This is a genomic window from Pararhizobium qamdonense, assembly GCF_029277445.1.
Lineage (GTDB): Bacteria > Pseudomonadota > Alphaproteobacteria > Rhizobiales > Rhizobiaceae > Pararhizobium > Pararhizobium qamdonense.
This window is the reverse complement of record NZ_CP119567.1, coordinates 459,001-516,671: the sequence shown is the minus strand read 5'-3', so window position 1 is coordinate 516,671 and position 57,671 is coordinate 459,001. Positions and strand designations below refer to the sequence as shown.

Here is a 57,671-nt window from a genome sequence, read left to right as displayed (position 1 = left end):
AATGCACGGATTTATACGCTCGACCCCAACAAGCCCTGGGTTGACGCTGTGGCGATCCGAAATGGTCAGTTCGTGGCAACGGGGTCTTTTGCCGAACTTGCGCCCCTGATTGACGACGCCACCCGGGTTCTCGATTTCGCCGGACGCATCGTGCTGCCTGGAATGATTGACGGTCATTGCCATGCGTTTGAAGGCGCACGCGCAGCCCTGTTCGAACTCGCCCTTTCCCCGCGCGACGATTTCGACCAGCTGATGGAACGCGTACGCGCCGCAGCGGCCGTTCTTCCAGAAGGGCAATGGCTGAAGGGTGGTGGCTGGGAAGGACGCAGGCTGCTGCCGGTCCTCTCGCACCCCGATGCCCTGAAGCGCTTCGATGAGGCAACGGGTGACTGCCCGGCTGTGCTTCGGGATATCAGCTGCCATACGCTTTTCGTCAATACCGCCGCGATGCGCGCCGCCGCGATCGATCGCAACACGAAAGTTCCAGATCATGGCGGCATCGTGCTCGACGATCGCGGCGAACCCGTTGGTCTCCTTCTGGAAACAGCGAGCGCATTGGTTTTCGAAGCCATGCCCGATTTGTCACAGGGTGAAATTGACATGGTCATCCGGCATGCCGGGGGCCTTTTCAATTCCTGCGGGATCACGGGGTTCGCCCATGCGGTAACATCGGCGCAGACCATGAAGGCGTTCAGCGATGCCGACAGGCGCGGCGAGCTGACGGTTCGGGTCGCGACATTCATCTCGACCGATAACCTCATCACCCCTGAACGGGATGGTATCGGACCTGCCGTGATCGAGCACCGGCACGACTATGCCTCGAACTATGTGAATGTCGATTTCGTGAAATATTTCATGGATGGTGTTCCGGGGTCGATCACCGCCGCATTCAAGGCTCCCTATGGGCCGGCGAATGGCGGAGCGCAGTCTATCGCACCGTTTTACAGCGTTGAGGAATTGCGCGATCTGATTTTGCCGCTGGATGCCCAGGGTATCCGTGTCAAGATTCACGCGATCGGCGATCTGGCCATTACATCCACGCTGGACGCGATAGAGCAGGTGCGTGCCGCCAATGGTTTTGACGGGCCGCAACATTCCATCGCGCACCTCGCCTATATCGATGACGAGGACATAAAGCGGCTATCGTCCTTGAACGTCTTGGCCGATATCTGCCCGCCCATGTGGTTTCCAAGTTCAATCTTGAGCGGAAATATTCAGCTTTTGGGCGAGGAGCGTGGCCATCGCTGCTGGCCCGTCGGAGATATCCTCCGATCGGGTGCAACTGTAACCATCGGTTCCGATTGGCCGGCGATCGTCCCATCTCCAAATCCGTGGCCCGGACTATCGGCGCTCATCACGCGGGAAGACCCCTGGCGTGGACATCCCGGTGTTTTCCGGCCCGAGCAGGCGATCAGCCTTGAAGAGGCTTTGCCGCTTTACACCATCAACGCGGCGCGCAGCATCGGCTTTGGAGACAGTGCCGGGTCTATCGAGACCGGCAAAGCTGCGGATTTCATCGTTCTTGATCGCGATATATTTTCGATCGATGCCAGGGATATCGCCGGGACCAAGGTGCTCACCACCTATTTTGCCGGTCAGCCGGTTTATCAGGCCGACTGAGTGGAGCGCCAGCTTTTACAGCGTGGCTGAGACGATGTCCGCACGCGATAACGATGCACCGGGAAATGCCGCATGACAAACAGGACGAGGACGGGAATGGAAAGCACTGATATCGTTGCTTTTGATAGGGTCAGCAAAACCTATGACGGCAAGAGCTGGGTTGTCGATAATCTGTCGCTGACCATCAAGACCGGTGAATTCCTGACGCTGCTGGGCCCCTCCGGTTCAGGAAAGACGACCACGCTGATGATGCTGGCGGGGTTTGAGACGCCGGAAGCGGGGCGCATTCTGGTCGATGGCAAGGACATCGTGCCGCTTGCGCCCTATAAGCGCGACATGGGCGTCATGTTTCAGAGCTATGCCCTTTTCCCGCATATGACGATTGCTGAGAATATCGCCTTTCCGCTGGTGGCGCGAAAAATGCCGGCTGGCGAGATCCAGATCCGTGTTGCCGAAGCGCTGGATCTGATCCAGCTTTCCCAGGTCGCGGATCGCAAACCAGCGCAGCTTTCGGGCGGGCAGCAGCAGCGCGTCGCACTCGCCCGCGCCCTGGTCTATCGGCCGCGCCTGGTCCTGATGGACGAGCCGCTGGGTGCGCTGGACAAATCCCTGCGGCTGAGCATGCAGCAGGAAATCAAGGCGCTGCACAGCCGCGTCGGCATCACCTTCGTTTACGTCACGCATGATCAGGACGAAGCGCTGACCATGGCAGACCGGATCGCCATTTTCGACAGGGGCAAGATCGCTCAGCTCGGCGCGCCGCTCGATCTCTACAACGAGCCCGCCGACAGTTTCGTCGCCGGTTTTCTGGGGCAGACGAACTTCATTCCGGCCAAGGTGAAAGCTGCAGCAGGCAACCGCGTCCTCCTGGATTTCTCCACCTGTCCCGGACAGGTCTGGGCCACGGTTCCCAAAGGCTGCCCGGCCGGCATCGGCACGGCGGTCACCGCCGCGATCCGGCCTGAAAATATCCGGTTGGCGAAAACAGCGAGCAACGGCCCGGACAATGCGGTGATCCAGGCGGTCGTCGCAGGCACGATCTTCCACGGCGATCATATCTCGGTGCGTCTCCTGACGGGAATGCAGGCCATCGATGTGAAAGCCAATCCCGCAGACTTTCCGCAACCACCGGCCAAGGGAGATATCCTCCACGTCCACATCGCTGCAGGGGCAGTCAGGGCGCTGGAGGCGATCTAGACGCCAGAAAAACAGATTACCGCACCTCAAAAGGTACCTTTCAAATAACGATAAAAGGGGATTTAAGCATGCGTAAGGTCAATCAATTCTTCCATTATTCCGCCGCCGTCGCCGGAGCAATCCTGTTGCTGTCCGGCACGGCCTCTGCCCGCGACCTGACGGTCGTCGGATGGGGCGGCGCCTTGCAGGAGCAACTGCGCCTCAATTTTTTCGATCCCTACAGCAAGGCGATCGGCAAGCCGGTTCTCGAAGACAGCTGGGATGGCGGCATCGGCATCCTTCGCACGAAAACCGCCAATGGCGATGGCGGCTGGGATGTGGTGCAGGTCGAATCCGAGGAGTTGGAACTTGGATGTCAGGAAGGCCTGTTCCTGAAGCTGGACGTGGCCGCGATCGCCAATCCCGATGATTTCCTTCCCGGCAATGTCCACGAATGCGGTATCGGGGCAGGATCCTACAATTTCGTTTTGGGCTTCGACAAGAAAGACGGCAATGCAGCACCCGGCGGCTGGGCCGATTTTTTCGACCTGCAAAAATTCCCCGGCAAACGTGCTTTGCGCCAGGGCCCGAAGGGCAATCTGGAAATCGCGCTGATGGCGGATGGCGTAGCGCCAGCCGATGTCTATTCTCTGCTCGCGACCCCGGAAGGCGTGGACCGGGCCTTCAAGACGCTCGACAGCATCAAAGCCAATTTGGTGTTCTGGAAAACCGGCTCGCAGCCTGCGCAGATGATGGCGGCAGGCGACGTCGCCATGTCGTCGTCCTACCATAGCGGCCTGGTAAACGCGATCCGAAAGGACAAGCTGCCCTTTGGAATCGTCTGGAACCAATCGCTGACGACAACGGACAGCTGGGTGATCCTGACAACGACGCCGAACACGCAAGAGGCTTATGGCCTGTTGAAATTCATGACCAATCCGGATGCGCAGGCAAGGCTCAGTTCCTTCCAGCCGATCGGCGTCAGCATGAAATCCGCAATCGATAAGGTCGATCCCGAAACCGCGCCGTATCTGCCCACCTTCCCGGACAATGCGAAAAACGTCATGACGCTCAATGCGTCCTTCTGGATCGATCATATCGACACGCTGACGGAGCGCTGGACGGCCTGGGCCGGACAGTAATCGGATAGTCACGCAGAGATCGGGGAGATTTGACAATGGGCAGTGTGATCACGGATAGCAACGCCAATATCCGCCGGCGGGCGCAGCTCAAGGCTTACGCCCTGATCGCACCGCTCGCGCTGCTCTTGCTCCTCACCTTTGCCATACCGCTCGGCTTCATTCTCACCCGGTCTGTGTCCGATCCGGAACTGGTGGAAACCCTGCCGAATTTGAGCGGAGCGCTTGCTGCCTGGGATGGTAAAAGCGCTCCGCCGTCCTCGCTGCTGGATGCGGCGCGCGCAGACCTCGATCAAGTGGAGCCGCAGAAACTTGCGGCTGTGGCCCGCAGGCTCTCCTATGAGGGCTCAGGTTTTCGAAGCCTGCTGACCAGTACCAAGCGAAAGCTGAAGACAGATCCGGCCACCGCCTTCAACGATCCACTCTGGCAGAACCGCGAAACCTGGCAGGCCATGAAGCGCGCCGTCGGGCCGGTGACGGATTACTTTCTGCTGGCTGCCATCGACAAGAAACGCGATTATCAGACAGGAGTTCAGGACAGTTTCAACCGCAGCCTTTACACCGGCATCATGGCCCGGACCTTCGTCATGGCCATCGTCGTCACCGTGGTTTGCCTTTTCCTGGCCTTTCCGCTCTGCTCTTACCTTGCGCGGCAATATGACCGGTTGCGCAATATCCTCTTGCTGTTCGTGCTCCTGCCTTTCTGGACGGCGGCACTGGTGCGCAACACCGCATGGATGATCATTCTTCAGGACAGGGGCGCGATCAATCAGGTTCTGCTGTCGCTCGGCATCATCGAAACCCCGCTCTCGCTGATGTACAATCGCGGCGCGGTGATCGTCGCCATGGCGCATGTCATGCTGCCTTTCATGATCTTTCCGCTGCTGGCATCGATGCGCTCCGTCGATCAACGGCTGCTGATGGCGGCGTCGTCGCTGGGGGCCGGACCTGCCATGACATTTTTGAAAGTCTATCTGCCGCAGATCATGCCCGGCGTGATGGCCGGAAGCCTGATGGTGTTTATCGTCACGCTCGGGTTCTACATCACCCCCGCTTTGCTCGGCGGACCGGCCGACCAGATGATCAGTTACTATATCGCACAGTTCACCACCGCTACGCAGAACTGGGGCATGGCGGCGGCGCTCAGCGTCATTTTGCTCATTGCCACCGGACTGCTCTATCTGCTCCAGACAAGCCTCAGCCGCCGCTTTCAGGGAGGTGCCCGATGATCAAGTCCAGGAAAAAAACGCCGCTGATTGATCGTCTTAACGCCATGTTCGGCTGGCTGGTGCTGGTTTTTCTGGCAGCGCCCATTGTCCTCGTGCTGGTGCTGTCGTTCAGTCAGGATAAATACATCACCGTTCTGGTAAGCGGCTGGACGCTGGATTGGTACGCGGAGTTCATCAACTCTCCCCGCTGGATGGCGGCCCTGACAAACAGCCTCATCGTCGGCGTCGCATCGACAGTCCTGTCCGTCATTCTCGGCAGTGCCGCCGCCATCGGGCTTTCCCAGCCCGGACTTGCCTGCCGCAGGCTGATCGAATTCCTGCTGGTCGCGCCAATGATCCTGCCTGCCGTGGTGATCGGCGTCGGCATCTATTTCGTCTTTGCAAGGATGGGGCTGACGGGAACAATGACCGGGCTGATCCTCGCCCACACGACACTTGCAGTGCCGTTCGTCGTCGTGTCCACTGGTGCCGCACTCGCCTCCTTCGACCGGCGGCTGCTTCAGGCTGCCGCAAGTCTTGGTGCAACCCCGGCAATGACGTTCCGCAGGATCACGCTTCCGGTCATCGCGCCCGGCATGATGTCCGGCGGCCTCTTTGCCTTTGCCACGTCGCTGGATGAGGTGGTGGTCACACTGTTCGTTGCGGGGCCCGGTCAGCGCACCCTGCCGCGTGAAATGTTCACGATGATCCGCGAACAGATGACCCCGGCCATTCTGGCGGCCGCCGGCGTTCTCATGCTGCTGGCAACGCTGTTCATGATCCTGTCACTGGCAGTGTCGCCAAAGTCCAAGGGGTGACAGATGAGCTGTCCTGACACCCCGTCATTCTGCCGATGTTTTCACCGGCGGCATTGGTCCATCAACGCTGCAGGAGCACGCGCTGCTTGACATGCGCTTCCCATGTTGCCGCAGCCTGTGTTGCGGCCTGCTTGTTGTGAAATGCAAAAGTGTGGTGGCCGGTTGCGCGGCTTGCGGGGCTGAAGGGCACCGCATCATACTCCGTCCCTTCGTTGATCCCCACGGATTGAAGGACCGCTTTGATCTCGTGCACAAAGCGTCCGGTAATGGCAAAATCAACGTTCATGAAATTTCCTTTTCGGTGCATGCCAAGCCGCTGGGCCTGTCATAGATGTGGAGTGTCTGCGGTGCTTCCCGGCCCAGCATTGCAGCCCTTTGACGGGAGACCAGGTCTTCAGTCGCTCGCGCGCTTCTTCGGATCTGCAGGCTTGACGGTGACTGGCTTGTCTGGCGCTGGAACGTCTTCCTGCTTCAGCTCGGCTTCAGTCTTAGGGCGAAATTTGATCATGTTTCTGGTCTTTCGGGGCTTGGCTCCGGAAGGTCGGGAGCTGGTGTTTTCGTCATGAAAACCAAGTTGAAACGCGCTGTCCGGCTAGAAATACGCACTGGAAAACGCGATATAGGCGCAGAGAACCAAAGACAAAGTCAGCGTCCAGCGAATGAAGAAAAGCACATATTGAAACTGGTAAATGGAATCGAAGAGTGATTTCATCGCCGGACTCCCGTGATAAATCGGATATTCGATCCTTTAGCACAGAAAACCGGATTTATGTTTTAATTATTCGAGCACACAGGAATTGTAATTCTTGGCAGCGGGAGCATTGAATGCTGGCACTCCCAAATGGAGAGTGCTATTCATCCCGCAGGGGAAACGCCATCCGGCTGCGCCCAAAAGGAATATAGACATGGCTGATACCAATTTTCGTCCGCTGTACGACCGCGTCGTCGTGCGCCGTATCGAAGCCGAAGCAAAGACCAAGGGCGGCATTATCATTCCGGATACCGCCAAGGAAAAGCCGCAGGAAGGCGAGATCGTCGCCGTTGGCACCGGCACCCGTGACGAGGCCGGCAAGATCATCGCGCTCGACGTCAAGGCCGGCGACCGCATCCTGTTCGGCAAGTGGTCGGGCACCGAAGTCAAGCTCAACGGCGAAGACCTTCTGATCATGAAGGAAGCCGACATCATGGGTGTTATCGGCTGATCTCAGCCTCGCCCATCCATTTCCCTTTCATGAAGACCATTGGGCGATGCGCCCGGGAGTTCTTTCTATGGCTGCCAAACAAATCAAATTCGGCCGTGACGCGCGCGAAAAGCTGCTGCGCGGCGTCGATATTCTTGCGGACGCCGTCAAGGTCACGCTCGGCCCCAAGGGCCGCAACGTCATCATCGATAAATCCTATGGCGCGCCGCGCATCACCAAGGATGGTGTAACGGTCGCCAAGGAAATCGAGATCGAAGACAAGTTCGAAAACATGGGCGCGCAGATGGTGCGCGAAGTGGCCTCGAAAACCAATGACATCGCCGGCGACGGCACGACGACGGCGACCGTGCTCGCCCAGGCCATCGTTCGCGAAGGCACCAAGGCGGTTGCTGCCGGCATGAACCCGATGGACCTGAAGCGCGGCATCGATCTGGCCGTAACGGAAGTGGTCAAGGGGCTGGTGGCCAAGGCCAAGAAGATCAGCACGTCCGAGGAAGTGGCCCAGGTCGGCACGATCTCCGCCAATGGCGAAACCGAAATCGGCCAATATATTGCCGATGCCATGCAGAAGGTCGGCAATGAAGGCGTCATCACGGTTGAAGAGGCCAAGACTGCCGAAACCGAGCTGGAAGTCGTCGAAGGCATGCAGTTCGACCGCGGCTATCTCAGCCCGTATTTCGTGACCAATCCTGAAAAGATGGTGGCTGAACTCGAAGATGCCTATGTCTTGCTGCATGAAAAGAAGCTTTCCAATTTGCAGGCACTTTTGCCTGTGCTGGAAGCCGTCGTGCAGACCGGCAAGCCGTTGCTGATCATCTCGGAAGATGTCGAAGGCGAAGCGCTTGCGACGCTCGTCGTCAACAAGCTGCGTGGCGGCCTGAAGATTGCTGCCGTCAAGGCTCCGGGCTTCGGCGATCGCCGCAAGGCCATGCTGGAGGACATCGCGGTTTTGACCGCAGGTCAGGTCGTGTCCGAGGATATCGGCATCAAGCTGGAAAATGTCACGCTCGACATGCTCGGCCGCGTCAAGAAGGTCACCATTACCAAGGAAAATACAATCCTGGTCGATGGGGCAGGCCAGAAGGCCGAGATCGATGGCCGCGTGGCGCAGATCAGGGCACAGATCGAGGAAACCACATCCGACTATGACAAGGAAAAGCTGCAGGAACGGCTTGCCAAGCTTTCCGGCGGTGTTGCCGTCATCCGTGTCGGCGGTGCGACCGAGATCGAAGTGAAGGAAAAGAAGGACCGTATCGACGACGCGCTGAACGCTACGCGCGCTGCGGTCGAAGAGGGCATCGTGCCCGGCGGCGGTACAGCACTCCTGCGCGCCTCGATCGTTCTCGATCTCAAGGGCGAAAATGACGATCAGACCGCCGGCATCAATATCGTGCGCAAGGCACTTCAGTCGCTGGTTCGCCAGATCGCTGAAAACGCGGGTGACGAAGGTTCGATCATCGTCGGCAAGATCCTTGAAAGCGACACCGACAACTACGGCTATAATGCCCAGACCGGCGAATTCGGCGATATGATCACCATGGGTATCGTCGATCCGGTCAAGGTTGTCCGCACAGCCCTGCAGAACGCGGCTTCGGTTGCTTCTCTCCTGATCACCACGGAAGCCATGATTGCCGAACTGCCGAAGAAAGAATCGGCTGGCGGCGGCATGCCTGACATGGGCGGCATGATGTAACGCATTTTCGTTTCGAAAATGCCTGCAGCAGAAATCAGGAGGGGTCCGGCAACCGGGCCCCTCTTTGTGACTCCTTGGTTATGTCCGTGGCGACACGGCGAGGATCCCAATCCTCTATAGACGCATCAGATTTCTGGCCTTGAGTTGCGTGGCGGTCGCTTCAATTTCCGCATCGGTGCGCTCACTGCTCCAACCCCGCGCCTTCGCGATAACGGGGGCGATGGCATGGAGATCCCGTCGTGTCAGGGAGCCGGTGACGGCAAGGGTGGTGCGGCGCATCACGACATCAGCCAGATGTTCGACACACTCATGGCGCACGATATAGTCGATTTCCGCCAGGCCATAGTCATGCGAATCCGGCAGCCGGTCGGCATCGCTCCAGTCGCTTTGGTGCTGTGCAACCTGAAGCGCCCGCGTGCCGTAACGGGTCAAAAGCGTGTCGATCCGCGGCAGATCGATTGCGCAAGAGGCCGATGCCTGCGCCAGCCATTGCGACCTCGCTTTTGCATCCGCTGGAAAATCCCTGCCGCCACCGATCGGCATCGAGCGGGTGCTGACGGCGCGGGTGCGGCCGAGCCGCTTCAGCACTGTATCGGCAACTTCCTCCGCAAAGCCCCGGAAGGTGGTCCATTTGCCGCCGATCAGCGATATGATCGCGAACGGCCGTGTTTGATCCGGCTCGGTCACCGGCGCCGAGTGGTCGCGGCTGATGAGGCCGGCGATCGACGCGTCAGAGGCGGGCAGGGGGCGTATGCCGCTATAGGCATAGACGATCTGGTCGCGATCGACTTTGACGCCCGGCATCAGCGCACGCACACTCGCCAGGAAATACTCGACTTCATCCTGCTCGCAGCGAACCGTATCGGGATTGTCAGCCTTGGTATCGGTCGATCCGACAAGCGCGCGGCCGAGATAGTCGAACACCAGGCAGATGCGGCCATCATCGGCCTCGAAATAGACCATGCGGCCGGCGAGATGACGCACCAGTTCGTCGTTCTTCAGAAGAATATGCGATCCCTTGGTGCCGCCGATCATTTTGGAGGGCGCACCGAGTGCAGCATTCACATCGTCGATCCATGGGCCCGCGCCGTTGACGACCAGTTTCGGCCGCACCGAAAGTGTACCGTGCTTTTCGGTCCGGAACGTCAGGATACCATTGGAGGCCGAGATCAGCGTGGCGTAATTGGCCGCCGCAGATGGTGTGCTGGCCGTCAGCCCATCGCCAATCAACTCAAGAACGAGCCGCTCGGGATGGCTGATTTTGGCGTCGTAATAGGTTCCTGCGGCCACGATCGATTTGGTCAGGACCGGCATTTCCCGCAGCGCGCGGTTGCGCCCAACCAGCCGGTGGCGCGGCATGACACGGTCGCGCGAGCCGTAGAAATCGTAGAGGGCCAAACCGATCTTGACGAGAACAGCGCCACGGCTGCGCGGTGCGCTGGTCGAGCCGAACAATGTGCGCAAGGCGGCACTTATGCCGTTGAACCAGGAAAAGATCGGGATCAGCGTCGGCAGCGGGCTGACATAGTGGGGGGCGTTCTTCAAAAGCAGGTTACGCTCGAGCGTCGATTGCGCAACAAGGCCGAATTCACCAGTCTCCAGATATTTCAGACCGCCATGGATCAGCCGCGACGGTGCGGCACTGGTGCCGGAGCCGAAATCCCCCTTGTCCACGATCAGGCATTTCAGCCCCTGCGCGCAAAGATCGCGAAACAGGCCGGCGCCATTGATCCCGGCGCCAAAAATAACGACATCAAAATCCGCGTCTTCGCCGAGCGCGGTGAGGCGATCGGCCGGGTATGGTGATGTTTCGCTTTGCAACTGGGTCATGCTGAGGCTGTCCTGACGACGCGCAGGCGGACGCCCGCCTGTTCAAGTTTTTGCGCTTGCGCGTCGCTGATCCCGTCGGTCACCAGCACGGTGTCGAACGCGGTGAGTTCATCCAGCGCATGCAGAGCGACATTGTTGAACTTGGAGTGATCGACGAGCAGGATGCGCTGGTTGGACGCCGCCATCATCGCCTGCTTGACGCGCACCACCTGCGGGTCTTGAATATAGGTGGTCGTGCCGGTGATGGCGGAAACCGAGCAGAAGAGGACATTGGCGCGCAGCCGCGACACGGCATTTTCGCAGACGATGCCGATATAGGCATTGTATGTCCGGTGATACTGGCCGCCAAGACAGATGAAATCGATATCATCGGCTGTTGTCAGCAAGGCCGCAGCCGACAGGCTGTTGCTGATCACGGTCAGCGGCTTGATGTCCTGCAAAAGCGGAGCGATGGCGCAGGTCGTGGTGGAATCATCGAGCATGATGACCTGGCCGGCTTCGATATAGTCGAGAGCCGCGCGCGCCAGCGCTGCCTTTTCGGCAGTCCCAACTGTCATGCGGTAACGGAAGGCGCTTTCATAGACGCCGGATGGCTGCGCGGTGACCGCGCCATGCAGCTTGCGCAGGACGCCCTGTTGCGCCAGATGGTCGATATGGCGATGAATGGTCATGCGCGACACGCCGAAATGCTCGGCCAGATCGTCGAGCCGCACCTGGCCGAGCTTGATGACATAGTTGGCAATTTCTTCGCGCCGTTCGTCTGCCTTGATCACGCGCCGTCTCCCCCGGTTGTTTGGGCCAGTTGCTCGATATCCGGCCAGACCGGCTTCAGTGTTTCAGCAATCCGGCAATAGAGCGAGAAGCGGCGATCAAATTCTGCGCTGCGGGAAGGGTCGGGCAGGTATTTTCTTCCGGTCGCAGCGAGGTCGCGCGGGTCGTCTTGAACCGAGGCGTAAAGGCCGACGGCTGCACCGGCGCACAGGGCCGCACCGAATGCCGCTGCCTCGTCGGTCGCTGTCACCATCACCGGCATTCCCAGAATATCGGCAAACATCTGCGCAAAGGCCGGGTTGCGCGATGCGCCGCCGGTCAGGCGGGCCTCGTTGATGGCAAAGCCGTCGCGCAGCGCATCGATATGGGTGCGATGATTGAAGGCGATACCTTCCAAAACAGCTTTCAGCATATCGCCGCGATCGTGCCAGCCATGCAGCCCCAGGAAACTGCCGCTGGCACTATTTCCGTGCGGTGAGCCGAAGAGGTAGGGATGGAAGAGGATGGTCGATGGTCTTTGCAGGGCGGCGTCGATCTCATGCGCCAAAGTCTGATGGATCGACGCGCCGCTTTCAATCGCAGCGTCCTGGTCTTTCCGGCACAGCGTATCGAGGAACCAGTCGTAATTGGCAGCGGAGGCCGGTGAAATCGCCATGTTGTTCCAGCGCCCGGCGTCAATCGCATTGCGGCAGAACCAGCGGGGATCGACACGCACATCGGTGGAGACCACCTGGTTGATCGAATAGGTGCCCGCCACGATGCTGATCACCCCATCCGCATGGCCGCCGATCCCGAGTGCAGAAGCGGTGACGTCATGCAGGCCGAAGGCAACGGGCGTGCCGGCGGAAAGTCCAGTCAAAGCTGCGGCATCAGCAGTCACAGTTCCTGCGACTTCGGCGGAATGGGCCATGGGCGGCAGAGCGTCGAACACATCCTCAAGGCCAAACAGGCGCATGGCGTCCGCAGAAAAAGTTTGGGTGTGAACGTCAGTAAAAGACGTGCTGGCTTCCGTCCGATCCGTTCCGATCGCGCCGGTGAGGCAAAAGCGCAACCAGTCCTTACAGCCGAGCAGATGCCGGATGCGCCGGTACCGCTCCGGCTCGTGCTGCTTAATCCAGGCGAGCAGGGCCGAGGGCGCGGAAACGTGCGGGATCTGGCCGGTCAGCGCCAGCGCTTCGGTGAACAGAGTGCCGCCGGACCACGCATCGATGATGCCACCGGCGCGGCTATCGAGCGACAAGATCCCCGGCCCCAGGGGCTGTTCTTCATCATCGAGAAGATAGAGCCCGTCGCCATGCGCCGTCGCGGCAACGGCCTTGATGTCGGATGGCGGCCTGCCGCTCAGCGCGATCGCTTCCCGGATCGCTTCGGCCGTTGCCTGCCAAAGTCCCGCCATATCGCGTTCGACAAAGCGCGCCTGTGGCATGGATTGCGGAACGCGGCGCCGGGCGACCGAAAGCTGCGTGCCGTCCCTATCAAAGATGACAGCCTTCGTCACAGTCAGGCCGTTGTCGATCCCCAGCAGGCTCGCCATAATGTTCCTCGTCGTTGGGCGCCGATAGGCCGATTCATCACACAGTACGACGCCATTCTTGATTTGGTATCGTATTTGAGTGTGAAATTAACGTCAAGGACTGTTATATTTTCGCGGAAATTTTTAAATAGGGCTATAGGCCCAGTGCCGGATATGGAAGTAAGCCTACCGGAACGCTGCCGACAAACTCCGAACAAGATTGTCTTTCGAGTGCGATACGCCACTTTCCGTCATCCTCGCCCTCGTGGCAGGGATGCGGCGACCCGGCGTCTGCCGGGTCAAAAGACTTTTACAGCTCAAAGACTTGAGCGTCCTTGAAGCCTGTGACAAGCACAGGAATGACGCCAACCTGGCAATCGCGTAATTGTCCAAAAGACCGGCGAAATGCCGGGAAAATCACTTCGTCAGAAAATTGAGGGCGCCCGGAGGCGCCCTCAGCTGTTGTTACTCGGAGAGTGTGAACGGCGCTGTGTACTTGTCGACATTGTCCTTGGTGATCAGCAGGCAATCGAACAGCTGCTTTTCGGTTGCAGCACCGGTCTTGCCCGTCTTGATGAAGGAATCGGCCTGCTTGACGGCTTCGGCCGAAAAGACAGCAACCGGCTGAAGCACGGTATATTCCAGTTCGCCCGCCTTGATGGCAGCCACGGCATCCGGGGAGCCATCGAAGCCGCCGACCTTGACGTTGGCCAGCTTGCCGGCTTCCTTCAGTGCGGCAATCGCGCCCAGCGCCATTTCGTCATTGCCGCTGATCAGGCCGATAACGTCAGGGTTGGCCTGGAGCAGGCTCTGCATCTTGTCATGGCCCTGTGTACGATCCCAGTTGGCAACCTGCGAGCCGACCTTTTCGAGATCAGGATACTGGCTGAGCACCGTCTCGTAACCGTTCGAGCGGGTTGCCGCATTGTTGTCGGAGGGCGCGCCGAAGAGCTCGACATATTTACCCTTTTCGCCGATGCTCTGGACCCACTGCTGGGCACCGAGGGCTGCACCCTGCGCGTTGTTGGAAACGAGCTGTGCCTTGGCAAGGCCTTCCTGGTTGATCTCGGCATTGACGAGGAAAACCGGGATGTTGGCGGCAATCGCCTTCTTCACCGCGCCGATCGAGCCGTCGGCATTGGCCGGATCGAGAATGATCGCCACCGATTTGTTGGTGATCGCTGTGTCGATCAGGTTGCTCTCGGTGTTGGTGTCGCCCTTGGACGCGCCAACCGTTGCGGTGTAGCCGAGTTCCTTGGCCTTTGCAGCGGCGACTTCGCCCTCCGTGAACCAGTAGGGGTTCGACGGGTCGTTGACGATGATCGAAATCAGGCCTTCGGCCGATGCCGCCGTCGTCGACAGCGCCATGACCGGTGCAGCCAGGATGAAGCTGGCCAGCAGCATTCTCTTTGTCAGTTTCAACATGTTACTCTCTCCCTTTATGGTTGGTCTGTGCCAGTTAGCTGGCGGTCTTCCCGTGAGTGGCATTGGCGGTCTGGCCGTTGCCGGTCGATTGCAGAGAAGCGGAAGGGCCGTCGGTCTCGGTGGTCTTCTTGACGCGGCGGCGATACTGAACGGCATTGAGCAGCACGGCGAGCACGATGACCGCGCCGGTGAAGACTGTCTGCCAGTAGGAGGAAATACCGATGATCACCAGGCCATCGGACAGGAAGCCGATGACGAAGGCACCGAGCAGCGTTCCGCGAATATTGCCGCGGCCGCCGGTCAATGCAGCGCCCCCGATCACCACGGCGGCGATGGCCGTCAGCTCGTAGGAGGTGCCGGCCGTCGGGCCGGCGGAGGTCAGCTGCGAGGACAGGATGAGGCCGGCGATGGCGGCGCAGATACCCGACAGCATATAGACTGCCACCTGAACCTTCTTGACCGGCACGCCGCTGAGTTCAGCGGCCCGTTCATTGCCACCGGTCGAATAAAGCCAGCGGCCGAAGGCTGAGCGATTGAGCACCACGCTGCCGATCAGCGCGAGCACGACGAGAACGACGACGCCGATCGGAATACCGGCAAGACGATTAAAGCCAAGCCAGTCAAATCCGGTATTGCCCAACTCGGCCTTGCCGCCAAGATTATTGTAGGTCAGGCCATTGGTCATCAACAGCGCAAAACCGCGCGCCACATACATGACACCAAGCGTCGCGACGAAAGCCGGCACCTTGAAGCGCGCGATCAGGATGCCGTTGATCAACCCGACAAAAGCACCGAGCGCGCAGACAAGCACCACGACGACCCAGACAGGCGGGTAGAGCACCACACCCAGCGCATTGAGCGTCACCCCTTGCATCAGAAATCCCGCAACGACGCCCGCGAGGCCAAGCGTGGAGCCAACCGACAGGTCGATGCCGCCGTTGAGGATAACAAGCAGCATGCCGATCGCCAGGATCCCGTAGATCGCCACATGCGACGACATGATCAGGAAGTTGCTGACCGAGAAATAATAGGGCGACAGGAACGAGAAGACGGCGATGATGGCGATCAGCGCGAAAAACGCCCGCCCTTCAAGCAGCATCCTGCCCAGGTCGAAGCCATCGCGGAAAAGACCTGAGCGCGGTGGGGTAGTGACTGAACTGGCCATAGTCAGGGCTCCATTAAACTCGGTAATCAGACATGCACGGCTTCGCCCGAGGCGGCCATGATCTCTTCTTTTGAAACATCTGCGCCGAACTGCGCTGAAATCTTGCCGCGCCGCATCACCACGATCCGGTGCGCAATGCTGAGGCATTCGGCAACTTCGGAGGTGGAAAAGACGACGGCGAGGCCCTTGGCTGCCCGTTCGCTCAGCAAGCGGAACACCTCGGCCTTCGCGCCGATATCAATACCGCGGCTTGGCTCGTCGAGAAGGATGACGCGCGGATTGGTCGCCAGCATCTTGCCGATGACGACTTTCTGCTGGTTTCCGCCCGATAACGAGCCGATCGCGGCCCGTCCGCCGTCGGTCTTGATGTGAACCTTGCCGATTGCGTCCTCGACAACAGCCTGTTCGCCGGAGCGCGACATCAGCATGCGCTTGGTGAAGCTTGCGATGCTGGCGAGCGACAGGTTCTGGCCGACCGACATGGTCTGCACCAGGCCATCCCGCTGGCGATCTTCCGGGACGAGGACAAGGCCCCTGTCAATGCGCTGTGCAATGCTCAGGCGCGAAACGTCGTCGCCTTCGACGATCACCCGGCCGCCACTCAGCGGCATCCGTCCGGCAACGGCTTCTAGCAGTTCTGTGCGTCCGGCCCCCATCAGACCGTAGATGCAGACGATCTCGCCGGCCTTGACGTCGAGCGACAGGCGATCGACCACCGAATAGCCGGAGCCCGAAGCATCGGTGACGCTGACATTCTCGATCGACAGGGCGGTCTCGCCGAATGTGTAGCCCGTGGGCGGTGAGCCCAGATCGAAATTCTCGCCGACCATGTTGCGGACGATCCATTCGAGATCGATGTCCTTGGCTTCGGCATTGGCGGTCATGGCGCCGTCGCGCAGCACGACGGCGTAGTCGGTGATCTGCAGCGCCTCTTCCAGGTGATGGGATATATAGACGATCGAGACGCCGCGGCTCGTCAGGTCCCGAATCACCTTGAACAGCACTTCGACTTCGGTTGCGCTCAGCGCCGATGTCGGCTCGTCCATGATCAGAATGCGGGAATCGACCGAGAGCGCACGCGCGATCTCGACGATCTGCTGCTGACCCAGCCGCAGATCCTCGACAAGCGTCATCGGGTCGATGTCTTCCTCAAGATCGGCCATCAGCGCCCGCGCCTGCCGCGCCTCTTCGGCAAAATCGACACCGGTTGGCGTGCGGATTTCGCGGCCCATGAAGATATTGTCGCGAACGCTGAGATTGGGCGCGAGGCTCAGTTCCTGGTGGATGATCGAGATGCCGCAGTCACGGGCATCGGAGGCGGAGGAAAAATGAACGACTTCGCCATCCAGCACGATGTCGCCCGACGTCGGCGTTACCACGCCGGAGAGGATCTTCATCAGCGTCGATTTGCCGGCGCCGTTTTCTCCGAACAGGGTCGTAACCTTGCCGCGATGGATGTCGAAGTTGACGCCCTTCAGCGCATGGACATTACCATAGGACTTGGCAATGTTGCGTGCGGACAGGACGGCGTCGTCGGACGCTGGAGCTGGTGCGGGTACAGGCTTCATTGCACGTCCAGCCTTACCGGGGTGATCAGCCAGTTCTTCGGATTGATCAGTTTGAACGCACCGATCAGCGACACCGTCTTGCCGGTCAGCTGACTGGTGTCGATTTGCGCCAGAACATCCTTCTTCAGCTGATTGTTGAGGGCGGAGCCCGCATCCTGATATTGGATCTGGTTGATGAACTGGCCAAACGCGATGGTGCCGGTGGCGTCGCGCAGTTCCGTGCCATTGATGGCTGGCCCGGTCTGGACACGCACGCGTACCGTATCGGGAATGCCGTCGACCTTCACATCGTAGATGCCCGATTTCGCTTCGCCGAAAACGCCCGTCAGCTTGACCGACATGACAGCGCCGGTTCCTGCGGAAACGCCATAGGTCTTTTCGGCGGCCGGCCGGTCTTGCGCGATCGCGTTGGCCAGCGTCACGGCATCGACCGCGCGCTCTTCAACGCCCGCTTTCACTTTCGGAAATTCAGTCGCGCCATAGTCGGCTGCGGAAAACACCCCGGCCTTCACGTCATCGCTGGAGCCAATTTTGATGATTTTGGTATCGAACGCCATGGCGGCAAGGACGATCAGCACGGCAGCCGAGGCCACGATCCGGCCGGTGTTGGACTGCTTGCGTCCGCGCTTTGCGGTATATGACTGTGAACTCATATCGTGGCGACCTGTACTTGGTGTTGAATCGATAGCGGGCGGTCCGCCTGGTGCAGCGTGTGGCGGCTGCAAAACCGGATGGGGAAGGCGCGAGCGCAAGCCGCGCCAAATGCCGGACGAGCGGCATGATGATGCGGTTTGCGTGGCCTGATAGCCATGATCTGCATGATGTACTCCTCCTTTCCTCCTGCGTGCGGCGATATCCCCCCACCCACGCAATTCATTCCGGTGTCATCTCATCCGCAAAGTGCGGGTGTCATCTCTGTTGGCTCAATCATGTGATACGTTTCCATCCATGTCAACGCTAACAGCGTTAAGATAAAGATGGAACATGATACATTTGCGTGTTCTTCACCGGAAAACACGGTGCTGTCCCAAACTTGAAACATAGCAATCGGTCATCAAACCATTGATAATGCCGAGCTGCATCGCAGTTTTCCGCTGAATTTCCGTAAGCGTTGGACAGCGCCGACGCCAGTTTGGCCATTACATCCTTCGAAATTACGGGTGTGATAATCAAGCGATCCCGTGTGATCTTGTTGACTTGAGACTACGCTTTGTGTAAAAAAATGCAATAGGTGAAATTAATTACATTTTGCTGCGGACCACAAGGGAGGAGAGATGGTGCGAACGGTGACAAATCGCGACCGCGACGACAGTCTCGCCGTCCGCGCCGCATGGCTCCATCATGTGGGAGGCCTGACCCAGGCCGAGGTTGCCGCGCGGCTTGGCATCCCCAATGTCAAGGCGCACCGGCTGATCATGTGGGCCAACCAGAATGGCGTGGTGAAGTTTTCCATTCATGGCGACGTGACCGAATGTGTCGCGATCGAAACCAGGATCGCTGAGCTGTTCAGCCTCGATTATTGCGAAGTCCTGCCTGATCTCTACGACAAGAGCCTGCTGATGCGCGCGCTGGGCGTTGCCGGCGCCGAATTCCTGCAGCGCGAAATCAAGAACCTGCAGGGCCAGGTCATCGGCATCGGCAACGGCCGTACATTGGCCGCCGCTATCGCCGCCATGCCCACTGTGGATGCGGGCGACGTCCGGTTCGTTTCGCTGCTGGGCGGATTGACGCGAAACTATGCGGCTAATCCCCATGACGTGATGCACCGTCTCGCCGAAAAAACCGGCGCGGTGTCCTATGTCATGCCCGTGCCGTTCTTTGCCAATTCGGTTGAGGACCGGGAAGTGCTTCTGTCTCAGCGGGGCGTGCGTCACGTCTTTGATCTCGCCGCCCGCGCTGATCTGATGCTGATCGGCATCGGAACGGCAGAACTGGATTCGCAGCTTGTCGTGTCGCAGATGATCGAAGTGCCGGAAATGCAGGACGTGCGCGATCATGGCGGGGTTGGCGAAATGCTCGGTCACTTCTTCGATGCGGACGGAAAGCCGGTCGAGACGACGTTGGGCGAACGGACCCTATCGCCGAGCCTTGAAAGCATGAAGGCGCGCCGGATTGTCGCCATCGCCGGCGGGCCGGGCAAGATAGCCGCAATCCGCTCGGCGCTGCTGAGCGGCTGTCTGAGCGGCCTGATTATCGACGAACAGACGGCGTCTGCGCTGGTCAACGACGCGTCCTGACGCGGTTTAAGGAATGGGAGGCCAGCTATGGCTGCTGTCAATCACTCGATCGAGCTGAACGCTCCCGGATTTACGGCTGGCTCTGGCCAGCGCCGGATGCCGGTCTGATGTCTGATGCCGGGAAAGATATCCTGATCGGCATCGATGCCGGAACCTCGGTGATCAAGGCCGTCGCGTTTGACCTTGCGGGCCGCCAGATTGCCGCAGCCTCCGTGCCCAATACCTATTCGACAGGCGCTGATGGTGCCGCGTTCCAGTCGTTGGAAAAGACATGGGCCGATTGCGCCCAGACCATCCGCGATCTTGCCACCAAGATCGACGGCCTTGCGCAGCGCGTGGCAGCACTCGGCGTGACCGGGCAGGGGGACGGCACCTGGCTCGTGCGCAAGGACGGCACACCGGCAGCGGACGCCTGGCTCTGGCTCGATGCGCGCGCCGCCCCGACCGTGCGGAAACTCTGCGCTTCTCCTGAGAACCGGGCCCGCTTCGAGGCGACGGGAACCGGGCTTAACACCTGTCAGCAGGGCGCGCAGCTCGCGCATATGCTCTCTGACAGTCCTGACGTGCTGGATGAGGCGGATATCGCGCTCCATTGCAAGGATTGGCTTTACCTGAACCTGACCGGCGTGCGAGCCACCGACCCGTCAGAGGCAAGTTTTACATTCGGAAATTTTCGCACGCGCCAATATGACGACGATGTCATCGCCATGCTGGGGCTCAGTGCAAAACGCCCGTTGTTGCCGGAGATCATCGACGGAACGCAGATCGTGCATCCGCTCTCTGCGGCCGCAGCGGCACAGACCGGGCTTCTCGAATGCACGCCCGTGAGCCTTGGTTATGTCGATTTCGCCTGCACGGCTTTGGGCGCCGGTATCGTCACAGAGGGCAGGGCATCGGCCTGCTCGACGATCGGCTCGACCGGCATGCATATGCGCGCGATGGCTGTCGATGACACCATCCTGAATGCCGAAGGCACCGGGTACATGGTCGTCCTGCCGATACCGGGGATCGTGGCACCGGCGCAATCCAACATGGCGGCCACGCTCAATATTGACTGGGCGCTGAAAATGGCCGGCGACCTGATGGGCGAGATGGGGCATCCGGTTTCCCATGCTGACCTGGTGGGGAAGATCGAAGGCTGGCTTGCGGCAAGCCGTCCGGGTGCCATTCTCTATCATCCCTATATTTCCGAGGCCGGAGAGCGCGGACCGTTCGTCAATCCGGATGCCCGCGCCGGCTTTATCGGCTTGAGCAGCGGCCACCGGTTTCCCGATCTCCTGCGGGCTGTTGTCGAGGGACTGGGAATGGGCACGCGCGACTGTTACGCGGCGATGGGCGAGATGCCGGCAGAACTGCGCCTGACGGGCGGAGCCGCGCGCTCGCGTGCCCTGCGGTCGGTGATCGCAGCGGCCGTCGGGTCACCGGCCCGTGTCTCTTCGCGTGAAGAAGCGGGTGCTGCAGGCGCTGCCATGATCGCCGCCGTTGCCATCGGCGTCTACGGCGACATGCATGCCTGTATCGCGCAATGGGTAACACCCTTGCTCGGTCCGGCCGAAGCGCCCGATCCGGCATTGGCCGAAATCTATTCAAGGCTATTTCCGCCCTATCAGCATGCCCGCCGTGCGCTTGAGCCTGTTTGGGACATGCTCGGCCGGGCAATGCAATGACGACATTAAAGTGCTGCCGGACGCAAGATCCGGTGCAGCGCATCCACCACAATTGGCTTTGCCAAAGGAGAGTGCCATGAATGATTCCCGGATGATCGACCTGTTCATTATCGGGGGCGGCATCAACGGCGCGGGCATCGCGCGCGATGCGGCGGGCCGGGGTCTGTCGGTAATCCTGTGCGAGAAGGACGACCTGGCGCAAGGGACGTCGTCGCGATCGGGCAAGCTCGTCCATGGCGGCCTGCGCTATCTGGAATATTACGAATTCCGTCTGGTGCGCGAGGCCCTGATCGAACGCGAAGTGCTTTTGAACTCTGCAAGCCACATCATCTGGCCGATGCGCTTCGTGCTGCCGCACAGTCCTGACGATCGCCCCGCCTGGCTGGTCCGGCTCGGCCTGTTTCTCTATGATCATCTCGGCGGCCGCAAGAAGCTGCCGGGCACCCGCTCGCTCGATCTGCGCCGCGATCCCGAGGGCGCGCCGATCCTGAACAAATACGTCAAGGGCTTTGAATATTCGGATTGCTGGGTGGACGATGCCCGCCTCGTCGTTCTGAACGCCGTCGGTGCTGCCGAAAAGGGTGCCGAAATCCTGACACGCACGGCCTGCACCAGTGCACGGCGCGAAAACGGCGCGTGGACGATCCAGATGCGGAACGAACAAACAGGGGAAACCCGCACGGTTCGCGCCCGTGTCGTCGTCAATGCCGGCGGGCCGTGGGTCAACGATATCGTCGGCCGGGTCGCGGGCTCCAACAGCCGCCGCAACGTGCGCCTCGTCAAAGGCAGCCACATCATTGTGCCGAAATTCTGGGAGGGCCAGCATGCCTATCTCGTGCAGAACCATGACAAGCGGGTCATCTTCATCAACCCCTATGAGGGTGACAAGGCTCTGATTGGCACCACCGACATTCCCTATGAGGGCGCGCCTGAAGAGGTGAAGGCGGAGGAAAGCGAAGTCGAATATCTGCTCGCCGCCGTCAACCGCTACTTCAAGGAAACGTTGCGGCGTACGGACGTGCTGGAGACATTCTCCGGTGTGCGGCCGCTGTTTGACGATGGCCAGGGCAACCCATCCGCCGTCACGCGCGACTATACGTTCGATCTCGATGAAACCGGCGGTGCACCGCTGCTCAGCGTGTTCGGCGGCAAGATCACCACATTCCGCAAGCTGTCCGAGCATGCGATCGAGAAAATTGCGAAATTCTTTCCCACCATGGGCGGAAACTGGACGCGGCAGGCAACCTTGCCCGGTGGCGAAATCGAGAATGCCGATTTCATCCAGTTCACGGAAAACCTGCGCCGCACCCACCCCTGGATGCCGCGCGCGCTGGTCCATCATTACGGCCGCCTCTATGGATCGCGCATCGGCAAAATCATCGGCAACGCCACGTCACTGGAGGGCCTCGGCCAGCATTTCGGCGCGCAGCTCTACGAGGCCGAAGTGCGTTATCTGATGGCGCATGAATGGGCGATGACGGCTGAAGACGTCCTTCAACGCCGCACGAAGCAAGGCCTGCATCTCAGCGCAAACGAAAAAGCAGCTTTTGCCGCCTGGTTCGAGGCGGATGGCGCTGTGCGCCTGCGGGCCTCAAGCTGATCGCCTGCTGCCTGTGACTTTGTTATCGTCCGCAATCAACCTTGAGAAGCCATCATGTCCCTGACCCTCTCGCTGAACACCAATCCGCTGGTCAACCGTTTTGCCGGCGCCGATGACCTCATCGACACCGTCGCGCGCGATCTGAAAATCCGCGACCTGCAACTGACCCATGAGTTCATCAACCCGTCATGGCCAGCGCCGGTGATCCGCAGGGTGACTCGCAGTTTCCGGGCTGCCCTTGATCGAACCGGCGTGCGCGTCACCTCCGGCATGACCGGCCCCTATGGACGGCTGAACCATTTCGGCCATCCCGATCGCGACGTGCGGCGCTATTATGTCGATTGGTTCAAGACTTTCGCCGATATTTCCGCAGATCTCGGCGCGAAATCCGTCGGGACCCAGTTCGCCATCTTCACATTCGCCGATTTCGATGATGCGCAACGCCGGGAAGACCTCATCCAGATTGCCATCGACTGCTGGGCTGAGGTCGCAGAACACGGCAAGTCAGCCGGGCTGGATTACGTGTTCTGGGAACCGATGTCGGTTGGCCGCGAATTCGGCCATACCATTCCCGAATGCATGGCGCTACAGGGCAGGCTGACGGCCGCCAACATGGCCATCCCGATGTGGATGATGGCCGATATCGATCATGGCGACGTCACGTCCCCGGACCCGGCCGATACCGATCCCTATGCGTGGGCGCGGGCCGTGCCGAAGGTTTCGCCGATCATCCATATCAAGCAGAGCAAGATGGACAAGGGCGGTCACCGCCCGTTTACCGCCGAACACAATGCCACGGGGCGGGTTCAGCCGGAACCGCTGCTGGAAGCTTTTCATCAAGGCGGTGCGGTGGACAATGAAATCTGCCTTGAGCTTTCCTTCAAGGAGCGCGAACCCGACGACCGCAACGTCATCCCCGCCATTGCAGAAAGCATCGCGTTCTGGGCACCGCATATCGATACGGGTGCGGCTGATCTGAAGATCTGAGGCGAGACCTGCGGCGCCGGTGAAAATTGGCCCCCGGCGCCACCGCAGCAAGTGCTTTTCGCGCTACCCAGGCACCTATGCCGATTTCCGCAGCATCAATTCCGCCTTGAGCAGGATACGGTCCTGGCTGAGCAGCACGTCGTCGCCCTGCGCATCCTCGCCGAGTTGCTTGAAAAGCAGCCCGATGGCCAGGCGGCCGATTTCCTTGTAGTTCTGGGCAACCGTCGTAATCGGCGGGCAGGTATATTGCGACAGTGGATGATCGTCATGACCGGCGACGCGGATGTCGCAACCCGGACCGTGGCCGACCTTGAGGCCTTTTTGCCAGGCGGCCGCCAGCACGCCGAAGGCCAGACGGTCATTGGCGCAAACAATCGTCCTGGTTGGCAGGCGCGAAAGCGTATCGAACAGGACCGAGGCCTCCTCCAGCGCGAAACGTTCGAAGTCCCAGGTCGCAGTCGTGGAGAGCTTGATCAGTTCCGGCGTCAGACCAAAACCCTTCATGGCCTCGACATAGGCGTTCCGCCGCTCGATCGCGTTGATGTTGACCTCCGGCATGCCGAAATAGCAGGGAGGCTCGCCCGACCGGCAGAGATAATCGACGATCAGGCCAAAACTCTGGCGGTTGTCCGTGCCGACGAATGCCGCCTTGTCGTCCAGCGGCGTGTCCACGTAGACGAGCGGAATGTCCCGTCCCAGCTGTTCCAGCGTCGCGCTGCCGGTTTGCCGGCCAATCGGCGCGATGATGGCTCCGGCAACGTTCATCGATCGAAAGGTCTTGATGGCCTCTTCCTCGATATCTGGCTTTCCGTCCGACGACAGCACGAATGCCAGGAAGCCGGCTTCATTGGCCATGATCTCGATGCGCCTGGTCAGCGCCATGAAGAAGGGATCGAGCGTGTTCGGGATGACGATGCCGATGATGTTGCTGCGCCGGCGGTTGAGATTGACGGCGAACATATTGGGCCGGAAACCGGATTTTTTCAGCGCCTCTTCGATCGTATCGCGGGTTTTACGGCGCACCGAAGTTGGATCGTTGAAATATTTCGACACGGTCGGACGCGACAGGCCGACGAACTCCGAAAAGTCCTCCATTGTCTTGATCGCTTTGGCCAATCGTCATACTCCGTCGAGTTATAGGCAAACGTCTTTCTACCAGGGCCGATGACGGGAAGCTAAGGGACCGCTCCAATCATCGATCCCTGCTCTTAAACGCTCGGTCTCCTTTAGAAAAGCCGGAATGAGCGGTGTCGCCTCAGCCGTCGACATACTGCACTTTCATGGTGGCGGGATCGCTCGGTTTGGTCAGGAAGTAGGGAACCATTTCCGCCAGCGGCAACCGGTGGGTCACGAGCTGCGACATCCTCGCCCGGTCGCCTGCAAGCACCGACAATGCCTGCGGGATATTGCGATTGAGGGAATGCGAACCAACCAGCTTCAGCTGCCGCCTGAAAATCTGAAACGGTGAGACGGATACCCGGGTCTCCGGGGCGCAGACGCCGAACACCAAGCCGGTACCACCGTCGGCGACCAGATCCAGCATTCCTTCCACCACACTTGGAATACCCGTCGCATCCGCCACCAGGTCAAAGCTTTGCCGCCGCGACAACAATTCCTCGGAACCGGATCTCACCGGCGTGAAACCCAGACCTGAGGCGAACGCCAGGCGATCCTCGTTGATATCGGCGAAGGTGACGGTATCTGACCCCGCAGATTTCAGGGCAAGGCCGAGCAGCAGCCCGATCGGGCCTGCGCCAAAAATCAGGGCCTGCGAAGGCGCGCTCGCCTTGCCGGTGATCCCCGCAGCGCCAAGGCCGTTCAGCACGCAGGCCAACGGTTCGGCCAGTGCCGCAAGATCATACGGCATGTCGCCGATATCGTGCAGGTGACCGGCGTTGACGATGCTGAATTCGGAGAAGCCGCCATTATGGGAAACGCCATAGGCCTTCAGATCGCGGCAGAGATTGGTCAAGCCTTTCTCGCAAGCCGGGCAGGTGCCGCAGGGCAGGTTGGGGTCCACCGCGACGCGGCTTCCCGCGCGAACGCAGGTGACGCCGTCTCCGACCTCAAGAACCTCTCCGGCAAATTCATGACCGGGAACCAGCGGAAACGCGCCGGCACCATAACGCGCGTGGAGGACATCGATATCGGTGTGGCAAAGCCCGGCCGCCTTGACGCGAATGAGCGCGTGGCCCGGCGGGATTGCGCCGACGGGGATATCCGCCAACACAGCCTTTCCCTTTTCGACAAACTGGATCGCCTTCATGGTGATGCTCCTCAGCTCATCCAGTTTCCGCCATCGACATTATAGGTCTGCGCCAGAATGTAATCGCTGTCGGCCGACGCGAGGAAAACCGCCAACCCCTTGATGTCAGCCGGCGTTGCAAACCGGCCGATCGGCACGGACTGGGCGACCTGGGCCTTTTTCTCGCCGGGTGCCAAGCCCTCCCATTCGGCAAACTTGGCATCGACGACATCCCAGTGCTCGCCATCAACAACGCCGGGCGCGATCGCGTTGACATTGATGCCATGCTTGACGAGCGCCAGGGCTGCCGATTGTGTGGCGGAGATGATGGCGGCCTTGGAGGCGCAGTATAGCGTGACCAGCGCTTCGCCCCGGCGGCCGGCCTGGCTTGCCATATTGATGATCTTGCCACCGCGGCCCCTGGCGATCATGACGTTCGAAACCGCTTTCATCATGAACAGCGGCCCTTTGAGATTGACGTCGAAGACGCGGTCGTAACTGCTCTCGGTGATGCCCTGGATCGGCGCCATGTCGAAGATCGCGGCATTGTTGACGAGAATATCGATGCCGCCAAAGCGCTGATCGACGTCGGCGACCGCCGCATCGATGCTGGCAAGATCGGTAACATCCAGCCTGATCGCCGTGGCATCGGGGCCGATCGCCGCTGCAGCTTCGAGCGCGCGGTCGATATTGATATCGGCAATGATGACTTTTGCGCCCTCGGCGACAAAGGCCTCGGCAAAGCCCAGGCCGATACCGCGCGCACCACCCGTGATCAGCGCAATCTTGTTCAGCAGTCTCATGAAGGTTTCCTCCGCGGTTCAGACGTTCGCCGCCGCATAAGTTGTCTTTAAAGGTCGTGAGGGCGAAAGGAGCCCGGAATCATTGTCCGGGCTCCCTCCGGGAGGGGCTGCGCGTAAAGCGCGGCCTATGGACTTACTTGATGTAGCCGGCGCGTGTCATCTCACGCTCCGCCTGGGTTTGCGATGCATTTAGCGCATCCTCGACCGACTGCTGTCCCGACAGCGCCGAGCTGATCTGCTGGCCGACGAATGTCCCAAGGGCCTGGAACTCCGGAATGGCCACGAACTGAACGCCGGTATAGGGAACCGGGTCCTTCGTGGGCTTTGCCGGATCGGCGGACATGATGGCCTTCAGAACAGTGTCTGCAAACGGGGCGGCCTTTTGATATTCAGCCAGCGCATAGGTCGATTTGCGGGTGCCGGGCGGAACCGCGACCCAGCCCTCGGATTCGCCAACCATCTTCACATATTCCTTCGAGGTCGCCCATTTGAGGAACGACTTGGCGACGTCAACCTTCTGCGATGTCGCCGGTATTGCGAGGTCCCATGACCACGACCAGCTGGAACCGTTTGGCGTTACGGCAACCGGCGAACGGGTGAAGGCGATCTTGTCGGCGACCTGGCTCTGCTTGGGGTCGAAAACGCGGCCGGCAGCCGAGGTGGCATCGATCCACATCGCGCATTTGCCGCTGGCAAAGAGCGTCTGGTTTTCGTTGAACCCGTTTGCCGTTGCGCCGGGCGGGCCGTATTCGTTCAAAAGCTGAACATAGTCTGTCACGGCATTCTTCCATGGCTCGGAATTCAGCTGCGGCTTCCAGTCCATATCGAACCAGCGGCCGCCATAGCTGTTCACCATCGTGCCGAGAAACGCCATGTTTTCGCCCCAGCCGGGCTTGCCGCGAAGGCAAATGCCATATTGCTGCTTGGCCTTGTCTGTGAGCTTGGCGGCGAAGTCCTTGATCTGGTCGTAGGATGGCTCTTCCGGCATGGTGAGGCCGGCGGCCTCGAACAGGTCCTTGCGATAGAGCGTGAACGAGCTTTCGGTGTAGAACGGCACGGCATAGAGCTTGCCATCGACGGTCAGGCCCGCCTTGATAGGCTCCAGGAGATCGGCATAGTCGTAGTCATCGCCGAGGTCGTCGACCGGCGTCAGCCAGCCCTGCTTGCCCCAGATCGGGGCCTCGTAGCCGCCGATCGTCATGACGTCGAACTGGCCGCCTTTCGTGGCGATGTCCGTGGTCACGCGTTCGCGCAATACATTTTCTTCCAGGACGATCCAGTTGATCTTGTTGCCGGTTTCCTTCTCCCAGGCACCCGACAGTTTCTGCATGATGATCATGTCGCCATTGTTGACGGTGGCGACATTGATTTCCTCCGCGCTGGCCATGCCGGCCAGCAAGCCGGCGCCGACGACGGAAGCCGAGAGTATGCGTGCGTATTTACCCATGACATTCTCCTCCTTTACGAACGTTTTCGCATATAATTACATGCGTAAAGTTTTTATCCGGTAATTGATTTCTCTTGTCAAGCTGGAGAGCGTGTAAATGCGCAGGAATGATGCAAGTGGCTATTTTGAAATCGCTATTTGCAGGGGTTTTGCGCGTACGGTAGTCAAAATCCGAATTCCTGCTTTGTTTACGCGTGTAAAATATAATGTTGACAGCGTCGTTTGACGTGAGTACATCATTCGCCAGTGCGGTTGCGCAGGTTTCGGATCGTAAGGTGGGGAGAAACAGGAATGGATCAGCGTTATACGCTGGCGCCGGAGGCGCTTGGGCCGACGATCACGATCGGTGAGATCCTCGTCGAAATCATGGCGACAACCGTCGGCAACGGTTTTCGGGAAGCCCAGTCCCTGATTGGACCTTTTCCCAGCGGAGCACCCGCGATCTTCATCGATCAGGTCGCAAAACTTGGTGGCGCCTGTGGCATTGTCTCGGCGGTTGGCGACGATGATTTCGGGCACCTGAATATCGACCGGCTTGAGCGCGATGGCGTCGATGTCTCGGCCATCGCTGTTTTGCCCGATCTGCCCACAGGAAGCGCCTTCGTCCGCTACCGGCCGGATGGCGCGCGCGATTTCGTTTTCAACATCGGCAAGTCGGCTTCTGGCGCGACCGCCATGACCGGGCAGGCCCGTGATTTGATTGCGCGGGCCGGACATGTGCATGTCATGGGCTCCGCCTTCGCCATCCCCGGCATTGCGCCCATCATCCTTGAGGCCGTGTCGGTTGTGAAGGCGAGGGGCGGTACCGTCTCGTTCGATCCGAATGTCCGGAAGGAATTGATGAGCGGGGGCGGCGAGGCAAAGAGACAGTTTGACAGCGTGCTTGACGTCACCGACCTGCTGCTGCCATCCGGAGAAGAGCTTTCCATAGCCGCCGGTGTCGACGGCGAGGCGCCGGCCATCGAGAGCCTGCTTGCACGCGGAATTTCCGAGGTCGTCCTGAAACGGGGGCGGCAGGGGTCTTCTCATTATAGCCGCAGCCACGGGGCGGTCGATTGTCCGGCATTCGCGGTCGAGGAAATCGACCCGACGGGGGCCGGAGACTGCTTTGGAGCAACCTATCTCACCTGCCGCCGCAAGGGACACGCGCCGCAACAGGCACTGCGCTACGCCAATGCCGCCGGAGCCCGCAACGTCACCAGGCAAGGCCCGATGGAGGGCACGTCCTCTCTTGCGGAACTCGATGCTTTCATAGCGGCCAATCTGGTGCTGTCCGATCAGGGAAGGGTTTCAGCATGAGCAATCCTCTTTTGGACCTGGCCAAGGCGCGACGCAATGGGCGGCCGCGCGGCATAACTTCGGTCTGCTCGGCGCATCCCGTTGTGCTGCGCGCGGCGCTTCGCCTGGCGGCAAAGACGCAGCAACCCGTGTTGATTGAAGCCACCTGCAACCAGGTCAACCATCTCGGCGGCTATACCGGCATGACGCCCTCCGATTTCGTCGGCCTGGTCGAGGGTATTGCCGCTGAAGAGCGGCTGGACCGCACCCTTTTGATTTTCGGCGGCGATCATCTCGGGCCGAACCCCTGGCGGAGTGAAGACCCGGCAGCCGCGATGGAAAAGGCCAAGGCGATGGTTGCGGCCTATGTGGCGGCCGGCTTCAGCAAGATCCACCTGGATGCGTCGATGGGCTGTGCTGGAGAGCCCGCAGCGCTCGACGACGCCACGATCGCAACGCGGGCGGCGGCATTGTGCGCGGTGGCCGAGGACACGGCCCGTGATCATAATCGTCCCATGCCGGTCTATATTCTGGGAACGGAAGTTCCCGTTCCCGGCGGCGCCGATCATGTTCTCGATACGGTGGAACCCACATCGCCGGATGCCGCTGTTTCAACGATCGCGATCCATCGCGACATCTTCGAGAAGGCCGGCCTCACAGAGGCATTCGCCCGCACGATCGCCTTCGTCGTCCAGCCGGGGGTCGAATTCGGCAGCGATAACGTCATCGCATACGATCCTTTTAAAGCGGCGCGCCTGGCGAAGGTTCTTGACAATGACGAGATGCTCGTCTTCGAGGCCCATTCCACGGACTATCAGCCGGAGGCGGCACTCGCAGCGCTCGTGCGCGACGGGTTCCCGATCCTGAAGGTTGGCCCCGGCGTCACCTTCGCCTACCGCGAAGCCCTGTACGCACTCGACCTGATCGCCACCGAACTGGTGCCCGGTTATGGCGAGCGTCCGCTGTTCCACGCGATGGAAGACGTGATGACGGCGCATCCCAAGGACTGGCAGGGCCATTATCACGGCGATGAACGCGCATTGCGGCTGCAGCGCCATTACAGTTACAGCGACCGGATCCGCTATTACTGGAACAGGCCGCAGGCGGTTCGCGCGGTCGATACGCTTCTGAAAGTATTGACCGATGTGGTGATCCCGGAAACCCTGCAGCATCAGTATCTTCCGCAATTTGATACCGGGGACATCCGCAGCCTTTCCGCTGAAGATATCATGATCGCGGCAGTCGATCGTGTGCTTGCCATTTACGACCGCGCCGTGAACCAGACGGCCGTCTGATAGAGGATTGCCGCTGCACGGCAGATGAAGTGGGGGCTGACTGTTTCCGGTCAGCATCAGGAAAGGCGCGCCCTCGGTGCGCCGGCAGGCTGAGTGAGGGAGGGCCGGGGGATGGCAACACAACAGACCAAAACGCTTGCGCGCTGGATGATGGCCCCGTCGGTTGGGCTTTTGCTGATCTGGATGATCGTGCCTTTGGCGATGACGCTGTGGTTTTCGTTCCAGAACTACAATCTGCTCAATCCGGGCAATGTCAGTTTCGCCGGCCTGTTCAACTACCAGTATTTCTATTCGGATCCCGCGTTTTTCCAGTCGATCTGGAACACGCTGGTCATCGTGGTCGGCGTGCTTTTGATCACCGTCATCGGCGGTATCTCGATTGCGCTGTTGCTTGATCAGCCGATGTGGGGCCAGGGGCTGGTGCGCATCCTGGTGATCTCGCCGTTCTTCGTCATGCCGCCGGTGGCAGCCTTGGTGTGGAAGAACATGATCATGCATCCGCAATATGGCGTGTTTGCCGATATCAGCCGCTTCTTCGGGCTGCAGCCGGTCGATTGGTTCGGGCAATATCCGCTATTTTCGATCATCATCATCGTCGCCTGGCAATGGCTGCCATTTGCCACGCTGATCCTTTTGACTGCGCTGCAATCGCTGGATGGCGAGCAGAAGGAGGCAGCCGAAATGGATGGCGCCGGCTTTGCCAACCGTTTCATCTATCTGACCGTGCCGCATCTCGCCCGCTCGATCACCGTCGTCATCCTGATCCAGACGATCTTTCTGCTGGGCGTCTACGCCGAAATCCTCGTCACCACCAATGGCGGCCCGGGTTATGCCTCGACCAACCTGCCGTTCCTGATCTACCGCACGGCCCTGCTCGGCTACGATGTCGGCGGTGCGTCGGCAGGCGGTATCATCGCTGTCATCCTTGCCAATATCGTCGCCTTCTTCCTGATGCGCGCCGTCGGCAAGAACCTCGACAAATAAGGGAGAAGACCATGGCCAGAGCCGTTTCGACCAGAAGAACCGTCTTCTTCACCATTGTCGCCTGGGTCATCGCGCTGGTGATCTTCTTTCCGATCCTCTACACGATCATCACCTCGTTCAAGTCCGAGACCGAGGCGATCCAGGGGTTCAACCTCATTCCGTCGGGCACGGTGGAAAGCTATGCCGCCGTGCAGGCGCAGAGCAATTACTTCAAGTTCTTTTTGAACTCCGTGATCATCTCGGTCGGCTCGACGCTGATTGCGCTGTTGATCTCGGTGCCGGCCGCCTGGTCGATGGCGTTTTCGCCGACCAACAAGACCAAGGACATCCTCATGTGGATGCTGTCCACCAAGATGATGCCGGCGGCTGCCGTCATGGTGCCGATCTATCTTCTGTTCCGCGACTTCGGCCTGCTCGACAGCCGCTTTGGCCTGACCATCATGCTGACGATGATCAACCTGCCGATCGTCGTGTGGATGCTCTATACCTACTTCCGCGAAATTCCCGGCGAGATCCTCGAAGCCTCGCGCATGGACGGTGCATCGCTCTGGGGCGAGATCTGGTATGTGCTGACGCCGATGGCGGTGCCGGGCATTGCCTCCACCATGCTGCTCAACATCATTCTGGCCTGGAATGAAGCCTTCTGGACGATCCGGCTGACCACCACCAATGCCGCACCGCTGACGGCCTTCATCGCGTCCTTCTCCTCGCCGCAGGGCCTGTTCTGGGCCAAGCTTTCGGCCGCCTCGACGCTGGCCATCGCCCCGATCCTGATCATGGGCTGGTTCTCACAGAAACAACTTGTCCGCGGCCTGACCTTCGGCGCCGTGAAATAACGCAAAAGAAAAGACTTGAACGCAAAAACAAAGTCTTGGGAGGCACGCATGGGCAATATCCAACTGAAAAAAGTCAACAAGAGCTTTGGCGCGACGCAGGTCATTCCCGGCATCGACCTGACCATCAACGAGGGCGAGTTCGTCGTCTTCGTCGGTCCCTCGGGCTGCGGGAAATCGACGCTTCTGCGGCTGATCGCCGGCCTTGAGGACACGACCTCCGGCACGATCGAGATCGACGGGCGCGACGTTACCGGCGCGGCTCCGGCCAAGCGGGGGCTCGCCATGGTGTTCCAGTCCTATGCGCTCTATCCGCATATGACGGTGCGCAACAATATCGCCTTCCCGTTGAAGATGGCGAAGATGGACCAGGCGGGGATCGACAAGAAGGTGGCGGAGGCAGCCCGCGTGCTCAACCTCACCAATTATCTCGACCGGCGCCCGGGCCAGCTGTCGGGCGGCCAGCGCCAGCGTGTCGCCATCGGCCGCGCCATCGTGCGCGAACCCTCGGCCTTCCTGTTCGACGAGCCGCTGTCCAACCTGGATGCGGCGCTGCGCGGCACGATGCGGCTGGAGATCAGCGAGCTGCATCACCAGCTGAAGACGACGATGATCTACGTCACCCATGACCAGGTCGAAGCCATGACCATGGCCGACAAGATCGTCGTCCTGAACGCCGGCAATATCGAGCAGGTCGGCTCGCCGCTCGATCTCTATCACCGGCCCGACAATATCTTCGTCGCCGGCTTCATCGGCTCGCCGCGCATGAACTTTGCCACCGGCGCGTTTGCCAAGCCGCACGATGCCCATACGATCGGCGTGCGCCCCGAACATCTGCAGCTCTCCACCGAAACCGGCACCTGGCGCGGCACGGTCGGCGTTGCCGAACATCTCGGCTCCGACACGTTCCTGCACATCCATGTCGACGGCATCGGCCTCGTCACCGCCCGCGTCGGCGGCGACTTCGCCGTCAAACACGGCGACCAGGTCTTCCTCACACCCGAGCAAGGCCGCGTGCACACGTTCAACGACAAGGGACTGGCAATCCGATGACACGGCTCACGGGGAAAAGCGCTCCGGTAGCGTGTGCCCGGCCGCAGTAAAAAAAGGACCGGCCGGACACAAAATGGTTGGCCGGGGTGAGCCTTGCAAGCGTGAACAACCTGCAGCTGTCCGGCCTTGGCTGAGCGGCGATATAAATGGAATTGGATTTCCTTATTTAGATTATAAAAAACATAGATTATCTGTATTTGCGCGGATTTGCGGCTATTTTGTTCCGGCTTTGGCGGTGTTTTCAACCGCCGCCTGTCTGGAAACTGGAGATATCCATGGCCCGTCAAATTCGCTTCAACGCTTTCGACATGAACTGCGTTGGCCATCAGTCGCCGGGATTGTGGTCGCATCCGCGCGACCGGTCATGGAAATACAAGGACCTCGACTACTGGCAGGATCTCGCCCGCACGCTCGAGCGCGGCGTCTTCGATGGCATCTTCATTGCCGATGTCATCGGCTACTACGATGTCTACAAGGGCACCAACTATCACGCGATCCATCAGGCGGCGCAGATCCCGGTCAACGACCCGCTGCAGCTCGCCGCACCGATTGCGCTTGCCACCGAACATCTCGGCATCGGCATCACCGCATCGACCTCGTTCGAGCACCCCTACACTTTCGCCCGCCGGCTGGCGACGGCCGATCATCACACCAAGGGCCGTGTCGGCTGGAACATCGTCACGTCCTATCTGGAAAGCGGCGCCAAGAATATCGGTCAGGGCGGGCTGCGCGGCCATGACAACCGCTACGAGGTCGCCACCGAATATGTCGAGGTGCTCTACAAGCTGTTCGAGGGCAGCTGGGAGGAGGGGGCGGTTTTGCGCGATCGCGAGAACCGCATCTTCACCGACCCCAGCAAGGTCCACGAAATCGGCCACAAGGGCAAATATTTCGATGTGCCCGGCTATCACCTCAGCGAGCCGTCGCCGCAGCGCACCCCGGTTCTCTACCAGGCGGGCGCTTCAGGTCCGGGCAAGACATTCGCCGCCGGTCATGCCGAGTGCATCTTCGTCGCCGCACCGACGAAATCGGTGCTCAAGGGCTATGTCGCTGACATCCGCGAACGCATTGCCCAGGCCGGGCGCGATCCGAAGAAGGTGTTCATCTACACGCTGATCACCATCATCACCGACGAAACCGAAGAGAAAGCGCAAAAGAAGTTCGAGGAATACAAGAGCTACGTCTCCTATGACGGCTCGCTCACCTTCATGTCCGGCTGGAGCGGCATTGATTTCGGCCAGTACGCGCCGACCGACGTGGTCAAGAAGATCGAGACCAACGCCATCCATTCCTTTGTGGAACATATTGCCGGTGGCGATACGTCATGGACGATCGACGAGCTCGCGCAGTTCGGCGGCATCGGCGGCATGGGGCCTGTCTTCGTCGGCTCGCCTGAGCGGATTGCCGATATCCTGCAGGAATGGGTCGAGGATACCGGTGTCGATGGGTTCAACATCGCCTATGCGGTGACACCGGACAGTTTCGAGGATGTCGTCGGCCATATCGTGCCGGAACTGCAAAAGCGCGGCGCCTATCCCACTGCTTACAAGCCGGGCACGCTGAGAGAAAAGCTCTTTGGCGATGGCCCCTATCTGCCCAAAACCCATCCGGCCGACGGCTACCGTGACATCGAAGCGGTCAAGGCGCGCCAGCTGCAAGGCGAGCCCAAGCTGAAGACGGTGGGTGCGTGATGGGGGACACACTTCTCGAACGCCACGCAAAACCGGCCGCAGGCCTTTACCATCAGCCGGAAACAAATGCAGGAACGTCAGTGAGCCAGGTCGATTTGGTATGGGGCGCCGGGCCAAGCCCGCACTATGAAACACTGGCCGCAGGTTTCCGGCCGCTCTTTGCCCGCATCGCTGAAGGTGCGGTGCAACGCGAACTTGACCGCGACCTGCCGCATGAGCAGATCGGCTGGTTGAAGCAAGCCGGTTTCGGAGCCTTGCGGCTTCCCGTCGCGGAAGGCGGGCAGGGGGCGACGCTGCCGGAATTTTTCAATCTTCTCATTGAGTTGTCGGAGGCGGATTCCAACATCACGCAGGCGCTTCGCGGCCATTTCGGCTTTGCCGAGGATATCGTCAACAAGGCCAGCGGCGCGTGGCGCACCCGTTGGACCGAACGCCTGGTGCGCGGTGAAATCGCCGGGAATGCCTGGACGGAAATCGGCGAGGCAAAGCAGGAAGGCTTTTCGACGCGCGTTTCCGGAAAAGACGGCAAACTGGTTCTGAACGGCACCAAATATTACACGACAGGTTCGCTGTTTGCCGACTGGATCGATGTCGGAGCGAGCAATGAGGACGGGCAGGGCGTTGCCGTCTCCGTCCGCCGCCATGCCGACGGTGTCGTTGTGATCGACGACTGGGACGGTTTCGGCCAGACGCTGACGGCCAGCGGCACGACGACCTTCACCAATGTGGACATCTCAGCCGACGACGTCATCATCGACGAAGAGAAATTCCGGTATTCCGCAGCCTTCTACCAGCTGGTGCATCTGGCAACGCTCGCCGGTATCGGCCGTGCGCTGACCAATGATGTCTCAAGGGCCGTGGCTGAGCGCCGCCGGACCTATACCAATGCGGCCGGCCCCCGTTCGAGCCAGGACCCGCAGGTCCTGCAGGTCGTCGGCCGGATCCGCAGCAACGCCTATGCCGCCAGCGCCATCGTCCTGCAGGCGGCGCAATCGCTGCAGCGGGCCTTCGATGCGCATTTTGCGGGTGATCCCGAAGCGGAAGAGACGGCAAATGCCGTTGCCGAGCTGGAGACCGCCCAGGCCCAGACCGTGGTTTCGACGCTCATTCTTGATGCAGCAACCATCGTCTTCGATGCGCTCGGCGCGTCCGCCACCAAGAAGCCGTCGGGGCTTGACCGTCACTGGCGCAATGCGCGGACGCTCGCATCGCACAATCCGCGCATCTACAAGGACCGCATCATCGGCGATTTCTCCGTCAACGGCACCTTGCCGCCCTATCAGTGGCGCATTGGCCTGAGTGCGGTCTGACCCGTCATGATCACGCTCGAAAACATCAGGAAGGATTTTTCCGGAAAGACCGGGGCCGTCACCGCGCTCGATGGCGTCAACCTTTCGATCGCCAAGGGAGAAATCTTCGGCATCATCGGCTCCTCCGGCGCTGGAAAATCCACGCTGGTCCGGCTGATCAATCTGCTGGAGCGCCCGACCGGCGGCGAGGTGATCGTCGACGGCCGCGCTGTGACGGATTTCAAGGGCGGGGACCTGCGGGATTTGCGCCGCCAGATCGGCATGGTGTTTCAGCATTTCAATCTGCTTAGCGCCCGCACGGTCTTCGGCAATGTCGCCTATCCGCTGGAACTGACCGGCGAATACGGCCGCCATGAGATTGCCGACAAGGTCGGGACCTTGCTGGCCCGGGTCGGGCTTGAAGCCCATGCGCAAAAATATCCGCGGCAATTGTCGGGCGGCCAGAAGCAGCGGGTGGGGATCGCCCGCGCCCTTGCCTGCGCGCCAAAAGTTCTTCTGTGCGACGAGGCGACCAGCGCGCTCGACCCGCAGACCACGGGCTCGGTGCTTGAGCTTTTGCAGCAGATCAACCGCGACCTCGGCGTGACCATCGTGCTCATTACCCATGAGATGGATATCGTTCGCCGTACCTGCGATCGCGTCGCGGTCCTCGACCACGGGCGGGTTGTCGAGACAGGGCCGGTCACGCAGGTCTTCCTGCATCCGCAACACGAGGCGACGCTGAAACTGGTGCGGGAAGCCGAACCCGATGGCGGACTTTTGAGCAATATCGCAGCCGCCGGCGTGCCGGGGCGGATCGTGCGGCTGACATTCGTCAACGATGCGGCGCGCAAGCCGCTGCTTGGCAAGATTGCCCGCGAACACGGCGCCGATTACCAGATCCTCTCCGGCCGGGTGGGCAATATCCGCGACACCCCCTATGCGCAATTCACCGTGTCGCTCTCCGGGCAGGATGTCGCGGGCGCCATTGCCGGATTGCGCGCCGGCGGCGTCACGGTCGAAGTCCATGGCGGTGAGGTCCATGACGCGGATGGGGAAAAGAGGCTTTCGCTGACGCCCTTGCCCTCTCTGCACAGGGACGGAGGCCTTCGTCATGTCGTTTGAGAACCTCTACTGGGCCGATATCTTCAAGGCCCTGTCGCAGACGCTGGCCATGGTCGGGGGCGCGCTGTCCTTGACGGTGCTTCTGGGGTTGCCTCTGGGAATTCTCCTATATCTGACCGGGCGCCAGCAGATCTTTTCGCAGCCGCTTGCCTATGGCGGTCTGTCCTTCGTCCTGAACATCATTCGCTCCGTCCCCTTCATCATTCTTTTGATCGTCCTGATGCCCATTACGGTGATCGTCACCGGCACGTCGCTTGGCATTCGCGGCGTGATCTTTCCGCTGGTGATCGGCACGGCTCCCTTCTTTGCGCGGCTGGTCGAGACGGCGCTGCGCGAGGTCGATAGAGGGATCATCGAGGCGAGCCAGGCGATGGGCGCCTCTACCACGCAGACGATTTTCCGCGCGGTCCTGCCGGAAGCCCTGCCGAGCCTTCTGGCTGCGGTGACCGTTACGGCGATCGTTCTGGTCGATTACACCGCCATGTCCGGCGCGATCGGCGGCGGCGGTCTTGGGGATCTGGCGATCCGCTATGGCTATCACCGCTTCCAGACGGAAATCATGCTGGTCTGCGTGGTCATCCTCATCGTCTTCGTCCAGCTCATCCAGGCGGCCGGCAACCGGCTCGTCTCCCACTTTTCCCGAAAATGAACCCATATAGGAGGATAAGCATGCGCATTCTGAAAACTCTGACCTTCGCTGCCGCTATGGCATTCGGCCTGTCGCAGGCGGCAAAGGCTGCCGATACGCTCATCGTCGGCGCGACCGCCATTCCGCACGCGGAAATCCTTGAATTCGTCAAGCCGATCGTCGCCAAGGAAGGCCTCGACCTCGATATCCGCGTCTTTACCGATTATATCCAGCCGAATGCGCAGCTCGTTTCCGGCGAACTCGACGCCAATTATTACCAGTACCGGCCGTTCCTCAACGATTACAACAAGGAGCGCGGAACGGGTCTCGTCCCGATCGTTCCGGTTCACATCGAGCCGTTCGTCGCCTATTCCACCAAGATCAGCGCGATCGACCAACTGGCCGATGGTGCGACGGTGGCGATCCCCAACGACCCCGTCAATGGCGGGCGTGGCCTGTTGCTGTTGCAAAAGCTCGGGCTGATCAAGGTCAGCGGCAAGCCCGAACTCACCTCGCCGGACGACAAGCTGCCGACCCTCAAGGACGTGGTGGAAAACCCCAAGAACCTGAAGATCGTCGAGCTTGAATCGGCACTTTTGCCGCGCGCACTGGGCGAAGTCGATCTCGGCGCGCTGAACGGCAATTATGTGTTCGAGGCCAAGCTTGATCTGTCCAAGGCGCTGCTGATCGATCGCGGCCAGGATGGCTACAATGTCTGGAGCGAATATCTGGTCACGCGTCCGGAAACCAAGGATGATCCGCGGATCGCCAAGCTGGCAAAGGCCTTGAACAGCGCCGAAACGCGCAAGTTTATCGAGGACCGTTACAAGGGCCAGATCGTCGCTGCCTTCTAATTTCACGCGGCCTTCCGAACCCTGGCGGTGCTTCTGGCTCCGCCAGGGTTTTCACGATGCAACACCAGCCAAAGACGGTTTTCCATGAGTCACTCTGCCACTGCCGCAGCCATTCTCCCAACGCCCCTGCTGCCGGGCGACACCGGATGGGTTCCGGCAAAACCGGCTGTTGCGGCGCATGTCATCCGTGACGATGCCGAGGCACTTGCCGTCGCAGCACAGCTCAAGCCACTGTTTGCGGCCGAGGCGGTCGAGCGGGACCGCGAGCGGCGGTTGCCTTTTGCCGAGGTCGATCTGTTTTCGCAAAGCGGGCTTTGGGGCATCACCATTCCCAAGGCATATGGCGGCGCGGGCGTATCCCAGATCACACTTGCCAAGGTCTTTGCGACGCTGGCATCCGGCGATCCCTCCTTGACCCAGATCGCCCAGAACAGCTTCGAAATCATCGATGTCATCCGGTTGACCGGAAGCGAGGCGCAGAAACGCGATCTTTTCGGCAAGGTGCTGGCCGGGCAGCGGCTCGGCAATGCGTTTTCGGAATTCAAGGGCAAGAATGTCGAGGCCTTCGAGACGACCTTGAAGGCGCATGGCGACGGCTATACCGTCCAAGGCCAGAAATTCTATTCGACCGGGGCGCTGTTTGCCCATCTGGTCCCCATCGTCGCGCTTGATGAGGACGGGCATGTGGTGGTCGCCGTCGCCGACCGCGATGCACCCGGCCTCACGGTTGTCAACGACTGGTCCGCCTTTGGGCAGCGGACGACTGCGAGCGGCACGGTCATTCTCGACAATGTCCTCGTCGATGCCGCGCGTGTCCTGCCGGCGCATATCGTTTATGAACATCCAAGCGCTGTCGGACCGCAGAGCCAGCTGATCCACGCGGCCATCGATGCGGGCATCGCCAGAGGCGCTATCGAAGCGACCATAGACCTCGTTCGCAACCATGCCCGTCCATGGATCGATAGCGGCCAAGCGCGCGCCTCGGACGATCCCTATACGATCGCGGCGATCGGCGATCTGAAGATCAAGCTGCATGCCTCCGAGGCCCTGTTGGAGCGCGCCGGTCTGCAACTCGATGCCACGATCGCTGATGTCAACGAGGAAACGATCGGGCTGGCCAAGATCGCGGTTGCCGAAGCCAAGGTGCTGAGCACGGATATTGCGCTGCTTGCCTCATCCAAGCTGTTCGAACTTGCCGGAACGCGCTCGACGCTGGGCGTGCACAATCTCGACCGTTTCTGGCGCGACGCGCGCACGCACACGCTGCACGATCCCGTGCGCTGGAAACTGCACGCGATCGGCCAGTTCTATCTCAACGACATCCAGCCGCCGCTGCATTCCTGGATTTAGAGCCTCGTACGGAGCGGGCGGGTCGGAATTTTGCTCAAAGGTTTTCTTTCAGCAGAACTTCGATTTCTTCAGTTTCATGCGTGAGACGACATGTCCATCCAGAGCGCCCTGGACGGAGCTATCAACAGAAGCCGTTCAGCTTCAGGATCTTGTGCGCCTCGATGGAGGCGCGAAGTTCGTCTTCCGAGGTCCGGTTTCCCTGATTGGCATCGGGATGATGCATTTTCAGCCGTTCCTTGTAGCGGGTCTTGATCTCCTCGGCTGTCGCATCGTGTGAAAGACCGAGTGTTTCGAATGCCTTGGCTTCGAGAACCTTGAGCTTGCGCACCTGGAGATTGGCCTTTTGCGCCTGGCGCTGCGCTGCATTTTTGCGCGCGTTCAATGCTTTTGCCGATCCGGAGCGGACCGTGGACGGGATCGGGATTTCGCTCGCCTGGTTGACGCTGGTCCCCCATGTCGGGCGCCCGCCCGTGGTCGCTTCCCGCTGGTAGCGTGCGATGTCGGCGTCAGACAGGCCGGTGGCGAAATTATATCCCTTGTTGTATTCCTTCACGTGCTCAAGACAGAACAGCAGATACAGGCCTTCCGCATCCCGCCCGACCGGCGCACGATGCGTGCCTTTCTTGTCGCAGCCGTCCCATTGGCATTTCGGGCCGGTGGGCTCGCTCTCGGGCGCCTGCTTTTTACGCGTGGATTTCAGGCCAACGAATATTTTCGAATCAAGTGTCATGGGACCTTTATGGAGGCAGAGGCCTCTTCTCGGCAAGAATGGATACGCTGGAAGAGACGCTTTAGCGAGAGCCGCCCTAACTTTCAAGCTTCAGGGACGCTTGGAAATCTGCAGAGGTACGCACTGCAACCATGGGGGAATGTCCCCCACGTGTTTCAAGCCAGCTTCGGCTCCATACCCCCGTCGAGGCTGCCGATAAGCGCCGAACTTGCCTGATTGAGACCGGCGACTTCAACGGCAATATCATGCAGCTTGAACCGCTGCACCACCTTGTCGAGTGCGGCGACGGCGGTGATGTCCCAGAAATACGCGTCCGACACATCGATCAAAACCGTCATCCTCTCCGCTTCCTGAATATCAAAAGCCTCGATGAAAATATCGGCGGACGCGAAGAAGACCTGGCCGGACACGCGGTAGCTGATACGGCGAGCCTGCGCATCGATCCCGGTTTCGACGCGCAACAACCGGGCAACCTTGAACGTGAAGAAGACGCCGCTCAGGAGCACGCCGACCGTGACGCCTAGTGCCAGGTTGGAACTGAACACCGTGACGATGACGGTCGCCACCATCACGGCGCTCGACATCTTCGGGTGAACAACCACCGAGCGCAGCGACGACCAGTTGAACGTGTCGATCGACACCATCACCATGATGGCCACCAGTGCAGCGACGGGAACCTGCGAAACCCATGGCTTCAGCAGCACCATCAGGATCAGCAGGAACGCGCCCGCAAACAGGGTGGAGAGACGGCCGCGTCCGCCATATTTGACGTTGCTGACCGTCTGGCCGATCATTCCGCACCCGGCAATCCCGCCAAACAGGCTGGCTGCGGAATTGGCGATGCCAAGACCGGTGCATTCCCTGTTCTTCGAACTTGTGGTCGCCGTCAGGTCATCGACGACGCTGGCCGTCATCATGGATTCGAGCAGGCCGACCATGGCGATGGCAAGGGCAGGTCCGGCGATGATGGTGAGTGTTTCCCAGGTCAGAGGCACTTGCGGCCAGCCGAAAACCGGCAGCGTATCCGGCAGCTTCCCAAGGTCCGCCACGGTCATAACCGGAAGGTCCAGCGTGATCGACGCAACCGTCAGAACAAGGATGCAGATCAGCGGCGAGGGGATGACCGTGGTGATCCTTGGCACAAGATAGATCACGGCCAGACCGGCAGCCAGCATCGCATAGGAAATCCAGTCGCCACCGATAATATGCGGAAGCTGAGCCGCAAAGATCAGGATGGCCAGGGCATTGACGAAGCCGGTCCGCACGGAATTTGACACGAACCGCATGAGCACGCCAAGCCGCAACACCCCGAAGAGGATCTGGATCATGCCCGCCAGAAGACCGGCTGCAAACAGATAGTGCAGCCCGTGCACATGCACCAGCGGCGCCGCAACAAGCGCGACCGACCCTGCCGCCGCAGAAATCATCGCTGGCCGCCCGCCGGTAAAGGCGATGACGATACCGATGACAAAGGACGCAAACAAACCAACCTGCGGATCGACCCCCGCCACAAAGGAAAAGGCAATGACTTCCGGGATCAGCGCAAAGGTCGCAACAGCGCCTGCAAGCATGTCGCGTAAGGGATTGGCGGACCAATCCCGGCGGATGGAGGATAATTGCATGGGATACAGTCTCGCAAAGCATGACCGGCGCGCTTTTCGAAAGCGGCTCTCAAATCGGCATGCAGGTTTTGCGTTGTCTGGCGGATCGGCGGCCAGAAGAGCCACCCGGAATTCCACCGGGTCCGTGGTGATTGCAGGACTTATAAACCGGATTTTTGCGGCGATGCAATGCTCAAATATTCCGGGGGGATCATGGAGGCGCGGCCTATTGAAACTGCCGCCACCATTTGTGGCATGTTGCACTTCACCCTTGAACCCACCCGGCTACACGCTCTGTGGCGGCAGGATTGAAATGTCCGTTTGTGTGCAAAGTTAAAATGTCACTTTGGGCGCATCTGCATCCGTTTAGAAATGCGACGCTCGGTATGTCCAGGTGTGCTGAGGCAAGCCCCCGACCGGACCGGCTGGGCCGGGTTGCAAGGGAAGGGCGGGGGCGGGTGAGACGCTGCCCTTCGGCTTTAGCTTTAAGACGATCCGATCGGTCATTCACTCGGCAGCTTGCTGCCGCAACAGGGCCTTCTCACGTCGCGCAATGACTGCCGGATCGTTCATGGAATCCGTGCGTCTTCCGGGTTTGCGACCTGTCGGCTTGTAGCCGTTCTTGTCGCTATTTGTCTTCACGGCCGGCGTTACCTTCTGGTCCTGGCGCTCTTTGACATAGGCCAGCACTTCGCCGAGCCGCTTGTTCTCGGTAATTGCCGCATGCGTTACCCGTTGGTCCTTGTCGAACACCGTATAGGGTAGGGAATGTCCCTTCCAGCGCACATCGAGCCGCCCATCCGCATAGGCATAGGTCTCGACGTAGCGGCCCACCAGCCCACACGTCATCTCGGTCTCCTCCAGCATGATCCGCTTGCGTTCAAACGAAAACGTCAGCTGCGATCCGACATAACGCTGCTCGCGCTTGCACAGGATCTTGGCCAATCGATCCGGCACCAGATTCAGCGGCCGGTGCAAATCATCGGGTCGGGCAGGGACGATTGCAAAACGCGCGTTGTAGTTCTCCATGAAGCCCGGCAAGAACGCATTGCCAGCCTCCATGCTGTCGATGCCGGAAAGCCGCAACTCCTTGACCAGACGGTCCTGCAGCGTCCGGTTCATGCGCTCGACACGACCCTTGGCCTGGCTGGAATTTGCGCAGAGAATCTCGATGTTTAGCTCACACAGCGCACGCCCGAACTGGGTCATGCCCTGGCCGCCCTTGGCATCCTTCTTCGCCACCCGGAATACCGAATGCTTGTCGGAATAAAAAGCAATCGGCGCACCGTGATCCTGCAGATAGAGCTCCAGTGCCTCGAAATAGGTAAAGGCACTTTCCGAGCGCACAAAGCGCAACTGCATCAACCTGCCGGTCGCATCATCGACGAACACCAGCAGCGAGCACGGCGGTCCGCGATCCTCAAACCAGCGATGCGCCGACCCGTCGATCTGCACCAGCTCGCCATAGGCTTCACGCCGCCGCCGCGGCTGATGGAACGTCCGCCGCTGCTTGCGCGACAGCCACAGTCCGGCCTCAGACATCCAGCCGCGCAGCGTCTCGCGCGACACATGCAAACCATCCCGCTCGGCAAGCTTCTCCGCCGCCAAGGTCGGTCCGAAATCCGCATAGCGTTCGCGAACCAGCGTCATCGCATAATCCCGGACACCGTCGCTGATCCGGTTGTTCGACGGCCGGCCGATCGCCTTGTGCCGGATCGACGCCGCACCACCAGTGCGCATACGCTCCAGCAGCCGGCGGATCTGGCGCTCGCTCAGATCAAGCACATGTGCCGCCGATACCAACGTCATCCGGCCGGCAACAACCTTCGACAAAACCTCGATCCGCTGCAGATCGCGCTCGCTCATCGCTATCAATCCCATCTGCTCGTCTCCGCGTTATCAAACGCGGGGAGTGTGACACTCTAACTTTGCAGAAACAGGACACTTCAACTTTGCGGCTACACGCTCAAATCACGTAATCAGCATTATGGAACTAAAGAGAGCGCCTGGACCGTGCTTACGCCGATTTTTTGGCCTATCATCAATAGTTTATCAGACACTGTCATTCGCTGCTGCGGTGAGTAGATACCACCGTCACTCCCAACAGATGGTTAGGTTACCCCGGTCAAACCTAACCGATCTACCCATCTATCTGTCGAACTACACGTTTAGGGCGAAGATACCGTTGGTGTTGGTCTGCCTGCATCCAAATCCAAGCATTGTCCGTCGATGTCACTCACGACTATCTTCAAGCCAACCAAAGCAAAGGTTGGAAAAACGTCCACGACCTCAACTGAAAATTGAGCATCGTAAATCGCAGCGTCGATGGCGTTTGACCGCCATCGAATTGTTCACCTGTCCAAGGTTTCAAGCCCGATAAAAATCGGTCCCGTTCTTCTTCCTCAAACGCGCCCGGTACAAAAAGCCGTAGTTTCCTCTCGGCTACATTGGCCAATTTATCGCGCTCTTTCCATGCGCTACGCGATAAACTCGCACCCTGCCTCTTTCAGCGCCTGATCGACCCATTCCCGGGCGAGCGTGCCGGCTTCTGTTTCGGCCATCTGCTTCGTTTCAGCCTCATGTTTCTTGATGGTGCCTTTCAGGATGTCCGGCGCATCGGCCTTCGGGACACACACGACGCCATCGAAATCGCCCAGGATGAGGTCGCCTGGTTCGATGACAGTGCCGTTGATCGCGATCGGCAGGCCGATTTCTCCCGGTCCCGTCCGATAAGGACCACGATGGGTCACGCCGACCGCAAAGATGGGAACGTTACGTTCCAGAAATGCCTCGGCGTCGCGGATCGCGCCGTTGAGTACGAAGCCGGCCACACCGCGGCGGATGGCGTGGGCCAGCATCAGCTCGCCCATCAGGGAATTGGCCATGTCCGCAGCCGCATCGACGACGATCACGTCGCCCGGCTGCGCCATGTCGATCGCCTTGTGCAGCATCAGGTTGTCGCCCGGACGGGTCCGCACCGTCAGCGCCGGACCGGCGAGATTGCCCGACCGATGCATCGGCCGCATTCCGGTGCCGAGCGCGCAGATACGCGACATGGAATCGCTGACATTGGCCACGGGGAGGCTGCGAAAGGATTCGACAAGCGCCGGCTCGATGCGATCCCAGTTCAGTTTGACGCGAAATCCGTAAGTCATGGATACCTCAGGCAGAGAGTTCGGTTGGATGGGCGATCGAGTGTTCGTCCGGCGCATTGCCGTCAAGAACGCTAATGATGTGCCGCGCGGCGATCACGGCCATCGATTCGGCCGAGCCATAGGTCACGCCGCCGATATGCGGGGTCGCGATCAGCGTGTTCAAAGTCCAAAGCGGGCTATCGACGGCGGGCGGCTCGGTGGCGAAACTGTCCAAAGCTGCCCCCGCAACTGTTCCGGCGGCCAGCGCCCCGGCAAGTGCCGCCTCGTTGATGATCCCGCCCCGGGCCGTGTTGACGAGCACCGCGCTTTTCTTCATCAGGTCAAGACGGCGCGCGTCGATGAGGTCGCGTGTTGCCGCCGTCAGCGGGCAATGAATGCTGAGAATATCGAGCGAGGGCAGCATGGCGTCGATGTCCGTTGCGGACACGAAGCCATCGGCCTCGGCCGCCCCCGGCGCGAAGGGATCGTGAACGACCACCTCCATGCCCAGCGCCTCCGCCATGCGGGCTGTCTCGCGGCCGATCCCACCATAGCCGATCAGGCCAATCGTCGCGCCGAGGAAATCCTTGCCGGTGAAGGTCGGTTTCGGCCATTCGCCGGCCTTGACCGCCTTGTCGAGCGGCAGCACTTCTTTGATGAGGCTCAACGCCAGCGCGATCGTGTGTTCCGCCACAGCGCGGGAGTTCGAACCCATCGCCCTCAACACAGGAATGCCAAGTTTCGCCGCCGCCGCGATATCGACATTGTCGATACCGACGCCATGCTTGGCGATCACTTTCAGATTGGCCGATGCAGCAATAACCTCCTGCGTGATGCGGCCTTGGCGCACCATCATTCCGTCGATCCCGAGGTCGGCGGCGCGTTTGGCGACCACGCCGGACGGATCGTAGGGCGGTGAGAAGAACACATCGACATCGTGCTCGTTCAGCAGCCGGATCGCTTTTTCAGCGATCTTGTTATGGGTGACGAGGATTCGCCGGCCACGCTGGCCGTGCTGCACCCCCTGGATCACGTCATGGGTCATGAGATAGCCCATCCTTTCTCAACTCTGGCAAGAAGATTTGCTGCTCGCATCACGATTGGCGCATCGACGAATTTGCCGTCGAGCATGAAAGCGCCGCGCCCGGCTGCGGCCTCTGTCTCGTTGGCCGCGACGACCTTTCGGGCCCAGGCGATCTCTTCCGGCGTGGGGGAAAAACATTCGTTGAGGATCGGCACGACCGAGGGATGGATACAGGTCGCGCCATCGAAGCCGAAATCACGCGCTTCAATCGCCGCTGCCCGAAGCGCATCCTTGTCGGCAAAATCGACCGTCGTCCGCAGCATGCCGAAGGACAGGATACCGGCCTCCTTGGCTGCGTAATGGATCATCAGCTTGGGATAGCGCAGAACCTCCGGCATCGGCTTGGCGTTCATCGCGGTCGCGAGGTCTTCTCCGCCGGATGTCAGTCCCGTCACACGCGGCCCATGGGCGATGGCCCGCACCTCAAACAGGCCTTTCATGTCCTCGATCAAGGGCACGAAGGCGATCGGGCTACGGCCTTGCTCATGTGGGACAAGGCTTTCAGCAAGCCGGACGAGACTGTCCACGCTGTTGACCTTGGGGATGTAAAGCGCGTCGGCACCGGCAAGCGCCGCCGCAATGGAATCGTCGATGATCCGGTCCGACTGATTGACCCGAACGAAAACCTGACAGCCGATGCGTTTGATCTCCGGCACCCACTTTGCCAGGCCTTCACGCGCTCCGGTCTTGGCGCCTTCCGGCACTGCGTCCTCCAGATCGATGATCACGACATCGGCTTTGCGCGTACCGGCCTTTTCCAGAAACCGGGGCGCGTTGCCGGGAACATAGAGAAGCGAGGCGATCATTCGTCACCTTCCAGATCACCCGGCGTCAGCCCGATTTCCTCGAGGATGGCGTCCGTCTGCTCGCCGACGTCAGGTGCCGGATGACGAAAGACGCCGGGCGTCGCGGAGAAGCGCGGGAAGATATTGTGCTGGGGAATGCTGCCAAGATCGGCATCCTCGACTTCCACGACGATGCCTCGTTCGGCGAAATGCTTGTCGGTGCTGATGTCGGCAATGTCATAGACCGGACCGACGGTCGCACCGGCCGCACGCATAGCCGCCAGGGCATCGTCGCGGCTGCGGGTCACGAACCACGCTCCCAGCGCCTCGTCCACCAGTTCCCTGTGTCTGACACGCTCCATATTGGTGGAGAAACGCGGATCGTCTTTCATCTCGGGGCGTCCGACAATGTCGAAAATCCGCATCGCAATCACCTGCGTGGACCCGGACAAGGCCACGTATTTGCCATCGCTGCACAGGTAGACGTTGCGCGGCGATACCGTGTTGGAACCGGATCCTGATCTTTGCTTGACCTTGCCTGTGACACGATAGATGGAGGCTTCCGGCCCGAGCGAAGCAAAGATCGGCTCCAGCAACGAAAGGTCGATGACCTGCCCGTTCGCGTCCCCACGTTCACGGGCAAAAAGCGCCATCATCACCGCATTGGCCCCGGTCAGGCCGGAGATCATGTCCGCCAGCGCCAACGGAGGAAGAACCGGCTCGCGATCCGGGAAACCGGTCCGTGAGGCAAAGCCGCTCATCGCTTCGACCAGCGTGCCAAATCCCGGAAACTTGGCATAGGGTCCCGTCTGGCCGAAGCCAGAGATCCGAACGATGATCAGCGACGGATTGAGTTCCAGCAGGCTTTTCGGCGAAAGGCCCATTTCCTCCAGCGTGCCCGGCCGAAAATTCTCGATGAAGACATCGGCCTTCCCGATCAGCTTCTTGAGGGCGTCCAGCGCTTTTGGCTGGCGCAGGTTGAGCGCAATCGAGCGCTTGTTGCGACCGTAGGTCTTCCAGTGCAGCGAGTGCCCTTTGTCGCGCCATTCACGAAGAGCGTCGCCCTGCGGCGGCTCTACCTTGATGACGTCGGCACCGAAATCGCCGAGCTGCAGCGACAGCATGTTGCCGGCAACGACACGGCTGAGATCGACGACGCGGATGCCGTGCAGCGGTCCTTTGCGTGTGGCATCGAAACGGACTGTTTTGTCAGGCTCTGCCATGAAGACCTCACTTTGCGCCGGGCTTGTCGGGGAAGACGGCGCAATGCTCCTTGGGAACACGCACAAGAATGCTGTCTTCCTTCAATTCCGCCGGTGTCTGGATGCGGAATTCGATTGGACCGGATCGCACCGCATATTGCCAGACGGAGCCAAGATAGGTCCGCTGCTCGATCGACACCCGCATCGTGTTCGGGCCTGTTTCGCTGGCAAGCTCTATCTTTTCCGGACGAATGGCGACGACCACCGCGCCGTTTGCACCGGCCGGCGCGGGCGGCGTGGCGATTTCGCTGCCATCGACCAGGCGAATACGGGCTGTATCCGCTCCGCTTTCGATCATGGTGCCATCGAAGAAATTCGACGATCCGATGAAGTCGGCGACGAAGCTGTCGGCGGGACGCTCGTAAATCTCGCGAGGCGTGCCGAGCTGGCGCATACGGCCCATGCTCATCACTGCGATCCGGTCCGAAACGGCAAGCGCTTCCGCCTGATCGTGGGTGACGTAGATCGTGGTGACCTTCAGCCGCTCCTGCAGTTCGCGCAGCCAGACGCGGGCGCGTTCGCGCAGTTTGGCGTCGAGGTTGGAGAGCGGCTCGTCGAGAAGCAGCAGCGGCGGGCGATAGACGAGCGCGCGGGCCAGCGCCACGCGCTGCTGCTGGCCACCGGACAGTTCAAACGGATAGCGATCCGCATAGGGCAGCATTTCCACGAGGCCGAGCGCTTCCTTGATGCGCTCGTCACGTTCAGCCCGGCCGATCTTGCGCAGCGTCAGCGGGAAAGCGAGATTTTCCGCGACCGTCTTGTGCGGCCAGAGCGCATAGGACTGGAAGACCAGACCGATATTGCGCTTTTCCGGCGGCACGGTGTTGTTCGGGTTACCGTCGAACAGCACCCGTTCGCCGACACGGATCGTGCCCGATGTCGCGTGGTTGAGACCCGCGACTGCAAACAGCGACGTCGACTTGCCGCAACCCGATGGCCCCAGCAGCGTCAGGAACTCGCCCGACGCGACGTGGATGTTGAGATTATCGACGGCCGTGACGGCGCCGTACTTGATGGTGAGGTTCTGTAGGACGAGATCAGCCATAGATTTTGGCTCCCATGACGCGGCGTGCGATAAGAACGAACGCGGCGGTAATGACGACTTGGATGGTTGCAAGGGCGGAGACCGGGCCGTTGTCGCCCTGGGCGACAAGCTGCAGCATGGTGGTGCCGATGATTTCGGACCCCGGCTGGTAGAGGAAGGCTGCCGTCACGTATTCCTTGAAAAAGTGGATGAACAGCAGCGCGTAACAGCTGAAGAGCGCAGGCTTGAGGATCGGCACGATGATGCGGGTCACCGTTGTCCACCAGTCGGCACCGGAAATGCGCGCACCGCGGTCGAGTTCCTCACCGACTTGAGCGAGAGCCGGGGCGATGGCGCCGAAGCCGACCGGGATGTAGCGGATCATGAAGGCGAGGATCAGCACCGCGATCGTCCCACGGATGACGTCTGCTCCGGGCAGCCAGATAACGGCATAAAAGAAGCCCAGACCTGCGATGATGCCGGGCAAAGCGCGCGGGAAGAGTGCGATATATTCCAGAGCGCGGTTGTGCTTGAAATCCGAACGACGTGCGACGAGCGCGATGACGAGGATGAAAAACGTGCCGATCGCAGCGCCGATTGTCGCAACCATGACAGAGTTGACGATGGAGCGCACATAGTTCGCCGATCCGAGGACATGCTCGAAATTGGCGGTCGTCAGCACTTTCCAGAAGGGAATGAGCGGCGTCAGGAAACTGACCGCCGAGCGCATGAAGATGCCGCCGAAGATCGAGATGATCGTCAGGAAGGCAAAGGCGAAGACGAAGAGAAAGGCCGGCCAGCGCCAGGCGCCGAGATCGAGCGTCGAGGGACGGCTGGCCTTGCCGCGCACGGTGACGAAACGGCCGGCCCCCTTCATCAGGAACCCCTGCAACCAGACCAGGAACGCAACCACGATCAAAAGGATCACGGCGGCGGCACCGACGATACCGTATTCCGGGCGCACGGCGGCATTGATGCCTGCATTGTAGAGAAAGGTCGTGACCGTCTGAATGCCGGAGGGGCCGCCGAACAGAAGCGGAATTGCCAGCATCTCGATGCCGACGACGAAATTGAGGACGGCCGAATAGATGATCGCGGGACGGATCATCGGAATGGTGACCGAGAACAACGCCCGGAACGGGCCGGCACCGGTGGAACGGGCGGCATCCTCCAGCAACGGATCGGCTTTGGTTACGGCGGCAAGGCACATGAGATAGGTGAGCGGCGCCTGGCTGAGGCCGGCGACGATGCCCATTCCAGTCACGGTGTAAAGGTTCCAGGGCGCGCCGCCGAGATAGGTTTTGGCCGCCAGCGTCATAAAGCCGGATGGGCCGTACATGGTGAACCAGCCGAAGGCGATGACGAGATTCGAGACGAAGAGCGGCCAGATGAAGATTTCGCCGAGCCACTTGCGGCCCGGAAGATTGGTGCGCCCGACGAGAACCGCCATGACCGCCCCAAACACCTGGGCGATAAGCATCGTCAGCGCCCCGAAATACAACGTGTTGACGAAGACGCCGGCCATGCCCGGTTCGCTGAACAGGCGGGTGAAATTGCCAAGCGTCATGACTGCGGTATCGTCGTAGAGCGGCTTGTCGAGGAAGGCCTGGAAGACAATCGGAGTGATCGGACCGAATACGAGGATCGTCGTCAGCGCCGCAACGCCCCAGTAGATCGCACGCGATCGGTCCATCCCCCGTCCGGCCGTGCCGGGGTGGCTGATATCCGTCATCGAATTTTCCTGTCAGGGTTGGTAGAAGGGCCGACGGGAAGCCGGCCCCTTGGCTCGGCTTACTTGCCGGCGATTGCCGCGTTCCACTTCTCGACGAAGGGACCCGCTTCGGTGATCAGGCGCTGGTCGAAACCGGCAGTGATGATGTTGTCCTTTCCGACGATTTCGCTGATCTTCTGGAAAGTATAACGAACCTGGTCTTCCGGCACGTCTTCACGATAAGGAACGAGACCACCCTTGCCGACCAGCGTCTGGCCTTCCTGGCTGAGCGCGTAGTCGATGAACAGCTTGGCCGAGTTCGGGTTGGCTGCGCCCTTCGGAATGCCCATGCCGCGCAACATCATGATGGTGCCGTCATCAGGGAAGGCGAAACCGAGGATTTCGCCGCCTGGCTGCTCCAGACGCGGGAAGATGGTGATGCCGGAAACGGCAATGCCCATCAGGTATTCACCGGTGGCGATCTTTTCGTTCATTGGACCGCCGGACGTTTCGCCACGGATCATGGGACCGATCTTGCGAAGGTCGCTCCAGCCTTGATCGCCCTTCTTGTCCATGTAGCTCCACCAGGCGCTGAGACCGAAGCTGTTGCGCGCGGCATCATAGGTCGTAATTTTGCCCGTGAAAGTGTCGGGGTCTGCCGTCGCAGCAGCAACCAGCGAGGCAAAGCCCTTTGGCCGCTGCGTATCCGGGAGAAGCGCCGCATTATAGGTGATGACCAGCGGGTCTGTCGAAAGGACGTTGACGCCAGGATAAGGATAGGCGAATTCCGGCAGCTGTGCGATTTCCGGGCTCTTGTAATCCTCCATCAAGCCGTCTTTGCCATAGGCGGCCCAGCGGTCGTTTGCACCTGAGACAAGCACATCGGCAGTGCGGGACTTCGATCCCTTTTCGGCCTCCCAGCGCGAATGAACGGTGCCCGAACCCAGGTCGATGGTCTCGACCTTCACCCAGGGGTATTTGGCGCTGAACCCCTTGAGGATCGGCTGCCAGTTGTTGTCGGCCATATTGGAATAGATCATCAGGCCGGATTCGGCGCGAGACCCTTCGATGATCTTGGAATAGTCGGCGGGATAGCCTGCCGGCACCTCTTGCGCCTGAGCGAAACCGGCAATGCCAGCAAACAGCCCGGCCATGACCGAAAGCGTTGTTAATTTCATTGTTACCTCCCTTTGGATAAGCGACGACCACGCCGCGCCAGCTCCTCGCTGACGGCGACTGCGGCTTCCCGGACCACTTGACTGATGCGGTCGGAATTCGAGACGAACCGCGCCTGCGGACCGGATATGTTGAATGCGGCGACAACTTTGCCGTCAGCGCCGATAATCGGAGCGGCCGCACCCGCCGCACCTTCGACAATCCCCATGGGATTGAGATAAAACCCCGAACTCAAGGCACTTGCGATGGCTTCCTGAAGCTTGGAATGTTCCTGCGCGGTGAGCGATGCCAGAACCGCGTAGCGATCGATTTCCGCCTTGCTTGCGCGCGATAGCAAAACGATGCCGCTCGCGACCTTGTGCGCCGGGCGCGTTGGAACGATATCCCGGTCGTACAATATTTCGCGCTTCGGCAAGACTTTGTTGAGGTAGCGGATCGACTGGTCTTCGAGAACGGCGATGAAGCCGCTTTCTCCGGTCTGCTGCACAGCCTCGAGAAGATAAGGCGATACCAGTGCAATAAGCGCGCCGTAGTTTCGGCCGTCCGCCGAAATCTCGCCTGGCAGACGGCGCAACTCGTATTCGCCATTGTCCAGACGCTGGATATAGCCGCGCTCTGTCAGAGACTGAAGCATCTGAAGCGCGCTTGACTTGGGCATCACCAATGCCGCCGCAATCTCAGACAGTCCGGCAGGCGCAGTCGTGGCTGCAAACCATTCAATCATATCAAGAACGCGCTCCACACCACGGCCACTCAACAGAATCTCTCCCAAAACAGTTCATTATAATGAATGCGTTCGTAATAATGAACATGACGTCTGTTGTCAACCCATTTGGCTAATGTCGAATTTCGCGGAGTTCATTGATGCCGCTAAACGGACCATTCTTCGCAAGGTTAGGAACGGTCCGGCGAGTGATGCCTTCATTGCTTTCTGACCACCGATCCGAACGCCGTGCGTGGTCAAGCCATCCATGAAAGGCGAGACCCGCTCTGCTGCTAACGCTGGAAGAAAAGGACATCTGGATGCAGGCGCCCAAGGATGAAGGCTCTACCTCGTCCCCGCCAGACGAAGCGCTGAAGGGCACTCCGATTTCGGCGCATTGCGGAGGCCGCCGCGATGTGCAGCGGGCGGCAACGGGGTCGGTTCTGTTTGCCTTCGAAGCTTCGGTTCGACGCCATATTATGGAAAATGCCCGCTTCCGCGGCCTTAAAGGCATTATCGCCAAGCGGGACAGCGCCTACAGTTACGGCCGACATCTTGCGAGCCAGAGATCCGCCGATTTCAATGTCAGGAGATGATCCCAAGACAGGGTATCGAGTGATGGGCTATCGGGCAGCACGGCCGCATCGCAACGGTTGGTCACTCGTCTTGTTTGGAGATGCCAGACCCGGTTTAAACTTTGGTTTGAGGCGGCCAACTAATGACCGGCTTTCTCCAACTTACCATAGGGACCTAATCCGTCCGAACGGCGCCAATTACGAAACTTGGAGCAAGTCGTATTGTATACCGTCGATGTCGACCCATTGCCCGACGCGCGCGATCGTCTGGTGTCACAGCAGCTTATCAAGCGTGATCGGCAGGTCGCGGATGCGCTTGCCCGTCGCGTTGTAGATCGCATTCGCCACGGCGGCAGCGACACCGGTAATGCCGATCTCGCCGACGCCGTGCGCTCCCATCGGCGTGTGGGGATCGGCGATGTCGGTCCAGATTATATCGATTTCGGGGACGTCCATGTGCACCGGCACGTGATACTCGGCTAAGCTAGGGTTCATAATCCGGCCATTGCGCTCATCGAACTGCGTCTCCTCCATCAGCGCCAGCCCGAGCCCCATGATGATGCCACCACGGAACTGGCTGCGCGCAGTCTTTGGGTTGAGGATCCGGCCGCAATCATAGGATCCCAGGATGCGGCTGACGCGCGTCTCTGCGGTAACCGAATTGACGCGAACCTCGCAAAAGACCGCGCCATGGGAATGCATCGACCAGTGCATCGATTCCAGTGGCTGCGACGCCTTTTCCTCAACAGTGATGCTATCGCACTGCGCGCGGTCGAGGATCGAGGCATAGCCTTCCCTGCGTGTGGGTTCGTCCAGCTTGGCCAGGCCTCCATCCTCACTGCCAACCTCTTCGAGTGCCAGACCCGCAAGCGGCGAATCGTTGCCTGCAAGCTTCAACAATTTGGCAACCAAGGCATTATGCGCCGCAATCACCGCACCTCCGATCGCTGCGGTCTGTTGCGATCCACCTGCCAGAATGGCGCCGGGAATATTCGAATCGCCGTAGCGGACCTCGATCGCGTCCATCGGCAGGCCAAGACGCTCTGCCGCAACCATGGCCGTGGTGGTGGACGTTCCCATTCCCATTTCGTGCGCGGCGACCTCAATGATCGCGCCAACACCATCCGGTCCGTCCCGGTGAAGTGTGATCCGTGCAGCAGCCCCTGGCATGCGGTTATACGGATAGGTCGCCGTCGCGCAGCCCATGCCGACCATCCACTCTCCGTCGCGCCGGGTGGCGGGCGTCTTGCTCCGCTGGTCCCACCCGAACCGCTCAGCGCCTGACCGCCATGCCTCGACGATATGGCGCGCGGAAAAAGGCAAGCCCGAGGTCGGGTCTTTCTCGGGTTCGTTGTGGATGCGTAGTTCGACCGGATCGATCTGCAACGCGGCTGCCAACTCGTCGATTGCCGATTCCAGCGCAAATGTCCCGACCGATTCGCCCGGCGCGCGCATGAAGGTGTTGGCGAGCATGTTCATGGTGACGGTCTCGACCGACAGCTTGAAACTATCCGCCGCATAGCCCGAGCGCGTTCCCATGATGAAAGCTTCGGGCATGTTGTTGTGCGGGCTTACAGCTGAAATACCGGTGTGGATCATCGCCTGGAAATGACCGTCTGCGGTCGCTCCGATCGCAACACGCTGTTCGGTTAGCGTGCGGCCACCCACACCGCGATATACTCCCTCACGCGTCAGCGCAATGCGAACCGGGCGTCCCGAAACCTTTGCGGCGGCAGCACCGAGGATCTGATGGTCCCACAGGCATTTACCGCCAAAACCGCCACCGACATAGGGGGACGTCACGCGGACTTGCTCCGGCTTGAAATCGAATACGCCTGCAATTGTTGCGGCCTCCATTGTGACGAGCTGGCTGGCATCGTGAATGACCAGTTCGCCGTCAACCCATGCTATGCTCGCGCCATGCAACTCGATCGCATTGTGATTGTGCCTCGGTGTTGTGTAGATGTGATCGACCTTGTGCGCGGCCGCCGTCAACATCGCCTCTGCATCGCCAATTTCGGTCAGCAATGGCTCGCCCATGAACAGCGCTGGTTGTGCGCCTGCAGCTTTGGCTTTTGAAAGCGAGGTGGTCGATGGTTCAATAGCATAGGTCGCGACGATCAAGGATTTGGCGTGATCCGCCTGCTCCTGAGTTTCAGCAAGCACAACCGCGATGGGCTGCCCGTTCCAATGGATACGATCATCCTGCATGATCGGTAAATCGGCGGGGCCGGCCGCGCTCGGCGACGTTCCAAAAACTGCGGGCGCGTTCATTCTTGGCGCGTTTTTGTGCGTCATCACGGCCACGACACCGGTCGCCGCCTCCGCGGCAGATGTGTCGAGCGTCGCAATCCGTCCGCGCGGGATCGTTGCATAGGCAAGTGCAGCATAGGCCATGTTCTCAAGCGAAAATTCGGCGGCGAACGACGCTGCGCCCTTCACCTTCAACATGCCGTCGAGACGCGAGACCGGCTTGCCGATTAACCCATGCTGGCGGCGTATCAAAGGATCGGGAACGCCGCCCGGAATCCAGCTGTCGGGCGCCAGTGGCACCAGTTTTGCCATCGCTCCCTGCACTGCGGCCTGGGCCGCGCCCTTGACGGTATCGACGATGCTCATGCTGTTGCTCCTGTAAGATCGCCGAGGACGGCCACGAGGGTGCGGTTGACAAGTTCGATCTTGAAGCCGTTATCGCGGAGTGGCTTGGCATCGCTCAGTTCGGCACTCGCCGCATCCTGAAGAATTTTTTCCGTCAGAGGGCTGCCAAGCAGCACGGCTTCAGCCTTTGACGCACGCCACGGCTTGTGTGCGACGCCACCCAGCGCGATGCGCACATCTTTGATGTGGCCATCCTCCATTTCAAGCAGGGCAGCGACTGACACCAGCGCAAAGGCATAGCTTGCCCTGTCGCGAACCTTGCGATAGCTCGAACGAACTTCGGAGGGCAAAGCAGGCAATTCGACGGCGGTGATAAGTTCGCCGGGCTTGAGTGCCGTATCGAATTCCGGATGATCGCCCGGCAGCCTGTGCAATTCGGCAAAGGGGAGTGTCCGTACGCCGTCCGTACTTTGGAGATGGACGGTCGCATCCAGCGCTGTGAGCGCAACACACATGTCAGATGGGTGTGTCGCAACGCATGCGGAGGATGCGCCGAAAATCGCATGAATTCGGTTGAACCCCTCAATTGCATCGCACCCCGAACCCGGCATCCGTTTGTTGCAGCTTGAACCGTCGGTGTCGTAGAAGTAGGTGCATCGCGTCCGCTGGAGCAGGTTGCCGCCAACCGTCGCCATATTCCTGATCTGCGCCGAAGCGCCCGCCAGAATTGCGCGTGAGAGCACCGGGTAACGGCTTCGCACCATGTCATGCTCGGCTAATGCGGTGTTGCGAAC

Annotated in this window: 48 protein-coding genes and 1 other annotated feature (2 of these 49 only partly in view); of the genes, 23 read left to right on the top strand and 25 right to left on the bottom strand. The window is 60.2% G+C overall.

Annotated features, from left to right (window positions below):
- The 5 genes from PYR65_RS23635 to PYR65_RS23615 all read left to right on the top strand — a co-directional run.
- Positions 1–1,620: the 3' portion of an amidohydrolase gene (locus tag PYR65_RS23635; protein ID WP_276121186.1), read on the top strand. 39 nt of this gene lie to the left of the window's left edge; 1,620 of the gene's 1,659 nt are visible here — the last part of the coding sequence; its start codon lies beyond the left edge, outside the window; its stop codon occupies positions 1,618–1,620.
- A gap of 96 nt (positions 1,621–1,716) precedes the next feature.
- On the top strand, positions 1,717–2,817 hold the full coding sequence (locus PYR65_RS23630; protein ID WP_276121185.1) for an ABC transporter ATP-binding protein: 1,101 nt from the start codon (positions 1,717–1,719) through the stop codon (positions 2,815–2,817).
- 68 nt (positions 2,818–2,885) lie between these two features.
- Complete coding sequence (locus tag PYR65_RS23625) at positions 2,886–3,938, top strand: ABC transporter substrate-binding protein (RefSeq protein WP_276121184.1); 1,053 nt, start codon at positions 2,886–2,888, stop codon at positions 3,936–3,938.
- Between the two features lie 35 nt (positions 3,939–3,973).
- Positions 3,974–5,164, top strand: coding sequence for an ABC transporter permease (locus PYR65_RS23620; protein ID WP_276121181.1), 1,191 nt, complete (start codon positions 3,974–3,976; stop codon positions 5,162–5,164).
- Positions 5,161–5,961, top strand: coding sequence for an ABC transporter permease (locus PYR65_RS23615; RefSeq protein WP_276121180.1), 801 nt, complete (start codon positions 5,161–5,163; stop codon positions 5,959–5,961). The genes PYR65_RS23620 and PYR65_RS23615 overlap by 4 nt, the downstream gene beginning before the upstream one ends.
- A 61-nt stretch (positions 5,962–6,022) precedes the next feature.
- Here the strand turns inward: PYR65_RS23615 and PYR65_RS23610 are convergent, their stop codons facing one another.
- Entirely contained in the window at positions 6,023–6,247 is a 225-nt protein-coding gene (locus PYR65_RS23610) for a hypothetical protein (protein WP_276121178.1), read from the bottom strand.
- Positions 6,248–6,866: 619 nt separating this feature from the next.
- On the opposite strand from PYR65_RS23610, the gene groES reads away from it, so the two are divergent.
- Both groES and groL read left to right on the top strand, forming a co-directional pair.
- Positions 6,867–7,163, top strand: a complete 297-nt coding sequence (groES, locus tag PYR65_RS23605) for a co-chaperone GroES (protein WP_276121177.1) — start codon at positions 6,867–6,869, stop codon at positions 7,161–7,163.
- A 67-nt stretch (positions 7,164–7,230) separates the two neighbouring features.
- On the top strand, positions 7,231–8,856 hold the full coding sequence (groL, locus tag PYR65_RS23600) for a chaperonin GroEL (RefSeq protein WP_276121176.1): 1,626 nt from the start codon (positions 7,231–7,233) through the stop codon (positions 8,854–8,856).
- A gap of 114 nt (positions 8,857–8,970) precedes the next feature.
- Here the strand turns inward: groL and PYR65_RS23595 are convergent, their stop codons facing one another.
- From PYR65_RS23595 to PYR65_RS23565, 7 genes are all read right to left on the bottom strand, one after another.
- Positions 8,971–10,686 (bottom strand): glycerol-3-phosphate dehydrogenase/oxidase, encoded by a 1,716-nt coding sequence (locus PYR65_RS23595; RefSeq protein WP_276121175.1) that lies wholly within the window; start codon positions 10,684–10,686, stop codon positions 8,971–8,973.
- The gene (locus PYR65_RS23590; protein ID WP_276121173.1) at positions 10,683–11,459 is read right to left on the bottom strand and encodes a DeoR/GlpR family DNA-binding transcription regulator; all 777 of its coding nucleotides are present in this window, start codon (positions 11,457–11,459) and stop codon (positions 10,683–10,685) included. The genes PYR65_RS23595 and PYR65_RS23590 overlap by 4 nt, the downstream gene beginning before the upstream one ends.
- Complete coding sequence (locus PYR65_RS23585; protein ID WP_276121172.1) at positions 11,456–12,991, bottom strand: FGGY-family carbohydrate kinase; 1,536 nt, start codon at positions 12,989–12,991, stop codon at positions 11,456–11,458. Before PYR65_RS23585 ends, PYR65_RS23590 begins: the two co-directional genes overlap by 4 nt.
- A 444-nt stretch (positions 12,992–13,435) precedes the next feature.
- Positions 13,436–14,395 carry a D-ribose ABC transporter substrate-binding protein gene (locus PYR65_RS23580; protein ID WP_060637262.1) on the bottom strand — a complete coding sequence of 320 codons (960 nt, stop codon included), beginning with the start codon at positions 14,393–14,395 and terminating at the stop codon, positions 13,436–13,438.
- 34 nt (positions 14,396–14,429) lie between these two features.
- A complete protein-coding gene (locus tag PYR65_RS23575; protein WP_276121171.1) occupies positions 14,430–15,560 on the bottom strand; it encodes an ABC transporter permease in 1,131 nt (376 codons plus the stop codon).
- A gap of 26 nt (positions 15,561–15,586) precedes the next feature.
- Positions 15,587–17,128: a sugar ABC transporter ATP-binding protein gene (locus tag PYR65_RS23570; RefSeq protein WP_276121170.1), complete on the bottom strand. Its 1,542-nt coding sequence runs from the start codon at positions 17,126–17,128 to the stop codon at positions 15,587–15,589.
- Complete coding sequence (locus tag PYR65_RS23565) at positions 17,125–17,781, bottom strand: DUF2291 family protein (RefSeq protein ID WP_276121169.1); 657 nt, start codon at positions 17,779–17,781, stop codon at positions 17,125–17,127. Before PYR65_RS23565 ends, PYR65_RS23570 begins: the two co-directional genes overlap by 4 nt.
- A gap of 621 nt (positions 17,782–18,402) precedes the next feature.
- On the opposite strand from PYR65_RS23565, the gene PYR65_RS23560 reads away from it, so the two are divergent.
- The 4 genes from PYR65_RS23560 to PYR65_RS23545 all read left to right on the top strand — a co-directional run bounded on the left by PYR65_RS23560 (position 18,403) and on the right by PYR65_RS23545 (position 23,619).
- On the top strand, positions 18,403–19,365 hold the full coding sequence (locus tag PYR65_RS23560; protein ID WP_276121168.1) for a sugar-binding transcriptional regulator: 963 nt from the start codon (positions 18,403–18,405) through the stop codon (positions 19,363–19,365).
- Positions 19,366–19,472: 107 nt separating this feature from the next.
- Positions 19,473–21,032, top strand: a complete 1,560-nt coding sequence (locus PYR65_RS23555) for an FGGY-family carbohydrate kinase (protein WP_276121167.1) — start codon at positions 19,473–19,475, stop codon at positions 21,030–21,032.
- A gap of 76 nt (positions 21,033–21,108) precedes the next feature.
- Positions 21,109–22,632, top strand: a complete 1,524-nt coding sequence (locus tag PYR65_RS23550) for a glycerol-3-phosphate dehydrogenase (protein ID WP_276121166.1) — start codon at positions 21,109–21,111, stop codon at positions 22,630–22,632.
- A gap of 54 nt (positions 22,633–22,686) precedes the next feature.
- On the top strand, positions 22,687–23,619 hold the full coding sequence (locus PYR65_RS23545) for a sugar phosphate isomerase/epimerase family protein (protein WP_276121165.1): 933 nt from the start codon (positions 22,687–22,689) through the stop codon (positions 23,617–23,619).
- 75 nt (positions 23,620–23,694) lie between these two features.
- On the opposite strand, the gene PYR65_RS23540 is transcribed toward PYR65_RS23545, so the two are convergent.
- The 4 genes from PYR65_RS23540 to PYR65_RS23525 all read right to left on the bottom strand — a co-directional run bounded on the left by PYR65_RS23540 (position 23,695) and on the right by PYR65_RS23525 (position 28,114).
- The gene (locus tag PYR65_RS23540; protein ID WP_276121800.1) at positions 23,695–24,714 is read right to left on the bottom strand and encodes a LacI family DNA-binding transcriptional regulator; all 1,020 of its coding nucleotides are present in this window, start codon (positions 24,712–24,714) and stop codon (positions 23,695–23,697) included.
- A 160-nt stretch (positions 24,715–24,874) separates the two neighbouring features.
- Positions 24,875–25,885, bottom strand: a complete 1,011-nt coding sequence (locus tag PYR65_RS23535; protein ID WP_276121164.1) for a zinc-dependent alcohol dehydrogenase family protein — start codon at positions 25,883–25,885, stop codon at positions 24,875–24,877.
- Between the two features lie 11 nt (positions 25,886–25,896).
- Positions 25,897–26,667, bottom strand: coding sequence for an L-iditol 2-dehydrogenase (locus PYR65_RS23530; RefSeq protein ID WP_276121163.1), 771 nt, complete (start codon positions 26,665–26,667; stop codon positions 25,897–25,899).
- 133 nt (positions 26,668–26,800) lie between these two features.
- Entirely contained in the window at positions 26,801–28,114 is a 1,314-nt protein-coding gene (locus PYR65_RS23525; RefSeq protein WP_060637251.1) for an ABC transporter substrate-binding protein, read from the bottom strand.
- Between the two features lie 291 nt (positions 28,115–28,405).
- On the opposite strand from PYR65_RS23525, the gene PYR65_RS23520 reads away from it, so the two are divergent.
- From PYR65_RS23520 to PYR65_RS23470, 11 genes are all read left to right on the top strand, one after another.
- Positions 28,406–29,413, top strand: coding sequence for a tagatose kinase (locus PYR65_RS23520; RefSeq protein WP_276121162.1), 1,008 nt, complete (start codon positions 28,406–28,408; stop codon positions 29,411–29,413).
- The gene (locus tag PYR65_RS23515; RefSeq protein ID WP_276121161.1) at positions 29,410–30,687 is read left to right on the top strand and encodes a D-tagatose-bisphosphate aldolase, class II, non-catalytic subunit; all 1,278 of its coding nucleotides are present in this window, start codon (positions 29,410–29,412) and stop codon (positions 30,685–30,687) included. Before PYR65_RS23520 ends, PYR65_RS23515 begins: the two co-directional genes overlap by 4 nt.
- Positions 30,688–30,798: 111 nt before the next feature.
- Positions 30,799–31,671 (top strand): carbohydrate ABC transporter permease, encoded by an 873-nt coding sequence (locus tag PYR65_RS23510; RefSeq protein WP_276121160.1) that lies wholly within the window; start codon positions 30,799–30,801, stop codon positions 31,669–31,671.
- 11 nt (positions 31,672–31,682) lie between these two features.
- A complete protein-coding gene (locus PYR65_RS23505; protein ID WP_276121159.1) occupies positions 31,683–32,507 on the top strand; it encodes a carbohydrate ABC transporter permease in 825 nt (274 codons plus the stop codon).
- A gap of 48 nt (positions 32,508–32,555) precedes the next feature.
- Complete coding sequence (locus tag PYR65_RS23500; RefSeq protein WP_276121158.1) at positions 32,556–33,557, top strand: ABC transporter ATP-binding protein; 1,002 nt, start codon at positions 32,556–32,558, stop codon at positions 33,555–33,557.
- 275 nt (positions 33,558–33,832) lie between these two features.
- Positions 33,833–35,248 carry an LLM class flavin-dependent oxidoreductase gene (locus PYR65_RS23495; protein ID WP_060636543.1) on the top strand — a complete coding sequence of 472 codons (1,416 nt, stop codon included), beginning with the start codon at positions 33,833–33,835 and terminating at the stop codon, positions 35,246–35,248.
- An 80-nt stretch (positions 35,249–35,328) separates the two neighbouring features.
- Positions 35,329–36,558 carry an acyl-CoA dehydrogenase family protein gene (locus PYR65_RS23490; protein ID WP_276121157.1) on the top strand — a complete coding sequence of 410 codons (1,230 nt, stop codon included), beginning with the start codon at positions 35,329–35,331 and terminating at the stop codon, positions 36,556–36,558.
- 6 nt (positions 36,559–36,564) lie between these two features.
- Complete coding sequence (locus PYR65_RS23485; RefSeq protein WP_276121156.1) at positions 36,565–37,662, top strand: methionine ABC transporter ATP-binding protein; 1,098 nt, start codon at positions 36,565–36,567, stop codon at positions 37,660–37,662.
- On the top strand, positions 37,652–38,311 hold the full coding sequence (locus PYR65_RS23480) for a methionine ABC transporter permease (RefSeq protein ID WP_276121155.1): 660 nt from the start codon (positions 37,652–37,654) through the stop codon (positions 38,309–38,311). Before PYR65_RS23485 ends, PYR65_RS23480 begins: the two co-directional genes overlap by 11 nt.
- 26 nt (positions 38,312–38,337) lie before the next feature.
- Complete coding sequence (locus PYR65_RS23475) at positions 38,338–39,144, top strand: MetQ/NlpA family ABC transporter substrate-binding protein (RefSeq protein WP_276121799.1); 807 nt, start codon at positions 38,338–38,340, stop codon at positions 39,142–39,144.
- A gap of 84 nt (positions 39,145–39,228) precedes the next feature.
- On the top strand, positions 39,229–40,494 hold the full coding sequence (locus PYR65_RS23470) for an SfnB family sulfur acquisition oxidoreductase (RefSeq protein ID WP_276121154.1): 1,266 nt from the start codon (positions 39,229–39,231) through the stop codon (positions 40,492–40,494).
- Between the two features lie 121 nt (positions 40,495–40,615).
- Here the strand turns inward: PYR65_RS23470 and PYR65_RS23465 are convergent, their stop codons facing one another.
- From PYR65_RS23465 to PYR65_RS23415, 11 genes are all read right to left on the bottom strand, one after another.
- A complete protein-coding gene (locus PYR65_RS23465; protein ID WP_276121153.1) occupies positions 40,616–41,224 on the bottom strand; it encodes a J domain-containing protein in 609 nt (202 codons plus the stop codon).
- A 155-nt stretch (positions 41,225–41,379) separates the two neighbouring features.
- Positions 41,380–42,846: a SulP family inorganic anion transporter gene (locus PYR65_RS23460; protein ID WP_276121152.1), complete on the bottom strand. Its 1,467-nt coding sequence runs from the start codon at positions 42,844–42,846 to the stop codon at positions 41,380–41,382.
- Between the two features lie 71 nt (positions 42,847–42,917).
- Positions 42,918–42,973: a sequence feature (sul1 is cis-regulatory element that is thought to sense ions involved in sulfur or methionine metabolism; They are found in Alphaproteobacteria), on the bottom strand.
- A 359-nt stretch (positions 42,974–43,332) separates the two neighbouring features.
- Positions 43,333–44,706 (bottom strand): ISNCY family transposase, encoded by a 1,374-nt coding sequence (locus PYR65_RS23455; protein WP_276121151.1) that lies wholly within the window; start codon positions 44,704–44,706, stop codon positions 43,333–43,335.
- Between the two features lie 596 nt (positions 44,707–45,302).
- Positions 45,303–45,980: an RraA family protein gene (locus PYR65_RS23450; protein ID WP_276121150.1), complete on the bottom strand. Its 678-nt coding sequence runs from the start codon at positions 45,978–45,980 to the stop codon at positions 45,303–45,305.
- A 7-nt stretch (positions 45,981–45,987) separates the two neighbouring features.
- Entirely contained in the window at positions 45,988–47,004 is a 1,017-nt protein-coding gene (locus PYR65_RS23445) for a hydroxyacid dehydrogenase (protein ID WP_276121149.1), read from the bottom strand.
- Positions 47,001–47,849 carry an HpcH/HpaI aldolase/citrate lyase family protein gene (locus PYR65_RS23440; protein ID WP_276121148.1) on the bottom strand — a complete coding sequence of 283 codons (849 nt, stop codon included), beginning with the start codon at positions 47,847–47,849 and terminating at the stop codon, positions 47,001–47,003. The genes PYR65_RS23445 and PYR65_RS23440 overlap by 4 nt, the downstream gene beginning before the upstream one ends.
- Positions 47,846–49,051, bottom strand: a complete 1,206-nt coding sequence (locus PYR65_RS23435; RefSeq protein ID WP_276121147.1) for a CaiB/BaiF CoA transferase family protein — start codon at positions 49,049–49,051, stop codon at positions 47,846–47,848. Before PYR65_RS23435 ends, PYR65_RS23440 begins: the two co-directional genes overlap by 4 nt.
- A 7-nt stretch (positions 49,052–49,058) precedes the next feature.
- Complete coding sequence (locus PYR65_RS23430) at positions 49,059–50,135, bottom strand: ABC transporter ATP-binding protein (protein WP_276121146.1); 1,077 nt, start codon at positions 50,133–50,135, stop codon at positions 49,059–49,061.
- Entirely contained in the window at positions 50,128–51,846 is a 1,719-nt protein-coding gene (locus PYR65_RS23425) for an ABC transporter permease (RefSeq protein WP_060639158.1), read from the bottom strand. Before PYR65_RS23425 ends, PYR65_RS23430 begins: the two co-directional genes overlap by 8 nt.
- A 59-nt stretch (positions 51,847–51,905) precedes the next feature.
- Positions 51,906–53,003 (bottom strand): ABC transporter substrate-binding protein, encoded by a 1,098-nt coding sequence (locus PYR65_RS23420; protein WP_276121145.1) that lies wholly within the window; start codon positions 53,001–53,003, stop codon positions 51,906–51,908.
- 2 nt (positions 53,004–53,005) lie between these two features.
- Positions 53,006–53,725: an IclR family transcriptional regulator domain-containing protein gene (locus PYR65_RS23415; protein ID WP_276121144.1), complete on the bottom strand. Its 720-nt coding sequence runs from the start codon at positions 53,723–53,725 to the stop codon at positions 53,006–53,008.
- 299 nt (positions 53,726–54,024) lie between these two features.
- On the opposite strand from PYR65_RS23415, the gene PYR65_RS23410 reads away from it, so the two are divergent.
- Positions 54,025–54,300 (top strand): hypothetical protein, encoded by a 276-nt coding sequence (locus PYR65_RS23410; protein WP_276121143.1) that lies wholly within the window; start codon positions 54,025–54,027, stop codon positions 54,298–54,300.
- 252 nt (positions 54,301–54,552) lie between these two features.
- On the opposite strand, the gene PYR65_RS23405 is transcribed toward PYR65_RS23410, so the two are convergent.
- Together PYR65_RS23405 and PYR65_RS23400 are read right to left on the bottom strand one after the other, a co-directional pair.
- Positions 54,553–56,898, bottom strand: a complete 2,346-nt coding sequence (locus PYR65_RS23405) for a xanthine dehydrogenase family protein molybdopterin-binding subunit (RefSeq protein ID WP_276121142.1) — start codon at positions 56,896–56,898, stop codon at positions 54,553–54,555.
- Positions 56,895–57,671, bottom strand: the 3' portion of a protein-coding gene (locus PYR65_RS23400; protein WP_276121141.1) for an FAD binding domain-containing protein. 210 nt of this gene lie beyond the right edge of the window; the window shows 777 of its 987 coding nt (coding positions 211–987); its start codon lies beyond the right edge, outside the window; it ends in the stop codon at positions 56,895–56,897. The genes PYR65_RS23405 and PYR65_RS23400 overlap by 4 nt, the downstream gene beginning before the upstream one ends.

Coding starts and splice junctions, on each gene's coding strand:
- PYR65_RS23495 (WP_060636543.1), top strand. CDS start 33,833: ATGGCCCGTCAAATTCGCTTCAACGCTTTCGACATGAACTGCGTTGGC.
- PYR65_RS23410 (WP_276121143.1), top strand. CDS start 54,025: ATGCAGGCGCCCAAGGATGAAGGCTCTACCTCGTCCCCGCCAGACGAA.
- PYR65_RS23505 (WP_276121159.1), top strand. CDS start 31,683: ATGGCCAGAGCCGTTTCGACCAGAAGAACCGTCTTCTTCACCATTGTC.
- PYR65_RS23470 (WP_276121154.1), top strand. CDS start 39,229: ATGAGTCACTCTGCCACTGCCGCAGCCATTCTCCCAACGCCCCTGCTG.
- PYR65_RS23415 (WP_276121144.1), bottom strand. CDS start 53,725: ATGATTGAATGGTTTGCAGCCACGACTGCGCCTGCCGGACTGTCTGAG.
- PYR65_RS23630 (WP_276121185.1), top strand. CDS start 1,717: ATGGAAAGCACTGATATCGTTGCTTTTGATAGGGTCAGCAAAACCTAT.
- PYR65_RS23405 (WP_276121142.1), bottom strand. CDS start 56,898: ATGAGCATCGTCGATACCGTCAAGGGCGCGGCCCAGGCCGCAGTGCAG.
- PYR65_RS23560 (WP_276121168.1), top strand. CDS start 18,403: ATGGTGCGAACGGTGACAAATCGCGACCGCGACGACAGTCTCGCCGTC.
- PYR65_RS23610 (WP_276121178.1), bottom strand. CDS start 6,247: ATGAACGTTGATTTTGCCATTACCGGACGCTTTGTGCACGAGATCAAA.
- groL (WP_276121176.1), top strand. CDS start 7,231: ATGGCTGCCAAACAAATCAAATTCGGCCGTGACGCGCGCGAAAAGCTG.
- PYR65_RS23535 (WP_276121164.1), bottom strand. CDS start 25,885: ATGAAGGCGATCCAGTTTGTCGAAAAGGGAAAGGCTGTGTTGGCGGAT.
- PYR65_RS23435 (WP_276121147.1), bottom strand. CDS start 49,051: ATGGCAGAGCCTGACAAAACAGTCCGTTTCGATGCCACACGCAAAGGA.
- PYR65_RS23430 (WP_276121146.1), bottom strand. CDS start 50,135: ATGGCTGATCTCGTCCTACAGAACCTCACCATCAAGTACGGCGCCGTC.
- PYR65_RS23450 (WP_276121150.1), bottom strand. CDS start 45,980: ATGACTTACGGATTTCGCGTCAAACTGAACTGGGATCGCATCGAGCCG.
- PYR65_RS23575 (WP_276121171.1), bottom strand. CDS start 15,560: ATGGCCAGTTCAGTCACTACCCCACCGCGCTCAGGTCTTTTCCGCGAT.
- PYR65_RS23525 (WP_060637251.1), bottom strand. CDS start 28,114: ATGGGTAAATACGCACGCATACTCTCGGCTTCCGTCGTCGGCGCCGGC.
- PYR65_RS23545 (WP_276121165.1), top strand. CDS start 22,687: ATGTCCCTGACCCTCTCGCTGAACACCAATCCGCTGGTCAACCGTTTT.
- PYR65_RS23530 (WP_276121163.1), bottom strand. CDS start 26,667: ATGAGACTGCTGAACAAGATTGCGCTGATCACGGGTGGTGCGCGCGGT.
- PYR65_RS23485 (WP_276121156.1), top strand. CDS start 36,565: ATGATCACGCTCGAAAACATCAGGAAGGATTTTTCCGGAAAGACCGGG.
- PYR65_RS23570 (WP_276121170.1), bottom strand. CDS start 17,128: ATGAAGCCTGTACCCGCACCAGCTCCAGCGTCCGACGACGCCGTCCTG.
- PYR65_RS23445 (WP_276121149.1), bottom strand. CDS start 47,004: ATGACCCATGACGTGATCCAGGGGGTGCAGCACGGCCAGCGTGGCCGG.
- PYR65_RS23585 (WP_276121172.1), bottom strand. CDS start 12,991: ATGGCGAGCCTGCTGGGGATCGACAACGGCCTGACTGTGACGAAGGCT.
- groES (WP_276121177.1), top strand. CDS start 6,867: ATGGCTGATACCAATTTTCGTCCGCTGTACGACCGCGTCGTCGTGCGC.
- PYR65_RS23465 (WP_276121153.1), bottom strand. CDS start 41,224: ATGACACTTGATTCGAAAATATTCGTTGGCCTGAAATCCACGCGTAAA.
- PYR65_RS23440 (WP_276121148.1), bottom strand. CDS start 47,849: ATGATCGCCTCGCTTCTCTATGTTCCCGGCAACGCGCCCCGGTTTCTG.
- PYR65_RS23550 (WP_276121166.1), top strand. CDS start 21,109: ATGAATGATTCCCGGATGATCGACCTGTTCATTATCGGGGGCGGCATC.
- PYR65_RS23540 (WP_276121800.1), bottom strand. CDS start 24,714: ATGGAGGACTTTTCGGAGTTCGTCGGCCTGTCGCGTCCGACCGTGTCG.
- PYR65_RS23480 (WP_276121155.1), top strand. CDS start 37,652: ATGTCGTTTGAGAACCTCTACTGGGCCGATATCTTCAAGGCCCTGTCG.
- PYR65_RS23500 (WP_276121158.1), top strand. CDS start 32,556: ATGGGCAATATCCAACTGAAAAAAGTCAACAAGAGCTTTGGCGCGACG.
- PYR65_RS23555 (WP_276121167.1), top strand. CDS start 19,473: ATGTCTGATGCCGGGAAAGATATCCTGATCGGCATCGATGCCGGAACC.
- PYR65_RS23510 (WP_276121160.1), top strand. CDS start 30,799: ATGGCAACACAACAGACCAAAACGCTTGCGCGCTGGATGATGGCCCCG.
- PYR65_RS23515 (WP_276121161.1), top strand. CDS start 29,410: ATGAGCAATCCTCTTTTGGACCTGGCCAAGGCGCGACGCAATGGGCGG.
- PYR65_RS23620 (WP_276121181.1), top strand. CDS start 3,974: ATGGGCAGTGTGATCACGGATAGCAACGCCAATATCCGCCGGCGGGCG.
- PYR65_RS23565 (WP_276121169.1), bottom strand. CDS start 17,781: ATGAGTTCACAGTCATATACCGCAAAGCGCGGACGCAAGCAGTCCAAC.
- PYR65_RS23580 (WP_060637262.1), bottom strand. CDS start 14,395: ATGTTGAAACTGACAAAGAGAATGCTGCTGGCCAGCTTCATCCTGGCT.
- PYR65_RS23420 (WP_276121145.1), bottom strand. CDS start 53,003: ATGAAATTAACAACGCTTTCGGTCATGGCCGGGCTGTTTGCTGGCATT.
- PYR65_RS23460 (WP_276121152.1), bottom strand. CDS start 42,846: ATGCAATTATCCTCCATCCGCCGGGATTGGTCCGCCAATCCCTTACGC.
- PYR65_RS23455 (WP_276121151.1), bottom strand. CDS start 44,706: ATGGGATTGATAGCGATGAGCGAGCGCGATCTGCAGCGGATCGAGGTT.
- PYR65_RS23595 (WP_276121175.1), bottom strand. CDS start 10,686: ATGACCCAGTTGCAAAGCGAAACATCACCATACCCGGCCGATCGCCTC.
- PYR65_RS23425 (WP_060639158.1), bottom strand. CDS start 51,846: ATGACGGATATCAGCCACCCCGGCACGGCCGGACGGGGGATGGACCGA.
- PYR65_RS23625 (WP_276121184.1), top strand. CDS start 2,886: ATGCGTAAGGTCAATCAATTCTTCCATTATTCCGCCGCCGTCGCCGGA.
- PYR65_RS23520 (WP_276121162.1), top strand. CDS start 28,406: ATGGATCAGCGTTATACGCTGGCGCCGGAGGCGCTTGGGCCGACGATC.
- PYR65_RS23615 (WP_276121180.1), top strand. CDS start 5,161: ATGATCAAGTCCAGGAAAAAAACGCCGCTGATTGATCGTCTTAACGCC.